This is a genomic window from Parabacteroides sp. AF27-14, assembly GCF_003635425.1.
GTDB classification, from domain to species: Bacteria; Bacteroidota; Bacteroidia; order Bacteroidales; family Tannerellaceae; genus Parabacteroides; species Parabacteroides distasonis.
The window spans coordinates 342,149-392,008 of the sequence record NZ_QTLZ01000002.1 but is presented as its reverse complement, the minus strand read 5'-3'; the positions used below and the strand labels follow the sequence as shown (position 1 = coordinate 392,008).

The window sequence follows — 49,860 nt, the reverse complement described above, 5'->3', positions numbered from 1 at the left end:
GTTTCATCATTTTGTACCGGCGTTCTCTCTCGAATGCGGGTGCAAAAGTAGTGTTATAAAACATAACCTCCAAACTTTTCCGGTATTATTTTTCAAGTTTTTTTCACGAGGGGGATCGCGTACATTAATAATACGTCGATATCCATTCTCGGCTCACATGGCCCACCACGTGGCCTCACGTGTCACCACGTGCACTTAAAACAAGTGCTCCACGAGTACATTTGCACGTATGAAAACGACAAAAACGATCTTGGCCCCGATAGGAAATCACACAGAAAAAACGGCTTTTAGCTCATGAAATCATGCGAAATGCACTTGGTTTTAGTGCTTTCGGATCACGTAAACGTGGGTAAGGACCCATTATATCGCCCCCCAAAGACCCAAAAAGCCGAAGAGGGAAGAACCACACAAACAACTGTATATCCACATGTTAAGGCATCAGGAAAATTCCCCGGCAAAAATCCTAGGGCGCAAAAGGCGCATCTTTACGCTTTCAAAGAAACATTTTTAGAAAAATAATATTTACATCACTCTACAGACAAGAGGGGTATAAACGTTATTTACAGAAAAAGTTTTAGAAACATACGTAAAGATGCGCCCCTTGCGCCCTAACCTATCAGCAACATCCCTAATACGGGATACAAAAAAGTCAATGGGACACGGCCGTAAAGTCATTGAGAAACCATCTCTATTCCATTGACTTTACCACCGTTTCCCATTGAGATACTATCGCAAACCAGACACTTCAAGGACGGAAACTCATTCCCCGAAAAGAAACTTACAATCCCGTTCGGCCGCCGGTCTCGTCCAATCCTGCGGGATCATTTGCCATTGGTTTAAAGGTTGTGGGCTAAGTACGCCCTTTTCCTTTATATATTGAATCATATAATAACGGAGGTCTTTATCGGTCGAATGAATGATACGACTCTTTAACTCGTCTTGGGGAATACCGGCCCCTTTCGTCAATAACTCACCTCCTCCATTACCTCGGTAAGAGTTGAGAGCTACTTTATACGTTTTATTCTCGTCGAAGGGCCTGTTATCCGCCATTTTCAAGATCGTAATCTTCTCACCCTCTGGTTTCGTTACGTCCACGGTGTAAATGATACCAGCTGCGGAGTCAAAGTTAAAACTGAAGTTGACGAATGAGACATAATTCTCCTGTCCTTTCTTTCTCTCTTTCAATAATAAGACATGATCGTCCGGAGATTTCATCTGGTTGGTCCACATAGCGTATGATTCCTCCAAGAAACCTTTGATCTCGGCTCCCGTCAAATTCATCGTATAAAGCATATTCTCATATTTGTAAAGACTGAACATATCGCTGATCGTGATATCCCCTTTATCTATTTTTGCGTCAAAGGATAACGGGGCGGCAAAAGAGACGTCCGCACCAGTCAACTCCAATTGTAAAGAGTGAATAAAATCAATAAAAGCGGATGGCCCAAAGTAAGCGGGACGGGTCGCGATACTCTCCGTAAAAGTTCCCACCTTCTCGGAGACAAAATCATTCACCGCTTTGTATTGCGGAGCGAATTTCTCCATAAACTCCTCGCTAGGCTCCAACTTATCCACATCCGTCAAAACACCCGATACTTGTTTGTCCAAAACCTTTCCATGCTCCATCTTTAACACGACATCAACGGAACCGACTACACGCCCATTACTTGCCGGATTTATCAGTAACACGGAATCTCCCTCGATATTCGCCACCTTACCACAATACCGGCGATGATCATGCCCCATCATAACCACATCGAAGCCCGGAATGCGCTGGGCAACCTCCATCGACGCATCCTCACGGTACTGGCCGGACATGGTACGAGCCTCATTTCCCGCATGAAAGATACCTACCACAACATCCGGTTTCTCCTTCTCCTGAATGATCTTCATCCATTTACGGGCCGTCTCTTCCATATCGGCGAAATAAAGACCTTGCCACAGAGTCTCCGGTAACCATACAGGAATGGCCGGAGTAATCATCCCCAGTACAACGATCTTCACACCATCACGCTCAAATACCTCATAGGGCTTTAAATAGTTCTCCCGGTCGGAGGTACGGATAATATTGGCACCCAAGATAGGGAAATCACATTGTTTGATCCAACGATCGAAAACGGCATGGCCAGCCTCTACATCATGGTTACCCATATTTCCCGCATTGTACCCCATATAATTCATCATGGCGGAAGCTATATGCGTAGAGACCGTATCCATGAAATTGTAATAATACGCCGAAGGTTGTCCTTGCAAGATATCGCCATTATCCAATAGCAAAAGGTTATCGCCATACGCCCGGCGTTCTTCTTGCACGAACGAATATACCCGTGCCAGACTTCCTCCCCACTCCCGCTGCTCGATAAAATTATACGGGAAGAAGTTTCCATGGATATCACTGGTTTCCACTAATTTCAACTTTACTTCCTTCGTTGTCGCCGACAGACCGAGAGCGACCAGCAGCAATAAGGCAATTGAATAAACTCGTCTCATATCAGGATTTTAGATAGATTAATGACGCGAAGATAACGAAATAACCTGTTCGCCCGGTTTCAACGGGATTTCTTTTCCATTCCAGATAAATATACCCGTAGTACCTTCCGGCAAGACCAGACGGGCGGTTCCCTCACCTCTCTCATCCAATTTATAAGCGGCGGTCACGCTTCCAAGCGGATGTGGGATCGTACCGGAAACCTCCTTCAGTTTTCCCAAAGACGGAGCGATCCGTATCTTCCTAAATCCGGGAGCATCGCTATCTATCCCCAACAAGATCCGGTAAAACTCGATATTCGGACTGGCTCCCCAAGCATGGCAATCAGAACGGGATGGCTCCGGCATCTCTGCCCATGTGGTCAATCCCAACGCCATCTGATCCCGCCATATTTGTAAGTTATCCAAGAACTGATCCCCTAAACCGGAAACTTTCAACGCTTGATTCAAGTAATAACGGAAATAGATCGTACACTGGATCAAGCTCGTATCCGCCAAGGTTTGGTTCATCACCTTTACGGCCTCCTCCCCTTTCGTAACCCCAGTCAAGATCGCCAAGGCGTTCACATGCTGGGAATAGCTGCGATGATCCTGCGTATCGGCGAATAGATTACGGGCAGCGTCCCAATATTTCGGGCGGATCGTCTTACGCATCTCGGTAGCGATCTTCCGGTAATGATCCGCCATGGCAGGGAGGCCGATCGCTTGTTCCATCTCCGCCGCAAATTCCAAGGTCATTATATACATCAAATCTTGGAGCGCCGAGTTTCCCTCTTTCTCCCGTATCGGCTCGCCATAATCAAAACCGGCCGCCCAATCCACGAAGAACCAATGAGGAACGTACGACAAACTATAATCCGGCTTCAACCATTGCTCGTACCACGACAAAACCTGACGGTAAGCGGGAAGCAAGGTCTTCATGTATGCCTCATCCCCACGGTACATCCAATAATCGTGCCCCATACAAATCCACCAGAGAGAGAACGAGGATATAAACTGATGTACGCTAGACGGATATCGGCTCATCGTAATCCCTTCCGCCACCATGGACTGCCGTCCTTGCTCTAGGGCATTCTTCACCATATAAGGGTCTGATGTATTATACATGGAAATCATTGCCTGTATGCGTGTATCCCCGAAATATTGCAGTTGCTCGTAATACGGGCAGTCCATATACGTCTCATTGGCGCACAGACGGGCGGTACGCCATCCTATCTCGAGCATACGGCCCAGCTCCTCATGTCCCGGAGCGGAGAAAGCGGTCTCGTTACGGAAAGGATAGGCGGAGAAAGTCCCATACATATCCTCGATCACCAAAGGCTCGGAAGCCGTCTTCACTTTCAACTCCACATATCTCCATGTACGCCACCACAGGGAGGTGAAGAGACGATTATCTCCCCCATCAGCCAGTATCTTATCCCCGTACCCGATAAACTGCTTATCCGTCAACTCGTCCCGATGTCCCTTGCCATTCAACGCATACGATTTAGTGGTCGATTCCTCTTCTTGCTTATAGAGGGCTTCCGAATAACCGATATGGATCTCGGCCTCCTTTCCTTTGCTGAAGGCTAAGGAGAAATAACCCGTCGTCAGGTAATCATTATCCAGAAGCAAGCGGACCTCCATATTCGCCGGGATCGTCAAAGCTTTTGGCCAGTAAGGAAATCCTTGCGGGCATTCGATCCCTTCCGACCGGCGGAGCTTGGCCAGACGCTCGATCCGGCTGTCCATCGGAGGTATCGGGCTAGGAACCAGCAACCGTCCCGGGTAATCTCTCGATCCTTTCGTGGCACCCTCCATGCCCCGTACGGCCTTCTCCCATTTCCTGTCGTCGTAATCCGGTTGTTCCCAGCCCCAAGGATAAGCGGAGGCTTCCAGTTCCTCGCCCGGGCCAGCCACGTAATACCCCAATACCTGCCATTCGGTCCAAGGAGCATACGCCTTATTACGCAGGCAGACCCAAGTGGTATCCGTATTTACCACCGCCTCATGCCCCGTATTGCCTTGCAGGATAAAACCCGTCTGATCGTAACTGATCTGGGCGACAGGTTTCCGCTCGGCATAATTCCAGACAACGGAGGCCAGCGTATTCTTCCCTTTCTTCAGATAAGGAGCCAGATCCACCGTCTCGAAACTCCAGTTATAGATATCCCCACGGGCCGGGCCCAAGGATACCAATTTCCCGTTTACATATAATTTATACCGGTTATCGGCGGAAACATGGACGATAAACCGGGAAGGAACCACCTCCAGATCGAACGATTTACGAAAATGATAGACCCCATATACATTCGGGGCCTCACCCGGGTAGGAGATCCAACGGGCTTTCCATCGTCCCTCGAAAAGAGAAGGATCGATCTTCTCCTGATTATACCCTTTCAGGCTAATCTGGGAGGAAAGGGAGAAGGCTTGAAACACAAAAAGCAAAAGGAATAAATAGGTTTTCATACAAACACGGTATTATTTGAGATTAACGATCCGAACAAAGGTACAAAAAAAGAGAAAGCGCCAAAAGAACTTTTGCCTTTTGACGCTTTCCCTCACCATATACCGGATGCCCGGTCCTCCATTAGAAGAATATCTCCGGCTCCCTGCGCGCGCTAAAGTTCTTATGGAGCATCGCCGTGTAAGGAGTATCGAAAGTACGTGCGCCCTCGGGACACTCTTTCACGCAGGCGCAACATTTGATACATAGGTTCGGGTCGCTATACATACCCTCGTCTGCCAAGGATATCGCATGCGTAGGACACACATCCACGCAATACTCACATTGCGTACATAAATCGTTATCCGTAACAGGAGCTTGAGGAGTGGAAGGGCCTTTCACCCGATACGGGAAATTACCTTTCACCTCCAAGGCGGACAAGCATTCCACGCAGGAAACCTTCTCCAGCTCCTCGATAATCTTTTTCCCGAATTCCGTAGCCTGATTAAGATCCGACTCGTCCGGACGCCCCTCGGCAATGGGCATCCCCTTGCGGCTGAAAGAATGCTCGCCGATAAACGCTCCGGCAGCCACAGGTACGAACCCCTGCTCCGACACTAAATCACAGAGCTCTTTCAAGGCATCCTCATAATCCCGGTTCCCATACAGTACCACGGGGACTACCGGCGCATGGTGGGCAGAACGGAACATGCGAAAACGTTCCATGGCAGTCTCCGCCACACGGCCACCGTATACAGGAGCGGCTATAATCGTCAGCTCATCATCAATATACTCTTCCATATCCAGACTCTCACAAGTGACATCCGACTCGGACATCGAAGTGGCACCCATTCCTTCCGCTATCGCGTAAACGATCTTGGCGGACGTGTGTGTCGGAGAAAAATAAATTAAATGTATGTTACTATATTTCATGATTCTTATTTTAACGCACCCTCTATTTTAGTCATTAACTCAGCAAATTCCTCATCGGTATAGCCTTTGCTCGTATAAATGATCTTCCCGTCTTTTCCGACCAAATAGCCACGAGGGATCAAGTTCTTGGCGAAAGCGCCGAAAATAGCCCGGTCCTTATCGGGATACAAAGGAAAATCGAAGCCTTTTTTCTCGTTATATTTCTGTAGATCGGCATCGGAATGCTCACGCCCGATCACCAAGAGAACGAAGTCCTTGTTGTTCTTGTATTTGGGCCAGAGGGTTTGTTGGACAGCGGCCAATTCTTTTTGGCAGGGAGGACACCAAGTGGCGAAGAAATTCACGAGGATCACTTTTCCCTTTAACGAAGCGGACTGCAACTTACTCCCGTTGTCGGAAACAATCGTAAATGACGGCATGGTATCACCGACCTTCACGATATCGGAATTATCCTCCTGAGCTTTGCCTACGAAAGCCAATAACGCTAGTAAACTAGCCAATAAATACTTCTTCATAACCTTAATCATTTCTCGTTTAGGATTCAGCGACAAAGATACATTAAAATTCTCATCAAACCGCATAATTCTAAGGCTTACGAAAGTTCTACGGTGCCGTACCTACCCCTCGACAACGCCTACGGAGTTTTTTCGATGCTGTACCTACCCCTCGACAGTGCCTCCAGAGTTTTTTTGATGCCGTACCTACCCCTCGACAGCTCTTCTAAAAGTTCTAGGGGGTTAGATGTTAAAAAAAACGTACGTGAAACCCGGAGATGTCACGTACGCTGATATCATGCAAACCCGGAGAAAGATTTACCGCAAACTTTGCGCTAAGTCATAACCGGCTTTCAATGCCTTTAGGTTCATATTAACTATATCCTCGCCCTTACGACCGAATATCTGACGGATTCCCGCCTCGATCTTATCATACTCGATCCCGATAAATGGGGCAGCTGCACCCAACATCACGATATTGGCGGCACGGACAGAACCCGCTTCCTTGGCGATCTCCTCCACGTCCAATACGACCTTGTGAGGGAGCTTGTCCAACTCGGCGTTCACTTTCTCGATCTCCGGATAGTTCGGGATGTTCACGAACGGACGGGAGTTTGTCACCAGCCAACCCTCTTTCTTCAGGTAAGGCAGATAACGCAAGCTCTCCATCGGTTCCAAGGAGATGATCAAATCGGCGTGGCCCTTCGGGATCAAGTCCGAGGCGATCGGCTCGTCGGAAAGACGCAGGTTAGACTGCACGTCTCCACCCCGTTGACTCATACCGTGAACTTCCGCTTGCTTCATATACAGACCTTCTTTTAAGGCGGCTTCTCCAATAACGGCGGCGATAGAAAGGATACCCTGTCCTCCTACACCTGATAGTATAATATCTGTTTTCATTTCTTGCTTGCTTTTTTCTTTCTGGTTAATGTCTGGATACACTCACGGCGGGGGATCAATACGGATACGCCCTTGTACTCGATTTCCTCACGGATGATAGACTTCATCTCCTCGAAGTTCTTTTTTAAAAGAACCATCACACGGATGTGAGCCGGATCCACACCGATACCGGCGCAGATAGACTCCAGACGTCCTGTTCCGGCGGAATCCTGCCCTCCGGTCATGGCCGTCGTCTCATTATCGGAGATAACGATGGTGATATTCGTGTTCTCGTTCACGCAATCCAGCAAACCAGTCATACCGGAATGGGTAAACGTAGAATCGCCGATCACGGAGATAGCAGGGAATACACCCGCATCGGAAGCGCCCTTCGCCATCGTGATGGAGGCGCCCATATCGATACAAGAATCGATCGCACGGAAAGGAGGCAAAGCTCCCAAGGTATAACAGCCGATATCGCCAAACACCTTAGCCGTACCGTTATACTCGGCGATCACCTCGTTCAAGGCCTCATACATATCCCGGTGTCCACAACCTTGGCACAATGCGGGCGGACGTTGCTCAACCACCTCGGGGATCGCGTAATAGCTCTGGATCTCCTTACCCAAGGCTTTGCCTACCGCGTCTGGCGTAAGCTCGCCGTCACGCTGAAGCGTACCGTCCAGACGGCCATGAACCGTCACGCCTTTCGCCAAGAAACCTTTTAATTGCTCTTCAACGACCGGATATCCCTCTTCCAACACCAAGATCTCCTTACACTCGCCAACGATCTTCTCCACTTGCTTTCTCGGAAGCGGATACTGGGAGATCTTCAATACGGGATGCTCGAAACCGTCCGGATAATTCTCGGAAAGATAATTGAAAGCGATACCCGTCGTGATGATACCCAAGTCTTTATTCGGGGCATCGAAATACTTATTATACGCGGAATTCTCGGAAGCTTCCGTGAAAGCCTCTTGAGACGCCAGCAAACTCTTGAAACGTTTACGAGCCAATGCCGGGAGTAAGATAAAACGTTGACGACCGTCTTCCGGACAATTCATCCGGTTCTCCGGCTTCAACGGGCTGGTTACGACACCGGCACGAGAATGCGCCATACGGGTCGTTACACGCAGCAAGATAGGATACCCTAATTTCTCGGATAACTCGAATCCATGATATACCATATCATAAGCCTCTTGCTGGCTGGATGGCTCAAACATCGGGATCATGGCGAAATTGCCATAAATACGGTTGTCTTGCTCATTCTGGGAAGAGTGCATGGATGGGTCGTCGGCCGTAAGGATGATCATACCTCCGTTGATACCGCTCATAGCGGCGTTCATAAAGCAATCGGCGGCTACATTCAAACCCACGTGCTTCATGCAGCAAAGCGCACGTTTACCGGCATAGCACATACCCAAAGCGGCTTCCATGGCGGTTTTCTCATTCGCGCTCCAGCGACAATGGATACCTCTTTCCTTCGTTACCGGAGAACCTTGGATATATTCTGTGATTTCAGTAGAAGGGGTTCCCGGGTATGCGTATACCCCGGAGATTCCAGCGTCTATAGCGGCTTGCGCTATGGCCTCGTCCCCCAAAAATAAATGTTTTTCCATGTGTATCTGTTTTCTTAATATTGACTATTCACACTATTTAGCCGCCAAAGGTAATGAAAAATGTTCAATTTAGAATGAGAGACTTATGATTTATACTAGATCCATTACCGTATCCGGCGCCTATTCAACTCCGCCCGATACCGGTTGGCATTACGGTTATGCTCCGCCAACGTCACGGCGAAATTATGCCGTCCCGAGAAATCCTCCTTAGCGCACATGTATAAGTATTTATGTTTCGTATGATTCAATACGCTATTCAAGCCCTTGATAGTAGGAATCCGTAGAGGACCGGGAGGCAGGCCCGCATATTTATAGGTATTATAGGGAGAATCTATTTCCAAATGCTCAAATAAGATACGTTGCAAAGAAAAATCCCCCACCGCGAACTTTACGGTAGGGTCTGCCTGTAAAGGAATACCAGCATGAAGGCGGTTGATATAAAGGCCCGCCACGATTGGATATTCGTCCGATGCCGCCGTCTCCTCTTCTACGATAGAAGCCAAGATAGATACCTCGACTGGAGTAAGCCCGATCTCCTCTGCCTGTTTCAATCGTTCCGGTGTCCAGAAAGCGTCATATTCACGCTTCATGCGACGTATAAATTTATCCGCGGATATATTCCAATAAATCTCATAGGTATTAGGAATGAAGAGGGCATTGATCGTTTCCGGGGTAAAACCTAAAGAGTCGCAATACACAGAATCATTCAATAGACGCAGGAGATTTTCCTTCCCGAACATCAATTGATCACTTATACGTTCCGCCAAATCTTCCTTGAAACGGATATTATTAAAAGTAACCCGGGCCGCTACTTGATGTCCTCTCCGCAAGTCATTCAATAAGGTTAAATTACTCATGCCGGGCTTCACGGCGTATCGACCGGTACGCATGGACGCAGGATACTTCAACAATCCACTCAATTGCTTAAAGCTACCGATACGGAGACAGTTCGCCGAATCCCTCAACTGCCGGCAAAGATCATTAAAATCCTTTTTATCATCTATATAGACATAGACCGTCTTATCCGGCTTAAAATTCGGAGCCCAAGCCAAACGGTACACCCAAAAGCCTCCACCGCCTATCAAAACAACGAGAATCGCTATCAAGGCGATAATTATCGGACGCCTCGATAAAATTTGTTTGTTCAAATCCATGAATAATCTATTGAATATCAGAATAAGGCACAAAAGTAGTATCTTTTTTCGAAAAAAATGATGTGCAAAGCCTTGTTTATTTAAAATTATAGTTCTACCTTTGCATCGCAATTCTAAGGAAGAAGCACAGAACACACAAGGAAGTGTGGGTGAGTGGCTGAAACCACCAGTTTGCTAAACTGACGTACTCGTAAGGGTACCGGGGGTTCGAATCCCCCCGCTTCCGCAAAGAGCCAACTAATAAATTTATTAGTTGGTTTTTTTGTTTTTAAGCCAACCGAATTAAAGTGTTTCATATATTTGTCATATTTGAACTTATCGTAAGTCGATCTGTTATTAAAAGGAGATAATTAAATATATACATTATGACAATTGCTTTTATCCGAACATATAATAATAAGCAAAACTCCGAGGTCCAAGAAGCTGTGATCCGGGAATTTGCCGAATCTCAGAAGATAGAGATCGGGAAGTGGGCTAAAGAGGTGGGAAATAGTCCTCGTGCGAACCGCAGACTGGAAAGTATTGTCAAATCTTTAAGTCCCGGGGATGAGATACTTGTGTCCGATATATCCCGTGTGAGCCGTAAGATGATCGAGATCATCCATATCATTTTGCTTTGTATAGAGCGAAAGGTAACGCTTCGTAGCGTAAGCGACGGATATGTGTTCGAGGATAATATCGACAGTAAGACTTTGGCCTTTACCTTCGGTCTGGTCTCCGAGATCGAGCGAAAGCTGGTCTCTATCCGTACGAAGGAAGCCCTTGCCTTGATCAGAAGTAAAGGTGTGGTGCTGGGCCGTCCGAAAGGTAGTCAACAAATGGGACGCTTGGAGCCTTATAAGGAACAAATCGAGAAAGACTTGAAAGACCCGAGCTTGACTTACGCCCAGATAGCGGAGAAATACAATGTATCGCTAAGTAGCTTCAAACGCTTTCTGAAAGAGTATCTTCCCGATAAGAAAAAGAAGAAGAAGAAATAATGATTCAATGTGCCAATATGCCAATGAAATACCAGAAGTGGATAATTTAGATATTAGCATATTCGCATATTGGCACATTGAATCATTATTATTTCTCTATACGGATACGGGCGTCTACAGCGAACAAGCCTCTATCCGTAGCCACCAACGGATTTATATCCATTTCTTTTATCTCGCTGGCAAAACGCAATAAGGTAGAGAGGCGAACGATAATGTCCGCATATTGTTGCTCGTCGATGCCCTTTTGCCCACGCGTACCTTTAATGATCGGATACCCTCTCAAGGAACGAATCATTGAATAAGTCTCATCATATGATAACGGTGCCAAACCATAAGACACATCCTTCAATACCTCCACGAAGATTCCACCCAACCCGCAAAGTACCACATGGCCGAAACGATCCTCATATTTAGCTCCCAAGAATAATTCCTGTCCTTTCAACATCGGTTGTACCATGATGCCCGTAACACCCGGCAGACGCATCATACGTTCATACTCGAACAATAAATGCTCTTCTCCACGGATATTCAAGGCCACACCACCGATATCGCTCTTATGCACAGGCCCCACAACCTTGGCTACCACCGGATATTTCACCTTCTTGGCAAAAGCCAGCAACGCATCCCTATCATCCGAAGCATATTCCTCCACTAACGGGATATTAGCGGCACGCAACAATGTACGCACTTCCTCCGGATTTAAATAACCGCTACCCGGCAACCGGTCTATGATACGACGAACTTCCGGTACATCCACGCCATATAGCTGGATATCCGTGCTCATCGGTTTCGGCGTATTGATCACCCGTGAAAGGGCGGTACCCAATGTCACCTCGTCCGAGAAGTTCACATGGCCTTTCTTGACAAAGCTCTTCACCTCCGGTCCGGCCGTCACGATAGACGGTAATATCGGGAAGATCGGCTTCTTGCACTCTTCCATCTTTTTATGAAGCACCTCATAGGTATCATAAAGTTTTACCAAACCGGGACTACCGAAGATGACCATCATCAAATCCACATTATCGAAACGATTCTCACAGAAATCGATGGCTGTAGCCAGATGTTCCGGTGTCCCCGTACCGATAATATCAATCGGATTACCGACAGCGGCACCCGGATACAGTTTGGATTTCAACTCATCAGCGATAGGGCCTTCCAAACTAGGAACATTCAAACGCCCCTTGGATAAAGCGTCCGCCAGCATTACCGCAGGCCCTCCGGCATGTGTCACGATCGCACAATTCTTCCCTTTCACGTCTTTCAAGGTAAAGATACTCGCCACGGTAGTCAATTCCTCACGGCTAAAACAACGCACGATACCCGCCTTACGGAACAAAGCCTCCACGGCAGAGTCCGAACTAGCGATAGCACCCGTATGCGAAGAGGCAGCTCGCTTTCCCGACTCCGTACTTCCCGCCTTGATAGCGGCGATCTTGCATCCCTTACGTATCAAGGAAGACGCATGATACAACAATTTATCCGGTTGCTTGATTTGCTCGATATACAACATCTTGATCTTGGAATCCAATACCGGATCAAAGTTCCGATCCATATATTCAAGGATATCCTCTACTCCATTCTGCTTGGAGTTCCCAACCGACCAAACAGAAGAGAAACGCAGCCCTTTTGTCAGCGCCGACTCGATAATGAACAAGGCCGTACCGCCGGAGCTAGAGATGAAATCCACGCCATCGGGATGGAATTCCGGTATCGGTTGCGTAAACACGCCATGATAATTCATATTCATCAACCCGATACAGTTCGGGCCGATCAAGGAGGCTCCCGCCTCATTCACGACATCCAGCATCTGTTGCTCCAAGATACCGCCCTCGTGTGTCTCCTCGCCGAAGCCGGCCGAGATCACGATAAAAGCTTTTACCCCCTTTTGCCGGGCCAGCACTTCCATCACCTCGGGGCACGATTTACTCGGAATCGAGATGATCGCCAACTCCGTCTCCGGGATATCATGTACAGAAGGATAAGACTTGACGCCTTGCACATCTGTCTCCTTGGCGTTTACCACACATAATTCTCCTTTATATTTTCCATCCAACAGGTTTCGCACGATACGACCGCCCGGTTTATGTACGTTGTTGGAACCTCCCACCACTACGATGCTTTGAGGATTAATCAATTCTCGGTTAATCATAACATTTTGATTAGTTAGATTCAATGAATGGGAGCAAATATAGTTTTTTTCTCCATTTATTCATTAAAACCCGGGGTATTTATTTACACTTTGCACTCTCTGTCTGCAACCAGTCACACCATGCATCCATCCCGTCTCCTTTCGTGGCGGACACCTCGAATATCTGGAGATGGTGATTTACCTTCAAGGCGTTTTCCCGAAGCACTTCCACTTTTGTATTCAGATAAGGAGCCAGATCAATCTTGTTGATTACGCAGATATCTGCCTCCTGAAAGATATGTGGGTATTTCAACGGTTTATCATCTCCCTCCGTCGTACTCACGATAACGACTTTCTTGGACTCTCCGAGATCGAACATGGCCGGACAGACCAGATTGCCGACATTCTCTATAAAAAGGATCGCTCCCTCCTTCGGATTCAGATGCTTAACGGCATGATTGACCATGTCGGCTTCCAAATGACAGCCGGTACCGGTATTTACCTGAAACACGGGAATCTCCAACGCCGCTATACGGTCGGCATCGTTTGAGGTTTGTTGATCGCCTTCTATCACATAGATCGGTCGCTTCGCTTTCAAACGGCGGATCGTCTCTTCCAGCAAGGTTGTCTTACCGGATCCGGGCGAACTCATCAAGTTCAGGCAGAACAGGTTCTTAGCCTCGAAATATCCCCGGTTTCGCTCCGCCAATAAGTTGTTACGTTGAAGTATATCTTGTTCCAGATTGATTACGATCCCTTCATCAGGATGGTGATGATGTTCATGGCCATGAGAATGCTCATGCGTATGATCGTGATGGTGATGATGCTCTCCGCATCCGCAAGTTCCGCACATAGTATTTAAGTTTTTATTTCATTAATATATCATTCCTTTTTAATAACAATCGACTTCACCCGAAGTTCCTTCCCTTTAAGGATTTTAACTAAATAGGAGCCACAATGGGGACAAGGGGAAAACAAGGCGTTCATTGGGAAAATGGTCTCACATTCGCTACACTGTCCTTCCCCCTCAATATAATGACGGATAATCCGGGCCTTTTCCAGCTTGCTACCTTTTATGGCGCTATCCAATGCGAACTCTAAGGTTTGGATCTCTACGCCGGACAAATGTCCTATCTCTAACTCCAACTCTTCGACCACCGAGGCTCCCCGGTTATCCGCTTGTTCCTCGACCAGCTCCACGATGCTACGGGCTATAGACAACTCATGCATATCTGATCTCTTTTAAAAGGGAGTCACCGAGGCGATCGTTAATTGCCCCACGGCTATCCCCCCATCGTTACAAGGTATACGAGACGGAATATAGACGGGGACCCCAGCCATGATGAACTGTCTCCTCATCGACTCCGTCAATAATTTATTCTGGAAACATCCTCCCGAGATAACCACTTGTGTCGCTTTCGTCCGTTTAATCAACAAGCGGGCTTTCTGCACAAACAAGGAAGCCAATGTCGTATGGAAACGGGCGGATATCAAGCTCACCGGGACCTCGTTCGTCTTATCATGCAATAATGCCTCAAACAAAGAATAAAAAGAGATTTCCTCTCCCTCCGCCGAGACTGGATACGCATAAGCGTTCCTCTCTCCCATCGCCGCCTGCTCCAATAAGACCGGAGCCTCCGATTGGTGGCTGGAGACATCGCAAATCCCCAATAAAGAAGCTACCGCATCAAACAGCCGGCCAGCGCTGGATGTATAGGGTGTATTCACACCTTTCTCCATCATTCGTTCAAGCATAGCGATCCTTTCCGTGCCTATGCGTTCCACGAAATCGGCCGGATAAGGAATACCCGACGGTTCGTCCTTGAAATAATGCCACAAATAGGCGACAACCATTCGCCATGGCTCCTCAGCCGCCTTGTCGCCTCCCGGTAACGGGACATACTCAAAATGGGAAAGGCGACGGTATTTCGCTCGGTCACAAAAGAAGAACTCGCCTCCCCAAACCTTACCATCATCACCCAGACCTGTCCCATCCATCACGATAGCGAGAACCGGCTCATTCAATCCATGCTCCAACATACAAGCAGCGGCATGAGCATGATGATGTTGTACCTTTAATAAAGGTAAGGAAAGAGATTTCGAGATACGTTCCGCCTCTTGGCTGGAAAGATAATCCGGATGCAGGTCACAAACCAATCGCTGGAGATTGAAACGAAACAAATGACGAAACCGCTCCATAGATTCCGTATAGAACCGGAAAGTCTCCCAGTTCTTTAAGTCGCCAATATATTGACTTTGCAGGATCGTCTCTCCTTTTCCCAAAGCGAACGTGTTCACTTTCTCCGCACCAAAAGCCATGATCCCCTCCACATTTGTATCCGTGAAAAAGGGTTCCGGCACATAGCCCCGGGAACGACGGATCAAGCAAGGTTGTCCTCCGCAGACCTGCAATACAGAATCATCTACCCGGTTATGGATCGGGCGATTATGATGCAAGAGGATCGCTACCTTTCCCGCTAATTGCGCCTCCGCATCCTCCGGGGTGATCGCTATCGGCAAATCGCTTAGATTCCCGCTGGTCATTACCAACGCAGGTATCCCTGTACGAGCAAACCAATCGTAATGAATCGGCATATAAGACAACATACATCCTAGCGTATGCATGCCCGGATTGATTCCGGAAGCTAACCGGCTCCGTTGCCTCAGCAGTACGATCGGACGGCGCCAAGAAACTAAGCATCGCTCCTCCATCGGCTCCGTTACTGTATAGACTTGCAGATGTTCCAGATCACGGAACATAACAGCGAATGGTTTGGTATCCCGCTGCTTTATCTCTCGCAGACGGGCAACCGCTCTCTCGTTCGAGGCATCACAAATCAAATGATAGCCTCCGATTCCTTTAGCCGCAATAACCTCTCCACCAAGCAATAAGCGAGAGGTAAGTTTCAATAAGGTCTCATAATCGATATAAGTCTCCTCGTTATAAGTCGCATAATAAGTCGGGCCACAATGATTGCAAGCGATCGGTTGGGCATGGAAACGGCGATCGATAACATTCGTATATTCTTTCTCACAATCGGGACACATAAGGAAACCGCCCATCGTTGTCTGCGAACGGTCGTAAGGAAGGTCCCGGATAATAGAGAAGCGAGGGCCACAATGCGTACAATTAATAAAAGGATATCCGATTCGATGGGGTTGAGTAGTCCGGTCTCGCATACAATCCGCACAAACAGCGATATCCGGGGAGACCTGCGTGACCTCATCCGATTCTGAATGGCTAGGCGTAATCGTAAAATCGTCAAAATCATCTTCATCCATTTCCGTAGATGTATAGGAGATCCGATGGATATAAGCGACACGAGGATGCTCGGTCCGTATACGACTTATCAGCAAATCCCGATCATCCGGAGTAGCGGCAACCAAGATACGTACTCCATTATTCATATTCTCCACACAACCTTTCATCCCCAGATCTTTAGCGATCCGGTAGATAAAAGGGCGAAAACCAACCCCTTGAACCAAGCCTTGAATAATCAACGCATATACTTTATTCTTCGCCATAGCACAAATATAGGAATAAATGTCTAATCAGACACGAATCGACTATCGTATTTACTAAAGAGATATTATCTATCATCTTATAAATAATATTTATCAATTTTATCTTTCCCACTTAAACATATTAAGTATCTTTGAGGTTATTAAATAAATTGAAACGATATGTGTTTAGCGGTACCCGGAAAGATTATCTCAATCGATCGAAGCATCCCCGAAATGACCATGGCTAAAGTTGATTTCGGAGGCATCCTAAAGAATATATGTATTGAATGGGTGGATGTGAAACAGGGGGATTATATCCTCGCTCACGCAGGAATCGCTATATCCGTGGTAGATGAGAAAGAAGCGGAGGAAACACTGAAAGACCTTAAAGAATTACAAAAGTGCGTTTCGTAGACGAATATAGAAGCAACGAGAAGGTACAAACTCTTCTGGAGGCCATCCGCAAAAAGGTGACACGACCTTGGTATATCATGGAGATTTGTGGCGGGCAAACACATGCTATCGCCCGTTATCGGCTGGAAGAGATGTTGCCGCCGGATCTTCAACTGCTCCATGGGCCGGGCTGCCCGATCTGTGTAACACCGGTCGAGACAATCGACTACGCCTTGAAGTTGGCGACACAGCCGAATGTGATCTTAGCCTCTTTCGGGGATATGATGCGAGTTCCGGGAAGTAAGGAGGATTTATTGAGCATAAAAGCGAGAGGAGCGGATATCCGTATGCTATATACGCCCTTGGATGCCCTATCACTCGCCAAGGAGAATCCGGATAAGGAAATCGTATTCTTCGCGATTGGTTTTGAGACGACCGCACCTGTCCACCTCATGGCTTTGAAAGAGGCCATACGCCGAGGACTTCCGAACTTTTCCATATTGACTTCCTTATTCACGGTACCACCCGCTATCGAGACTATCTTATCAGATCCGGAAAGCAAAGTGAATGGCTTCCTGACAGCCGGACATGTCTGCGCCATCACAGGCAACAGAGCCTATCACCGATTAGCCGCCCGATATAAAATCCCGATGGTCGTCACCGGATTCGAGCCGGTAGATCTATTATATGGTATCTACCGCTGTGTCTCCCAGTTGGAAGCCGGAAGTTATGAGGTAGAGAACGCTTACAAACGGGCCGTCCCCGAACAAGGGAATGCCGCCGCCCGCCAACTTATGGACGAGATGCTGGAACCTTGCGACCAAGACTGGCGAGGCATCGGAATCATCCCCTCCAGCGGGCTTCAACTTCGATCCGAATATAAAAGATATTCCTCCCGAATGAGATTTCAATTGCGTCCGGAAGAAAACCAGATCGCATCCGAATGTATCGCCGGACTGATTATGAGAGGTTTGAGACAACCCTCGGACTGTCCCCATTTCGGGAAGGCCTGCCATCCCACCCATCCGCTGGGAGCCCCGATGGTCTCCTCGGAAGGGGTTTGTGCCGCTTATTATAGATATAAATAGAAAGATATGGATATACACTTGAATTGCCCGCTTCCTTTTACCGACTCAGACCGTGTGTTACTAGCGCACGGAGGGGGAGGACGCATGACACACCAACTGATCAGCCAAGTATTTTATCCGGCTTTCCGGAACCCATTATTGGAGCAGGATCATGACGGATGCGTGTTCCCTATGGAAGAAGGGCGACTGGCCTACTCTACCGACTCCTTCGTGGTAGACCCGATCTTTTTCCCCGGAGGAGATATCGGTGATCTGGCGATCAACGGGACCGTTAACGATTTGGCTTGTTGTGGTGCCCGTCCTTTGTATCTGACCGCCGGGTTTATACTGGAAGAGGGCTTGCCTCTAGCAGATCTTCAGCGTATCGTACAATCCATGAAACGTGCGGCGGAGCGTGCCGGCGTACAGATCGTAGCCGGAGACACAAAAGTGGTGGAACGGGGCAAGTGCGATAAATTGTTTATCAACACCAGTGGGATCGGGATCGTCCCTCCGGGCATACGAATCGCCCCAGACCAAGCCACTCCCGGCGATGTCGTCATTTGTAGTGGCCCGATTGGTCTACATGGTATCACGATCCTTTCCGCACGGGAAAGCTTGGGATTCGAGACGGATCTAAAAAGTGATACCGCTTCGCTAAACATTCTGATTTCTGAGCTGTTACATACTATAGGAGAGGTACATGTCTTACGTGACCCCACCCGAGGTGGCGTAAGCGGAACCCTCAACGAGATCGCCCAAGACGCTGGTGTGGATATCCTGCTGGACGAAGACGCCCTGCCTATTCCGGAAGCGGTACGTGCCGCATCCGAGATGCTAGGATTAGACCCACTCTATATAGCGAACGAAGGATTGGTTCTTGTGATCCTGCCGGAAAGCCTTGCGGAACAAGCGTTACCTCTTATGAGACGTTTTGAGGAGGGCAGGCAAGCGACCGTTATCGGCCGTATCACCAAGCAAAGCGGAGAGCAAGCCCGGGTCAAGATGAAGACATTATACGGTAACTACCGGATCATCGATATGCTAAGCGGGGAGCAACTCCCCCGTATTTGTTAGAATACTTAATTGCTGAGATATGGAAAATAAAAGACCGTCCGTTTACGAAGAGTGCCGTCAGAAAGGCATCTCCCGCCGGGACTTCCTGAAGTTCTGTACCACCATGGCCGCCCTGATGGGATTGGAGGCTTCGGGAGTGGCACAGGTAGTAAATGCCTTGGAGACGAAACCCCGCCTTCCGATCATCTGGCTACACCTACAGGAATGTACCTGTTGTACCGAATCGTTTATCCGTGCCGCCCACCCGATCGTGGCTACCTTGTTGTTAGACAAGATTTCCCTAGACTATACCGAGACGCTGATGGCCGCCGCCGGCGAACAGGCCGAGGCCGCTAAGGAAGAGACCATGAAAAAGTATTACGGCAATTATCTGCTGATGATCGAGGGATCGTTACCTACAAAAGACGAGGCTTATTGTTGCGTAGGCGGCAAGAGTGCCTTGCAGATCACCGAAGAGGCCGCCGCAGGAGCTAAAGCGATCATCGCTTGGGGCAACTGCGCTTCCGCCGGTTGCGTGCAAGCGGCGAACCCGAATCCTACCGGCGCTAAAGGTATCCATAAAGTCATCAAAGGTAAACCTATTATTAATGTACAAGGCTGTCCTCCGATCGCCGACGTGATGGCGGGTGTCATTATCTATATGTTGACCTTCGATCGTATGCCACAATTGGATGGATTGGGCCGTCCGAAGATGTTCTACTCACGCCGGGTACATGATACGTGCTACCGCCGTGCGAATTTCGACGCCGGTTTGTTCGTGGAGAGCTTCGACGATGAGAACGCCAAGCATGGCTACTGCCTGTATAAAGTGGGATGCAAAGGTCCAAGCACCTATAACTCGTGCGGTATCATCAAATGGAACGAGGGCACCAGTTACCCAATCCAAAGCGGTCACCCCTGTTTAGGTTGCAGCGAGGAGAATTTCTGGGACAACAGCCCGTTCTATAAACGTATGCCCGATATACACGGATTCGGTATCGAGGCCACGGCGGATCAGATCGGTCTGGCTCTTGGAGCCGCTACCGCCGCCGGTATCGCCGTACATGCCGTAGCGACTAACATACGGAAAAAAGAGCTTATCGACAATGATGAGCCGGAAAGTAAATCTACGATCTAATAAAACACTACTATCATGTCAGAAAGAATTGTCATAGACCCCATTACCCGTATAGAAGGCCACCTGCGGGTAGAGGCTGAAATAGAAGGTGGCACTATCAAGAACGCCTATAGCTCGGGTACCATGGTGCGGGGCATCGAGAATATCGTAAAAGACCGGGATCCCCGGGATGTATGGGCTTTCGTAGGCCGTGTTTGCGGCGTATGTACTTCCATCCACTCGCTTGCCTCGGTACGGGCGGTCGAGAACGCACGGGGTATCGTGATCCCTCCCAACGCCAGTATGGTTCGTAATATCATGCAAGCCGTATTGTATATGCATGACCATACGGTGCATTTCTATCAATTGCATGCATTGGATTGGGTAGATGTGGTATCCGCCTTAAAAGCCGATCCGAAAGCCGCCGCTTTACTTGCCCAGCAACTTTCTCCATGGGCAAAGAATACCGAGGGGTATTTCACCGCCACACAACAACGGCTAAAGAAGTTCGTTGCCAGCGGGCAGCTTGGTATATTCGCCAATGGGTATTGGGGACATCCGGACTATAAACTTACGCCGGAACAGAACCTTATCGCTACCGTCCATTATCTGGATGCGTTGGAATGGCAGAAAGAGGTCGTTAAGGTACACGCCGTGTTCGGGGGCAAGAATCCGCATCCAAACTATATCGTAGGCGGTATGCCTTGCAGCATCGACTTAAATGAGGCCAATGCGATCAACGCAGATCGACTCGCTCTGGTAAAGCAGAAACTAGAGGAGGCGAAAACATTCATCAATCAAGTTTATATCCCGGATTTATTGATGATCTCCAACGTTTATAAAGACAAATGGAGTAAGATTGGCGGAGGAGTACGAAACTATTTGTCTTACGGAGACTATCCGATGTTCGATCTCGGGGAAGTGGAAAGTTATAAGATCCCCAGAGGAATCGTCTTGGATCGTGACCTTAGCAAGGTACATCCCGTAGACGCTAACTCCCCGGAAGAAATCAAGGAGTACATTTATCATTCATGGTATAAATACACGCAAGGAGACAAAGCCGGTTTGCATCCCTACGAGGGAGAGACCCATCTGGAATATACTGGCCCTCGTCCCCCCTATAAGTTATTGGACGTAGAGGATAAATATAGTTGGATCAAGACGCCACGGTGGAAACAGGAGCCAATGGAAGTGGGTCCGTTAGCTCGTTTGATCGTAGCCTACGCCGCAGGGAAGGAACCCCAAAAGAGTATCGTAGACGAGACTTTACGTCAGCTCGACTTGCCGGTAGATGCTTTATTCTCTACCCTAGGACGCACCGCTGCTCGTGGATTGGAATGTAGAATGGCAGCAGACTGGGCCCTTGAGTTTTTCAACCAATTGATCAAGAACCTAGAGAACGGGGATTCCCGGATGGCAAACAGTGCCGAATGGGAACGGGAGAACTGGCTCGATCATGAGCAAGGCGTAGGATTGGCCGAAGCTCCCCGTGGAGCATTAGCCCATTTCATCGTGATCGACAAGAACCGGGTAAAGAACTACCAGATGGTAGTGCCTACTACTTGGAACGCCTCACCGAGGGATGAGAACGGCGTATTGTCCGCCTACGAGTCCGCTTTGATCGGTACGCCGATATACGATCCGAAGCAACCCCTAGAGATTCTTCGGACGATCCACTCTTTCGATCCTTGTCTGGCTTGTGCCGTGCATCTGTATGACGAGGAAGGAAAATATGTGCACCAAGTTGATACATTCTAAAAAACAATAGAGCCATGAAGAGTCGTAAGAAACGTTTAAGAGAAGTGTATGTATGGGAATTACCCGTACGTATCTATCATTGGGTGAATGCGCTCTGTATCGCCATACTCTGCGTGACAGGCTTTATCATCGCCGATCCTCCCGCGATCATGTCCGCTTCGGAGGCTTATTTCAGCTATTGGTTCGGCGTGGTTCGGTTTATCCATTTTGTAACAGCGTTCGTATTCTTCTTCAATTTCGTATTCCGGCTTTATTGGGGATTCGTCGGGAATCGTTATGCCAGATGGAATAACTTCATCCCTTTAAAGAAATCCCAATGGAAAGAGGTATTGGAGGTGATCAAGGTAGATATCTTGATGATTAAGAACAAACCGGTAGACAGTATCGGGCATAACGCCTTGGCTAGCTTGATTTATTTCGGAACTTTCTGGGCATTTTTGTTACAAAGTATCACAGGATTCGGCCTATACGCCAAGATGAGTCAGTCTTTCTTCCCGCAATTGTTCGCATGGACCATCCCGTTGATGGGCGGGGATTTGATGGCTCGCCAGATTCATCATTTCCTGATGTGGTTCTTCATCCTTTTCGCTATCGTTCATATTTATCTGGTATTTTATCATGACTATATCGAGCAACGTGGTGAGACTTCGTCCATCATCGGTGGCTGGAAGTTTATCGAGGAAGACATAGCGGACAAGGAAGAGGTAACCGAGACTGCCGAGACTATCACTAAGATCGCTAAAAAAGGATGAAAGTGGAGAAGGAAACATTAGTATTAGGAGTAGGCAATTTATTGCTGAAAGACGAAGGTGTAGGCATACACGTTATCAAGGCTTTAGAAAACGAGAAGCTCCCGGCTCACGTCCATTTGATGGACGGGGGCACGGGAGGACTTCATTTATTAAGTTGGCTGCAAGGATATGACCGTATCATCATGATCGACGCCACGCTGGATAATAACCCTCCGGGCACCGTCCGTCTGATCCAACCTCGTTACGCCACCGACTTTCCCCCGCTCATGAGCGCCCACGAGATCGGTCTAAAAGATATGATCGACGCCATGATCCTAACCGAAGATCTCCCAGAAACCCATCTCATTGTCATCTCCGCCCTCAATATCAACGAGGTCGGAATGGATCTGACACCCGAGGTAAAGGCGGCGGTTCCGAAAGTGATCCGGATGATACAAGAGATTATTTCAATACATAATAGAGCATACCGGCAATAGCGGCCCCAGCTATCGGCCCTAAAACAGGTACCCAAGCATACTCCCAATGGCTGCTGCCTTTTCCCTTGATCGGCAAAATAAAGTGTATGAACCGGGGAGCTAAATCACGGGCAGGGTTAATCGCATAACCGGTAGTTCCACCTAAGGAAAGACCGATTACCCAGACCGTAAACGCTACCGGAATGGCACCTACCGAACCTAAACCTATCGGCAAGGTACTATTGCTTTCGTAGGTTAGTTCTCCGTCCGTTATAAAAAATACGACAAACATCAAGGCGAACGTACCGATCATCTCACCTAAGAAATTAATTGGATAATCTTTGATAGCAGGACTCGTACAGAATACGCCTAATTCCGCATCCGGATCATCCGTAGCGTTGAAGTGATCCTTATAAACCAGCCAGACCAATAAAGCGCCCAAAGCGGCACCTATCATTTGCCCGGCTATATAAGTACATACATCACACCAAGGGAAAGTCCCTCCGATCGCCAAGCCGATCGATACCGCCGGATTCAAATGTGCGCCACTATAAGGGCCGGCTACCACAACACCGATAAATACGCCTAAAGCCCAAGCGGTCGTTATCGCTATCCAGCCCGCTCCATTGCCTTTTGTTTTCGACAAACAGACATTCGCTACAACTCCTCCTCCCATCAGGATCAAGAGCATAGTCCCTAATAATTCCGCTAAAAATGGAGACATAAGATAATAATTTAAGAATTTGTTAACTTGTTAATCTGCCTATAAGATGATTTTCATTATTCAGCCCAATTCTGAGAACGCCCTACCGCCTTATGCCATTCGTTCAATAATTTACAGGCGGTATCCTCTTTCATTTGTGGGTTAAAGACCTTATCCAAGCACCATTGTTCTTTCAGTTCATCGATATCCTTCCAATAGCCGATCGCCAAGCCCGCCAAATAAGCGGCTCCCAAAGCAGTCGTCTCCAATACATTCGGACGTACGACCGGACAGCGGCAGATATCGGACTGGAATTGCATCAAGAAGTTATTAGCGATAGCACCGCCATCTACCCGAATCTCTTTCGGCTTGGCGTGAATATCGTTTTCCATGGCCATCAATACATCATATACTTGATAACAGATGCCCTCCAAAGCCGCACGGGTTAAATGAGCCGCCGTAGTTCCGCGGGTAATCCCGATAATAGCGCCACGTGCGTATTGATCCCAATACGGCGCACCCAAACCCGTTAACGCCGGCACAAAATAAACACCCCCATTATCACTGACGGATTTCGCCATTTGCTCCGTAATCGAGGCATTCGGAATCAAGCCGATCCCATCCCTCAACCATTGAACGACGGCACCTCCCACAAAGACACTACCTTCCAGCGCATAGGTCGTCTGATCCCCTAATTTCCACGCGATCGTTGTCAATAGGTTATTCTGGGAAAGAACGGGTTCCTTGCCGGTATTCAGGATCATAAAGCAGCCGGTTCCGTAGGTTGTCTTGATCATACCATCCTCTACGCAGAGCTGGCCGAACAGAGCCGCCTGTTGGTCGCCAGCCATACCGGATACCGGGATGCCTTTCTTAAAAATAGGAGTTGATGTCTCGCAGTAAACCTCGCTACAGGCTTTCACTTGCGGTAACATCGAGGCCGGTATCGTAAACAAGTCCAATAACTCTTGATCCCATCTCAAAGTACGGATATTGAAAAGCATGGTACGGGAAGCGTTCGTCACATCCGTAATGAATTGAGCGCCCCGGGTAAGTTTCCAAACCAGCCAAGTATCTACCGTACCGAAGCATAGCTCTCCCCGCTCCGCACGCTCCCGGATACCCTTTACGTTATCCAATATCCATTTTATCTTCGTGGCGGAGAAATAGGCGTCGATCACCAATCCGGTCTTCTGCTGGATACGTTCCGCCCAGCCTTGCGATTTAAGTTCCTCGCAATAATCCGCCGTACGGCGATCCTGCCATACGATCGCGTTGTATACGGGAAAGCCAGTCTCCCGGTCCCAGATGATGGTAGTCTCCCGTTGGTTAGCGATTCCGATACAGGCGATATGGCTATCCGTGACATCCGCTTTTGCCATCGCCTCCTTGATGACAGACGATTGGGTGTACCAAATCTCATTCGGGTCGTGCTCTACCCAGCCCGGTTTCGGGAAATACTGTTGGAATGGTTTCTGAGCCAACGTAATAATAGTTCCTTGATGATTAAACAGGATAGCCCGGGAGCTAGTGGTTCCCTGATCGATCGCCAACACATATTTATTTCGAAAATTCATATCCTTCTATATTAGTATCGTTTATCAATTTGTCAATTCAGTATATAATTCGAGGCAACCTCATTAAACGCCTTTACCTGAGCAGAGGTCCAAGTCTCGTCCTTCCCCCATTCCGTAGCCAGAATCCCCGCTACTTTAGGAGCCATCGCCATCGCCGCCCGTGCGTCTAAGAATAAGATACGCAAACGGCGTGCCAATACATCCTCCAAAGTACGAGGCATCTCATTACGGACCAGCCAAGTTACCTCTCCTACCGTATAGGCATAGTCCGGATGCAACTTCTCCGCCATGGCGGGGGAAGAGGCCACTAAGTTACGGATTTCGTCGGCATCCGTACCATATACGTATAAAGGATCGGAGAAATCCGGATTCTTCCGGCTACCATGGATTTGGTAACGCTCGGTAATACAGTCTTTTGTAGGAATATGCATGTAACGTATCGCTAGGTCTAGGGTATCTTGAGCCATTTTCCGGTAGGTTGTCCATTTGCCTCCGATAATGGTGATCAAGCCGGATTTCTCCCGGATCAATTTATGGCTACGTGATATCTCTTTTGTCTTTTTACCTTCGCTACGGGGAGCGGCGAGCGGACGAAGCCCCGCAAACACGGATAAGACATCGCTTCGCTTGGGTGGCCGGGTCAAATAGTTAGCGGCCGTATCGAGTATAAATTGGATTTCTTTCTCTAAGGCTACCGGCTCTTTTTCCGGCGATTCCATCAAGGTATCCGTTGTCCCTACCACGACTTTATCATGCCAAGGTACGGCGAACAACACACGTCCATCCGATGTCTTAGGAATCATAATGGCGCAATCACTTTGCAAGAAAGAGGAATCCAATACCAAATGGACTCCTTGGCTGGGGCGAACGGTCGGGCGTTTACCCGGCTCGTCCATTTGCAAGATCTCATCAGCGAAGACACCGGTAGCGTTGATCACGCAACGGGATCTTACTTGATAAACCGTACCGGTCTCCTCATCTCGAACCGTAACGCCGGATACTTTGCGGTCGCCGTCCTTCAGAAGCCCTATGACTTTCGCGTAGTTCAAGATACAAGCACCAGCGTCGATAGAGCTGCGGACCATATTAATCGCAAGACGGGAATCATCGAACTGGCCGTCATGATAAAGCACCCCGGCGGTCATCCCTTTCGATCGGAGCATCGGAATGGTACGGAGCGCCCGTTTCGGACCGATACAAACCGAACGTCCCAGACCTAATTTTCCGGCCATCACATCATATAGGATCAGGCCTATCGTATAAAACGGGCCTTCCCACCAACGATAACAAGGGATTAAGAAGGTTTGATCTTTTACCAAATGGGGAGCGTTCTGGCGTAGCAGGCCTCGTTCGCGCAAAGCTTCCAGAACCAAGGAGACATCTCCTTGCGCCAAATAACGGACACCGCCATGGACCAACTTCGTACTACGGCTGGAAGTTCCTTTCGTAAAGTCCGATTGTTCGAATAAGGCGACTCTATATCCTCTTGTCGAAGCATCCAGAGCGATACCTATACCGGTAGCCCCTCCTCCGATCACAAGAAAATCAAAGACTTCAGACGGGTCTTCCAACTGAGAAATCATTTTACTACGGTCCATATAGCTCCTCCTTTCTTAAGATTAACAGTTACAAATCTAACCATTAATTCTTAGTATAACAAAGGATTTGGGAAAAAGGATCAGTAGCGCTTTCTGTTTTCCATAAAGATAACTGCAGTTTCTATTGGAAGAAACAAAAGTTTCCTGCTGAAGAAACTTTTGTTTTTCGGTGTGAAACAAAAGTTTTCCTTACGGGGAATTAAAAAAAACTGTAATAGTCTGATTATTATCACTCAAACATCTTATCGATGCCTCCCGTATCCGGTGGGGTCGTGGGGCTATCTTCCTCCCCTCCTTCGCTACATGGGTTCGCATATTTCTCGGGGATCTCGAAAGTCTCGTCTTCCGAGTAGCCTAACGTTTTATCTTTATAAACCTTTTGCATATAAAGGGCGTAAATCGGTAACGCCATACTCGCTCCCTGCCCTTCCGCCAAGCGGTCGAAATGGATGGAACGGTCCTCGCCGCCTACCCAGCAGCCGGAAACCAAGCTAGGCGTAAATCCCATGAACCAACCGTCGGAGTTATTCTGGGTCGTTCCGGTCTTACCACCCATCTCCGCCTTGATGCCGTAGCGGAAACGTACACGTCCTCCGGTACCACCGTCGATTACGCTTTTCAACATATGTAGCATCTTATAGGAAGCATCTTCCGTCAGCACCTCACTCATCTGTGGGGTAAAGTTCGCGATTGTATTTCCATATGAATCTTCTATACGGGTCACGAATAAAGGTTCTACCCGGATGCCCTTGTTGGCAAATACCGTATAGGCCCCGACCATCTCACCCACCGATACATCCGGAGTACCCAGACAGACCGAGATAACCGGATCGATATGATTCTTCAAGCCGAAAGAATGAAGCAAACGAACAAACGTATAAGGTGAGAGCTGGCTCATCAGATAAGCGGTTACCCAGTTATCCGAGTTCTGTAATCCCCACTTGATCGTAACCATCTCGCCGATTCGCTTCGCGCTGGCGTTACGGGGAACCCACAAACGGCCGTTCTCGTCCATCAACTGCTGCTGCACATGTAGCATCTGGTCGCAAGGACTGATCCCCTCGATCATCGCCAACGAATAAAGGAACGGTTTCATGGTAGAACCGATCTGACGGCGACCGCCATTCACCATATCATATTGGAAGTCATTATAGTCAATACCACCTACATAAGCCTTGACCTGCCCGGTGCGAGGGTCCATCGACATAAACGCCGTACGCAAGAAACTCTTATGATAACGAATCGAATCCAAGGGAGACATGATCGTATCGATCGGACCATCCCAACTAAACACACGCATATCGACAGGCTTCTCAAACTCCTCGCGCATATCGGCCTCAGCCATTCCACTCTTTTTCATCGCCCGGTAGCGATCTGTCTGGTGCATCGCACGCATCAACATCGTGTCTACTTGACCGACACTTACGTCTCTTGAGAACGGAGCATAGCTACGTCCCTTCTTTTCCCGGAAGAAAGCCGGTTGAAGATCTTTACTCATATGTTCACGGACAGCGTCTTCCGCATATTTCTGCATACGGGAATCGATACTCGTATAGATTTTCAAGCCATCCGTATAAAGATTATAGTATTCTCCGTCGGCTTTTTTATTTTTGTTACACCATCCATATAATGGATTCGTCGCCCAAGATAATGAGTCCTCACTGAATTTCTGAGATTGCCAAGAGGCGTAATCCTTACGCTCCGGTTTCTTCGCGGTCATTGTCAGACGAAGGTATTCACGGAAGTAAGGAGCCAAACCGTCTTTATGGTCCATACGGGTAAAATGTACGACCAAGGGTAAAGCCTTCAACGAATCACATTCCGCCTTGGTTATGTACCCGGCCTTTTCCATCTGCTCCAAAACCGTATTACGACGGCCGATGGTACGCTTGTTATGGCGAACCGGATTGAAATAAGAAGGGTTCTTGCACATGCCTACCAACGTGGCGGCTTCCTCGATCTTCAAGGTTTTAGGGGTCTTCCCGAAATACACACGAGACGCAGATTGGATTCCCACGGCATTGTACAAGAAGTCAAACTTATTCAGATACATATTTATAATCTCTTCCTTTGTGTAATAACGTTCCAATTGAACCGCGATCACCCATTCGATCGGTTTCTGGAAAAGACGTTCCATCATATTATCGGCACTCGGCGAGAATAATTGCTTCGCTAATTGCTGGGTAATGGTACTACCGCCACCACCGCTTTTTTGCATCAAGATACCCCGCTTCACGATGGCACGAAACAAACCCTGCGCATCAATACCGCTATGTTCGGCGAACCGGATATCCTCGGTAGCGATCAAGGCTTTCACCAAATCCGGCGAAAGATCCTCATAATTCACGTAAATACGATTGTCTTTGCTATGCGCATAGGCTCCCAACGCCTTTCCGTCCGAGGAGATAACTTGGGAAGCATATTTATCAATCGGGTTCTCCAATTGTTCCACCGGAGGCATATAACCAATTGAACCATTCGCTATCGCCATAAACACCATTACCACCGCCCCTAATATAGCGAGGTATACTATCCAACAAGAAATAAGGATACCTTTTGTAATCTTTGATGCCATCTTTTTATATTTCACGGTATGGATAAAAGACTCATCTTATCCACAACGACCTATTTAAGATCACAAAAATAGAGGAAAATACGATCTTATGCAAGTTGAGGCACATATTTCGCCAACAAATAACCACCAGCTAGTAACCAAACATATAAAATAGTGGCCAAAACAAAGGGCTTAGCGCCAGCTTTCTTAAATTTCTCGATACTAGTCTCCGTACCAAGAGCAGTCATGGCCATTGTCAGCATGAATGTATCTACCTGATTGATCCCATCTACAACCGCATGAGGAAGCAAGTCGAGCGAATTGAAACCAATCACGGCCAAGAAACCAAACGCAAACCAAGGAATAGTGATCTTACCACGAGAAGGGGCAACGCCTCCGCCATTCCTCCCCCCGTTAACCACGGACTTCTCAGCAGTTCGAGCCAACATGAAACTCATGACCACTAGCACAGGAGCTAACATCATCACACGAATCATTTTCACGATAATAGCCGCATCCGAAATTTCCTTTCCCATAGCGTTACCGGCTCCTACCACATGAGCTACCTCATGCAAGGTCGCACCCGTATAAAGTCCCATTTGCTCAGGGTCTAAATCAAGAATACCCGCACGGTACATCACCGGATAAATAAACATAGAAAGCGTACCGAAAATCACGACTGTCGATACGGCAACCGCCGTCTTATGAGCCTCGCACTTCACGACCGGTTCAGCGCCCAATACCGCGGCAGCCCCGCAAATAGCGCTACCCGTGGCGGTCAGTAAAGCAAGGTCTTTATCCATTTTCATCAATCGCCCCACCCAAACACCGATCAAGATGGTAAGCACCACGATCACCATATCGATCAGGATTGCCGGAAGGCCGATCGCAATCACGCTCTGGAAGGTCAGCTTAAACCCATATAGTACGATACCCACACGAAGCACTTGCTTAGTACAAAACAGGATACCCGGAACCCACGTCTCCGGCAAATGGTTTCTCAGGCTGTTGGCGTACAACATACCTAAAATAATGCCGACAATCAGCGGACTGAATGACAATTGTTTAATAAACTGGAACTCCGCGATATAGAATGCGGAACAAGAGAAAAGGGCTATCAGCAAGACACCATGTAATACGTTACCTCGTTTTTCACTAAACATAATTATTGATTTATTTAGTACAACATATCATTATTTGATTTCGTTCGCGAAAGTACATATTTTCATCCGATCCCTTACTTCACAAGTTTTTATAGCGAATAACCTAAAGTTATTGCCAATGTTGACTGGCAAAACGCATGAAACTTTCTTCCATACCGCTGTTCTGCCCCTGCGGCTCCACAAAGGAGAAAGTCCGTTCGGCCTTAAAGCCCTCAATTTCTATCACTTTCAAACGTCCTGCCATCAGCTCACGTGTCACCGCCCGAATAGAAAGAATTCCCAAAGCATCGGAATTTTCCAAGAATAATTTGATACTCTCCGTACTACCTAGCTGCAATAATACGTTCAATTGCGACAGTTTGATCTGGTGTTTTGCCAAGGTCCCCTCCAAGACCTCAAGCGTACCGGAGCCGTTTTCACGAAGTACTACGGGCAAAGCACAAAGTTGTTCCAACGTCAGTTCGTCATAAGCAGCCAACTTAGACCCTACATGAGTGACAACCACTAACTCATCCTTCATAAAAGGTATATAATGCATCGTATTTTGACGGGTAGTCCCTTCCACCAATCCTAACGTTATTTTTCCATCTCGCAAAGCCAACTCTATATCCCGGCTATTCCCATTCAATACAGATACATGTATATCCGGAAACATCTTAATGAATAAAGCAAGCACGGGCGGAAGAACATATTGGGATATTGTCGTACTGGCACCTAAATGTAAATCCCCCAGAAAATTATTTGTCAACAGATTCATCTCGAAATCCAATTGACGATACGAAGCCAATAAGGAATGGGTATGCGAAAACAACAACTCGCCCGCACGAGTTAAACGGATCTGGCTACCTGTTCGTTCAAAGAGAGGCGTCTTATATTGAACCTCCAACTCATGGATATGCTTACTAATAGCGGGTTGACTAATGAACAACTCCCGGGACGCTTTCGTGAAACTTAAGTTACAAGCTACGCTATGAAATACTTTTAATCGAAAATCCATGATATTCTACCTTTTGCTGTTTTAATTTAACAAAGATAAAAAAAATACTATATATTTGTGGATTGAAACATAAATATATGAATGAATATGAAATATCTATATGTTTTATTGTTGACGTTGACCGTCAACGCATGCAGTGGTCAACGCAATCAAAAAACGGAGGAATCCAATGTAGCGCCACCCACCTTTGAAATGGTCTCGGTCCCCACCTTAATCACGGACCCAGTGGAAAGGGCCGAATATTTAGTGAAACATTATTGGGATAAATTCGACTTCAAGGATACGACCTATATCCATGAACCTCAAGTGACCGAGCAGGCATTATCCAACTATATAGATTTGATGAACTATGTCTCGCCTGTGGCTATGTCTTCTTCCGTAAAAGCGATGATGAAACAAACAGAACAAGACAGTGCCATGTTTCAGTACTTTTCCGAGATGATGGAGAAATATCTATACGACCCGAACTCCCCCCTAAGGAATGAGGAAATGTATATAGCGGTATTGGAATATCTTACCGAATCCTCGTCATTAAGCGATGTGGAAAAGATACGTCCCGCCCATTTGCTAGAGCTCGCATTAAAAAACAGAATCGGGACGCCTGCGACCGATTTCACGTACACATTAGCGAACGGAAAAACCGGGAAATTATACAATATAAAAGCGGATTATCTATTATTATTTTTCTATAATCCGGACTGCCATGCTTGTCAAGAAATAACCAGACAAATGGAATCGTCCTTCTTGATCAATGAATTTTCAAAAAGCAACAAACTAAAGATCTTAGCCGTTTATCCGGACGAGGATCTGGACGCATGGAAAGAGCATGTTTCCGTCATGCCTAAAGATTGGATCAACTCATACGACAAAAGTGTTTCGCTTAAAAACGACGAGATCTACGACTTAAAAGCGATACCCACATTATATCTATTAAACAAAGAGAAAAAAGTATTGTTGAAAGACGCTACTTTTCAACAGATCGAAAATTATTTATCACAAACAACTAACTAATTTAAAACATGAAAAAAATCTTATTGTCCTTGGCTTTCTTAGCAGGAGTGAGCCTAACGGTTTCCGCCCAATTCAAGATTGGCGGCAAGACCATTAATACGAAAAAAGTGATTAATGCCGCGACTGATGTAGCGCATGCCGCTACTCTATCCGACGAGGATGTAGCCAAAATGGCAAAAGAGTACATCCAATGGATGGACACTCATAACGAGGTAGCAGGTCCGGATACGGAAATGGGACAACGCTTGGAACGCTTGACCGCCAATGTAAAGAAAGTTTCCGGCCTAGACTTAAATTTTAAAGTATATAATGTAGTAGATGTAAACGCTTTCGCCTGTGGAGACGGAAGTGTACGCGTATGTGGCGGATTGATGAAAATCATGGACGATGACGAGGTATTCGCCGTTATCGGTCATGAGATCGGGCACGTCGTTCATTCCGACTCTAAAGACGCCATGAAAAACGCTTACTTGACCTCCGCCGCTAAAAACGCCGCCGGAGCTGTAAGTGGAACCGTATCCAAACTGACCGACTCTCAACTGGGAGACATGGCACAGGCCTTGGCCGGCGCTCAATATTCCCAGAAACAAGAGTATGAGGCGGACGAATTCGGTTTCCAGTTTTGTATAGATAACGGGCGAGATCCGTACGGAATGTCTAACTCATTAAATAAATTGTTACAACTGAGTGAGTCAGAAGCTAAATCGTCCAAGTTTATGCAGATGTTCTCAAGCCATCCCGAGACTCAAAAACGTGCCGATCGGGTAAAAGAGAAGGCCGATGAGTACGTGAAAAGCAAGCAATAACTGTTAACGGTCCTTTAGCAGGACGGACTATTATTAAAATAAAGCTAACGTATCAAGGATTTACGCCACGAAATCATGCTGTACAACATAAAATACTACATATTTGCACCGTGTTTTTCATGGTATTAGATTTAAGGTTAGCAATGAAGATTGGTCGTCCGTGACGGATGACCATTTTTTTTGCTTTGATAATCAAAAAAACTTCTACCTTTGCAAAAGATCTATCTATTAAGAATCATGAAACACACACATAAATATTTAATTTTTGCCATATCCATATTTCTTGTCTCTTTGTTAACCCTAGGTTGCCAAGAAAAAGAAGAAAAGAAAGTCGTGCTTATCCATTCTTTTGAGCAAAAGAAAGATACCTACCCGATTTTTAATGAAGTGCTGGAACGAACATTCAATAAGCAAAAAATAAACCCGAAGATTCATACATTCTATCTAGATTGCGAGCAATATCTGGATAGTGCCGAAATAGCCCGAATGTATAATTATATTGACTCGATCAAAGAGATTAAACCCGATATCATATTAGTAAACGATGATCAAGCTTGCTACTCTTTATTAGCTTGCGGACACCCGTATCTAAAAGAAATACCGATTGTTTTCGCCGGCGTAAATTATCCGAATTGGTCGCTTTTAAAGAAGTACCCCAATCTTACCGGACTACACGACAAACAAGACTTCATCAAGAATATAGAATTTATACATAAATTATTCGGAGTATTGCAAATCCAGATTCCTTGCGACCGGACAATCCTTGGAAGAAAATCCTTTAATGACTTTTGGCAACAAATACAAGGACACCCGGAAATAGAAATAATCCGCCTTAAAATCCGGGGGCTAGAGTTAGATAAAATCGGAACAAATGACAGTCTATTTGTAAAGAGGCTCATAGACCTTACCCAAAATGGCACTCAGATACGGTCGCTACCGGGAAAAAACTGTATCGCAAAAATAAATACCCTTCCATACCGAGTTTTACCGGGATCTTCTTTGCTCTTTAATTTGTCCGGCACTCTGGATCAAAGCACTTATCTAGATATAAAATACGATCATACCTCCGAAGCTTTTTATCAATTAGTCAATTATCCCAGCTTCTCCGCTCATTACGAACCGATTCAATATCATCCGGCTAAAAGACGGAATCGATACATCGGAGGTTATTTCACATCCGTAGAAATACAAGCACGAGAACAGGCGGAAATGGCTTCGTTAGTGTTGAAAGGGACCCCTGTCTCAGAAATTCCGATCAAAGAAAGCAGTAAGGAATATATTCTCGTATGGCATACCATAAAAGCATGGGGAATACCTATCGAGAAGATCCCTTCTTATGCCCGTTTAGTCAATATCCCTTTTTATGAGCTATACAAGAAACAGCTAATCGCTTTCATTTGCGTAGCGTTCATTTTTATCAATATCGTTGCCACGGGATTATGGAAGCTATATTCCAGAGAACAGAAATATAAGAAATTAGCGCAAGCCAATTTGGTAAAACAGAACAAGGAACTGGAAGTAGCCTTAGAGAAGGCTAAAGAGTCCGACCAAATGAAATCGGCATTTTTAGCGAATATGAGCCATGAGATACGGACTCCATTGAACGCTATTGTCGGATTCTCGAATCTTATGAACACAGACATCGAGCTTAGTAAGGAAGAACGGGAAAACTTTACCGAGTTAATCAATACGAACAGCGATCTGTTATTGAACCTTATCAATGATATCTTAGATCTTTCCCGTATCGAATCGGGCCGTATGTCATTCTCTTTCCAGCAATATTCTCTAAATGAATTAATAAGCACGATTTACCAGACTTTCCAAGTTTTAATGCCGGAGAACGTAGAACTTCGTATGCAAATACCGGAAAAAAGCATATCCATTCCCACGGATAAGTTTCGGTTGACACAAGTGATTACCAACTTTCTTAGCAACGCTATTAAATTCACGCAAAAGGGATATATATTGATTGGTTATGAATACCGAGAGGAAGAGCGGCATGTACATATTTTCGTAGAAGATACCGGCATTGGTATCCCGAAAGAAAAGCAAGACGCCGTTTTCAATCGTTTCACGAAACTGGATGAATTCGCCAAAGGTACCGGCTTGGGACTATCCATTTGCAAAGTGATAGCCGAACGTTTCGATGGGTATATCGCCGTAGAGTCCGAAATAGGAAAAGGAAGCCGTTTTTCCATTATCCTTCCCCTTAACCCCAAACACACTGAAAGTGATTAATCACATTTATTCGCGATAATCCCGAAAATAATATTACTTTTGCTTTTGTATACAATTTTAAATTTCAGATCTGTGAGTACAAGAATAAAATTAAGGGTTCAAGGATTAGCGAACAGCCAAATTCAATCCGGGGCCTATGCGTTAATTTTGGCAGAGGAAAATGGTCCACGGCGAATTCCAATCATCGTAGGAACCGCTGAAGCACAGTCTATAGCGATCGCTTTGGAGCATATCGTACCTCCTCGTCCATTAACACACGACTTATTCGCCACTTTTGCGCAAGCCTTCAACGTCATTCTTAAGGAAGTCTACATATACAAATTCGAAGATGGTGTGTTTTACTCAGAATTAGAGTTTAGCGACGGTGAGCGCTCGATAAAGCTGGACTCTCGTACTTCCGACGCGATTGCCATAGCGCTTCGCGTAAATTGCGACATCTTTACTTCCGAGGAGATTGTAAAGGAATGCGGTGTCGTACTGGAAGACACCCTGTCCATCCCCGCTGACGAACCGGAGGAGGATGACAATTTATTAGAATTAGAACCGGATGAGATTAAGGACGAAGCCCAGTTAAAGAAATGGTTAAGCCTATTGGATATCCAAGAAATAAACGAGCGATTGGAAGACGCTATAGCGGACGAAAATTACGAATACGCGAAAATGTATAAAGACGAGTTGCGCCGTCGAGAAGAAGAGGAGGACACAAACAAATGATTGGAGAACAAGGAGGATTCGGACTGGTCTCACTTTTAAGAGGTCTGCTTGGGATCATTACGATTTTAGGTATCGCCTATGCGATGAGTTATGACCGTAAACGGATCGATTGGAAATTAGTTGGTGGAGGTTTGTTCATGCAGATCGTATTCGCCTTGGCGGTTTTATATGTGCCGTTCGTCGGAAGCCTATTGGAAGGATGTGGCAAGATATTTGTTAAGTTGATGGACTTCACGGATGCCGGTCTTACTTTCTTATTAGGCCCGTATGCCTCTAAAGCGGCAGGATTCAGTTTCTTGCTTCATTCGCTACCGATTGTTATTTTCTTCTCCGCCTTGGTTTCCATGTTTTACTATTGGGGGATTATCCAGAAAGTAGTCGGTGCCTTTGCGTGGGTATTGCGTAAATTCATGAATATATCCGGCTCGGAGGGATTAGTGGCCGCCGGTAATATTTTTATGGGAATGACAGAATCTCCTGTGTTGATCAAGAATTACCTGCCGACGATGAATCGTTCGGAGATATTTTTGGTCATGGTATCCGGAATGGGTACGATCGCCGGTTCCGTAATGGGTACTTACATAGGTATGTTGGGAGGAACAGACCCGGCGGCGAAGGTTTTATTCGCCACTCACTTGCTCTCGGCTTCCGTAATGGCAGTACCGGGTTCAATCGTTTTAGCGAAAATGCTTTGTCCGCAGACGGAAGAAGCCACGGACCATGTAGCTATCTCCGGCAAGGAAAAAGAGAACTCGAATATTCTAGATGCCATCTCATCGGGTACGGTTACCGGCGTAAAGTTGATGACGAATATTGCCGCGATGTTATTGGTATTCATATCCCTTGTAGCGTTAGCGAATTATATTACGGAAGGTGTGATAGGGCGTTATACCGGACTGAACGACTGGATTGTAAAGATTACGGACGGTAAGGCGCAGGGCTTGACCTTCCAATTTATACTGGGCGTAATCACCTCTCCTTTCATGTGGTTGATCGGGGTTCCCAGCCAAGACATCATGTTAGTTGGTTCTTTATTGGGACAAAAGACCATATTGAACGAATTTGTCGCCTATTTCCAATTGCAGCAATGGAAAGATGCCGGATTATTCATGTATGAGAAATCGATCTTGATGTCTACTTATATCCTTTGCGGATTCGCTAATATATCGTCTATCGGTATCTTATTAGGCGGATTGGGCGTATTAGCCCCGGAAAAACGAGGATTAATTTCACGTATCGGCGTACCGGCCATGATCGGCGGAGCCCTGGTCTCTGTGCTATCGGCTACTATAATTGGTATGATCCTTGGGTAATTGAGAATTGAGAATTGAAAATTAGATGGTCATGCAGATTTTTTATACACCAGATATAGCTATCAAGCCGGAATTACCGGAAGAAGAAGCAGGACATTGTATACGGGTACTTCGTCTAGGTGAAGGCGATGAGATAGTATTGACGGATGGGCAAGGCTCTTTTTATAAAGCGGCTATTAGCCGGGCGCATCCCAAACATTGTGAGGTGACCCTCTTAGAGAGTTGGAAACAACCCGATCTCTGGAACTTCAATCTCCATATAGCCATAGCTCCTACCAAAAACATGGACCGGATGGAGTGGTTCGTGGAGAAAGCGACGGAAATAGGGATCAATGCGATCACCTGTTTGAATTGTCGTTTCTCAGAGCGTAAAGAGATCAAGCCGATTCGATTGGAGAAGATATTGGTCAGTGCCATGAAGCAATCCCAGAAAGCGACTTTGCCGGCGTTAGAAGGAATGACAGATTTCAAGAAGTTTGTCGCCACTCCCTTTGACGGGCGTAAGTTTATCGCCCATTGCGAGGAAGGCGAGAAGCCACTATTAAAACATACGTATCAGCCGGGAGAGAATGCCTTAATCCTCATCGGACCGGAAGGTGATTTTAGCCCGGAAGAAATCAAGCTGGCTCAAGAGAATGGCTTCGAGCCGATCTCTTTAGGAGAGAGCCGGCTGCGTACGGAAACGGCTGCGCTAGTGGCTTGCCATACGATTCATGTGTTAAATCAATAGAATAATCCTATTTCCATTAAAAATACGTTAATCCTCATAAGGGTTATTAAGCAAATTGCTACATTTGTAATGATATTAACAAATCTAATCTAATAACAATTTAAGTAACATGAAAAAGTTGTTCAAATCATTCTTGATTCTTTCGGCCATAGCTATGGCTATCCCCTGTTTCGCTCAAACTCCGAATACATTGACTAAGAAGGAAAAAAAAGCTGGCTGGGAATTATTATTCAACGGAAAAGACTTCTCTGGATGGCGCCAATGTAACGGTACCGCTATGCCCGCAAACTGGGTTATAGAAGACAATGCCATGAAAGTATTTACCGGCGAAGGTAAGAAACCGGGACAAGGCGCTAATGGCGATATCCTTTACCAGAACAAGAAATTCAAAAACTTCGAGCTCTCGGTAGACTGGAAAGCGAGCAAGATGGGAAACTCCGGTATCTTCTATTATGTACGCGAAGTACCCGGTAAACCTATTTATTATGCGGCTCCCGAAGTACAGGTACTAGATAACGTGGACGCAACCGACAACAAATTAGCGAACCACTTAGCAGGTTCTCTATATGACATGCTTCCCGCAGATCCGAAAACAGTTAATCCTGCCGGCGAGTGGAATACGATCGTAATCCGTGTAAAAGATGGAAAAGTAACGCATACCCAAAATGGTAAGAAAGTTGTTGAGTATACTTTATGGAGCAAAGAGTGGGATGATTTGGTAGCTAACAGTAAATTCAAGAACTTCCCGGGCTTTACCGAAGGTATTTCTAAAGAAGGTTATATCGGTCTGCAAGATCATGGCTATCCGATCTGGTTCCGTAATATCAAGATCCGTGAACTAAAATAGTTCTTCGAATCTATCGTATATAAATAAAAAGCCCGGGATTCAGATAAATCACCGGGCCTTTTTATATCTGTTTAATAAGTAAGCCTAATTACTCCCACTCAATTGTCGCATTCGGTTTCGGAGACATATCGTAGCATACACGGTTCACGTTCTTCACCTCTTTCAAAATACGATCCGTAATCTTCATCAAGATAGGCCAATCAACCGGTTCGATCGTAGCGGTCATGGCATCTACCGTATTGATGGCACGGATAATCACGGGCCATTCGAAAGAACGGGCGTTATCACGTACGCCAACCGACTTAAAGTCGGGTACTACCGTAAAGTATTGCCATACCTTTTTATCCAACCCGGCGTTCTTGAACTCCTCCCGTAAGATCGCATCCGACTCACGTACCGCTTCCAGTCTATCACGAGTGATAGCGCCCAAGCAACGTACGCCCAAACCCGGTCCGGGGAACGGCTGGCGATAAACCATGTCATAAGGCAAACCTAACTCTACGCCACAAGCACGAACCTCGTCCTTGAATAATTGACGCAAAGGCTCAACCAACTCAAATTGCAAATCTTCCGGCAGACCGCCTACGTTATGATGGGATTTCACCATCTTAGCCGTCTTCGTTCCACTCTCCACGATATCCGGATAGATCGTTCCTTGAGCCAAGAAATCGATTCCATCTAATTTGCGAGCTTCTTCCTCAAATACACGGATAAACTCACCACCGATAATCTTACGCTTTTGCTCCGGATCTTCCACGTCAGCTAGCTTGTTCAAGAAACGATCTGTAGCGTCTACATACACCAAATTGGCATTCAACTGGTTCTTGAAGACCTCAACGACATCCTCGGACTCGCCCTTACGCATCAAACCATGATTCACATGCACGCAAACCAATTTATCGCCGATCGCTTTCAAAAGTAAAGCGGCTACTACAGAGCTATCGACACCTCCAGACAAGGCCAGCAGAACTTTCTTATCCCCTACCTGACGCTTTACCAATTCAATCTGGTCATTGACAAAATTCGTCATATTCCAGTTTGCCTCAGCCTTGCAAGTATCGAACACGAAAGACTTGACAGCGCCCTTGATCGCCTCGACATCATCCGTAAACTCCGGCAATTTAACCTCGCACAACGCCTTATCGTGACCTGCGGCCATTACAGGAGTGCCCATCTCGTAAATACCCGGATTCACGTCGATAGCTACACCGTCGATAACATTGTTTGGGCCACCATTGATAATGATACCTTTCACGTTTGGCAAGGCTTTTAATTCCTCAACCGTGATGTCATGCGGATAAATCTCACTATAAACGCCTAACGCACGAATAGCACGAGCCAACACCGTATTCTCATGACTACCTAAATCCAAGATAACAATCATATCTTGCTTCATGTGACTTTTAAATTTTATTGATTTTACACTTTGTTATACCTAAGACAAATGTCACTCCCACTCGATGGTTGCAGGCGGCTTCGAGCTGATGTCGTACACGACTCTATTTACGCCTTTCACCTTATTGATAATCTCGTTGGAAACTTTGGCGAGGAACTCGTACGGAAGCTGCGCCCAATCGGCGGTCATAGCGTCTGTAGAAGTTACCGCACGTAAAGCTACCGTATTCTCATAGGTACGCTCATCGCCCATTACACCTACGGATTGAATCGGAAGTAAGATTACCCCAGCTTGCCAAATCTTATCGTAAAGTCCCCACTCACGCATCAATGACATATAGATATCGTCAGCGTCTTGCAGGATACGTACCTTTTCCGGCGTGATATCACCCAAGATACGGATACCCAATCCCGGTCCCGGGAACGGATGGCGCTTGATCAAATGCGGTTGCATACCCAACTCCATACCGACACGGCGAACCTCATCCTTGAAAAGAAGACGAAGCGGCTCGACGAGTTTCAAGTTCATCGTATCCGGAAGTCCACCCACATTATGATGGCTCTTGATAACCGTACCTGTGATAGAAAGCGACTCGATCACATCCGGATAAATCGTACCTTGCCCCAGCCACTTGATATCTTTCAGCTTATGCGCCTCCTCATCGAAGACATCGATAAATCCTTTGCCGATGATCTTACGTTTCTTCTCCGGTTCCGTAACGCCCGCTAGTTCTTTATAGAACTTATCTTTTGCGTTTACGCCGATCACGTTCAATCCTAAATGCTCATAATCCCTCATTACGTTCTCGAACTCATTCTTGCGCAGCAAACCATGATCCACGAAAATGCAAGTCAAGTTCTTACCGATCGCCTTATTCAGCAATACGGCCGTAACAGATGAATCCACACCGCCGGAAAGAGCCAAGATCACTTTATCATCTCCCAATTGCTCCTTCAACTCAGCTACGGTAGATTCGATAAAGGAAGCCGGTGTCCAATCCTTGGCGCATCCGCAAATATTCAAGAAGTTATCCAGCAACTTCGTACCGTCTGTCGAATGGAATACTTCCGGATGAAACTGAACGCCCCACGTTTGCTCACCTTCCACATGGTAAGCGGCAGCCCTCACGTCGTCCGTGCTGGCGATCACCTTGAAATTATCCGGCAATACGGTAATCGTATCCCCATGAGACATCCATATCTGTGAACCCACATGGATCCCTTTCAGTAATTCATCCTCACCATCAATGTGCGACAAATTAGCACGTCCATACTCACGTGAATTAGCCGGTTCCACATTACCTCCGGATGTATAAGCTAGAAACTGCGCTCCATAACAAATACCTAAGACGGGATACTTCCCCCGTATCTCGGTCAAATCAGCCTTAAAGGCATTCTCGTCGTATACGGAATAAGGACTTCCGGAAAGGATCACACCTTTCACGTCGGTAGCGTCATGCGGGAATTTGTTATAAGGAACGATCTCACAATACATATTCAACTCTCTGACCCTACGGCCGATAAGCTGGGTTGTTTGCGAGCCGAAATCAAGAATAATAAGTTTCTCGTGCATGCAATTATGATTATTTAATTGAGTGGCGCAAAGGTAGTAATAAATTCGGGAAGCATAAACACACTGGGCAAATATTCTTCCTTATCACGATACTTTTAAAGGATCTTCCCTTGTCCTATTACGCCTTTCCTCCTGAGATATTCATTATCCACCATCTGTTGCATGATTGTCCACCAACTGTTGCATGATCATGCAACGGATGGTGGACAATCATGCAACAGCCATTAGAAGATGAATACCTCAAGAGGAAAACCACAAATCCCCCTAAGGATCCGGCCAAGGGAAGCCATGAAAACAGAGAACCGCCCGACAACCCGGCGAGAGTTACGGACGGACAAAACAAAAAAAGCCTCGAAGCGTTCATTACAAACAACTTCGAGGCTTTCCTCTGAGGTTCCTGGCGGATTCGAACCGCCGTACATGGTTTTGCAGACCACTGACTAAGCCACTCATCCAAGGAACCGAATCAATCAAAAATAAAAGTAATTTTCAATTCTTAATACTGAATTCTCAATTACCAAGAGGTTCCTGGCGGATTCGAACCGCCGTACACGGTTTTGCAGACCGCTGACTAAGCCACTCATCCAAGGAACCATAATTTCAACACAAAACAACTGCTTTCGTTTTGCGAGTGCAAAGAAAGAGAATAATATTGGAATTTCCAAACTTTTCCTTTCTTTTTTATTTTTCCCTCCGAATATTATAGAAGTAGAGAAAATGAGCTTACCTTTGCCTATCAAATAGATAAATAACGAAAAAATGACTTATACAGAAACTGTAATACCGGGCGTATGGATCATTGAGCCAAAGGTATTGAAAGATGCGCGCGGATACTTTATGGAAGCTTTTAAGCAAGCGGAATTCGAGGAGCATATCGGAAAAATCCAGTTCGTGCAAGACAACGAATCTTGCTCCTCTAAAGGCGTATTACGAGGATTACACTATCAGCTAGCGCCCTATTCTCAATCTAAATTAGTCAGGGTGATCAAAGGACGGGTATTGGATGTAGCCGTAGACGTACGTGAAGGCTCGCCCACATTCGGCAAATATGTAGCTGTAGAGTTATCGGACGAGAATAAACGCCAGTTATTCATTCCACAGGGATTCGCCCACGGATTCCATGTATTAAGTGACGAGGCTATCTTTACCTATAAAGTAGATAATCCATATGCTCCGACGCATGAACGGGGAATCCGCTATGACGATCCCACGGTCCATGTAGATTGGGGCATCACGGATCCGGAATCGATCAACCTATCCGAGAAAGACACCAAAGCTCCATCGCTGAAAGACGCTGAGCTTAATTTCAAATACTAAACACTGTACAGATATGAAAACTTACCTAGTTACCGGCGCCGCCGGTTTTATCGGTGCCAATTTCATCAAACACATGCTGGCGAAATATGACGATATCAAGATCGTTGTCCTAGACTTGCTGACTTACGCAGGTAATTTAGGCACCATCGCCGAGAATATCGATGGAGTACGTTGCGAGTTCGTGAAAGGCGATATTTGCGACCGTGCCTTGGCCGACCAGCTATTCGAGAAATACAACTTCGATTATGTCGTGAACTTCGCCGCTGAAAGTCATGTGGACCGAAGCATCGAAAATCCCCAGCTATTCCTGCAAACCAATATCCTCGGTACACAAAACCTATTGGACGCCGCACGAAAAGCATGGGTTACCGGTAAGGCCGAGACAGGTTATCCGGTATGGCGTGAAGGTGTACGTTTCCATCAAGTCTCTACCGATGAGGTCTATGGAAGCCTAGGTTCCGAAGGGTATTTCCACGAGACCACGCCTTTAGATCCCCGAAGCCCGTACAGCGCCTCCAAAACAAGCGCGGACTTATTCGTAAAGGCTTATCACGAGACATATAAGATGCCGGTATCTATTACCCGTTGTTCCAACAACTACGGACCTTACCATTTCCCGGAAAAATTGATTCCCTTAATCATAAAGAACATATTGGAAGGTAAATCCCTACCTGTATATGGTGACGGCACAAACGTACGCGACTGGTTATATGTAGAGGATCATTGCAAGGCGATCGACGCCGTAATCCACCACGGGCGTGTGGGAGAGGTTTACAACGTAGGCGGTCATAACGAGAAGCAGAACATCGAGATCGTGAAACTCACGATCCGGACGATCCATCAACTAATGACCGAACAACCGGAATATCGCCAAGTATTAAAGAAAAAAGAGATCGGTGCCGATGGACAAATCTCTATCGACTGGATCAACGACAGCTTGATTACATTCGTAAAAGACCGTCTGGGCCATGATCAACGATACGCCATCGACCCGACGAAGATTACCAACGAATTAGGCTGGACACCAGAGACCTGCTTCGAGGTCGGTATCGTAAAAACCATCCGTTGGTATCTTGAGAACCAAAAATGGGTAGAGGATATCACCGGTGGAGATTACATGAAATATTACGAGCAAATGTATGGATCACGTTGATTCCTCAACGTGACCGTGTGTATGTGGATGAATCTCAGAGAGGCTGTTTCCTAATTCGGGAGCGGCCTCTCTTATTTGTTTCCGGATCGTCTCGCGTATCTCCTCACGCACATTCCTGCGGGTACTATCCAGTTCCGCTTGCTTGGCAGGTTTCAAGAAATCTTTATATTTACATTTCACTATCTTGAACTTGAAATCATCCAGATTCCCTTTTATATCGATACCCAGCTTAAACGGTACCGGCGATTTTAAAACCGAGAGGTGGTAATCGAACGTCATATCCAAATTATGCGTTCCTCCTACGGCTACTTTATATCGGTCCATCTCCACCAAGAATGGGAATACCTCGATCTTGTTATCATGGATCGCTAAATCTACCGCTATGCTATCGATCATATTCCGCTTCTTATTCTTAAACATCAGCGTCTTCGATATCTCGGTAAATGTCTCACCATCCAGCAGCACCATATTCTTTCCGCTCAGGTAGCAAGAGGCATTTACAGACGGCAGCAACACGGACATCGTAGAATCCGCCTTGCAAGTCGCCGTCATCTGGCAATCTACCATGCCTTCGAAGGAACGAAGCATAGGGACCAATGTGTCGATATCCGGGAATAGACTGATTAACCGTTCCACTAAAATATCATCTAAAGACAACTCAAATCCCATCGTAGCCTCTTGATCCGTCTTAGTCGTATAAACCATCGTCAAATCTCCGGAGCCGATATTCGAACTCATACATAAATCGCTCAGATTGATACTTTGATCCCGGATTACAACCTCACCTTTCACATCCTCCAACTTCAGATCCTTAAAATCTATTTTTTTAGCATTTGTATGAAGCGTCAGATCCAAGAATTTCGGAACGACAAATAGTTGAGAGATCGAATCCGTAGCGACACTATCCACGGTATTCGCTAATAGATGATCCGTCTCCAGTACGGAGATACTGTCTTCCGAGAAGGCCCCAACCGAATTGGATGCCAATTGATCAGAAAACTGCAAACCTTTACCTATAGCTAGCATCAACTGGTTACAATCGATCAGATCGGATTCCAACTCGAAATTCGCTTTCAGCTTTCCTCCCCGTAGCATGGCCCGCCGGATGTCGCTAAGCTCTCCGCTCAAAGTAAGATCGCTCTTTCCTAAATGCAGGCGGGCACCACTCAACGTCATATTGTTAGTATTGAATTTCACGCTTGTCTCATCAATATACATCGGAATGGGGAATAAGCGGCTAAAGCCCCTCAATTGCTTAAACCTCACTTGTCCCCGAGCCTCCCATTGGCGTAAGACACTGTTTGAGGAAGCGACCGAATCCACTTGCGACCGCTGTCTATTCGCCCTTCGGGTGGTCCGCGTGCGCCTGCGCAAGGTATCACCGGCGGCAATACGGCGTTCACGTTGTTGACGGATCGCTTGCCGATAAGGTAATGCTTCCAAAGAGAACTGGCTTTCCGTCAGAACCATACCCGTCCGTAAAGGGATAAGAATATATTTTAAGGTATCCACCGAGATCGTAGCTCCCGCCATAGGGATCCGCTTATCTGTAGAAGAAGCCTTGATGCCCCCTTTCAACACGGTCTTACCGGCCACCATCCAGGTAGAATCCGGCAACTTGGTGCGTAAATGATCAAATTCCAACCCTGCGGTCATAGGGATAACAGCCGTTGTATCAATAACCGGCGTCGTATTGGCTACCATCTTCAATCCACCGATATTCGTACTGATCTCATCCTTATACTTTATATTCAAGGTATCCACCGATAGATTAGCGCTCAACAATCCTTTCGCATTCAGATATTTACTTTCATTTTCCGTAGATCCTACAAACAGATTCGCCCCAGCGATATACATATCCACGCCTAACGGCTTACTAAACGCCTTGAAGCGATCAACCGTCAAATTGCCGGATGATTTGACCTTGGCGAAGCGGCTATTCACGATATCATCCACCTTAAACACCGTAGATAAATCAGCCATCATGGTACCCTCCAGCAGCAGTGTGTCGGGATTCAAGAACTCTTTAGCCAAACGGGTAAAATCGACCTGCCCTTTCATCTCCGCCCGAATCGCGGGATTCCTCCAGATATCCCTAACCTCGCCACTCATGGTCAGCGAGGTATTCAACCCGATCAATGTCAGCTCCTCCAAAGAGACATAAGAAGAATCCGGGTAAGCGCCATTCAAATGTAAATCCATGTCCATGCGCAAGGTATCGATCCCCTGTTCAATACCTTTTACATGATAAGAACCATCCTCTATCTTGCAGCATAAGTTCACGGTCGGAACGATACTATCCCCTAATTCTCCACGGATATCCCCTTCCAAAATAATACGTCCCTCAGCAAGTGTTTTATCCCGATCCTTAAAATATTCATCCGGAATAAAATGTAAGAGATCATTCATATCGGAAACCTTCAACCCGAAAGTCATATCGATCCGTGACGGATTATCCTCGGTAGCCGGCACCATAAAGCCATCCGCCGTAAAAGGCAGGTTATTCACCAGCAACTCCGCGTCCCTCAACCCAATCCGGCGAAGTCCGTCAGCCAACAACAAACGTCCCTTGAAGCGTAACGCTAACTTATTCGCCAAAGAATAAGACGGGCTACGGAATACGATCGAGGAAGAACCGGTCTCCACATCCAACTTATTCCCTCGTTGGGTCAAAAGGCCATCTATATGTAAAAAGAAACCATCGATCGCCGTATATAAATCCTGCTGGCGGTCATCATAGACAAAATGCCCATTCGTAATATGCACTTGCTGCAAATCTATTTTAGGCAATGGAGATGACGATGATTCATCTACCGAATCCATCTCACTTTGATAAATCTCCCAATTCGCCTTTCCCTCCTCATTCACATAACCATAAAAACGGATACTATCCATGATAACCCGAGGAATCGTCACTTTCCCGCTAAACAGATAATCCGTAGGGTTAAATACGACGATCGCTTTTTTGAAAGACAGCAAAGAATCCGAAGGAATCATCAAATCCTCCTGATGTTCTATAGAATCCTCAGCCTGATGTGAGATCAAACGCCCATTTGTCAACTTCACTCCCAGATAAGGATACGTCTCGAAATAAGTCAACTCCACCCGCTCACATTCCAAGTGCGCCTCTATGAATTCGTTTGTTTTTTCTACGACCAGCGGTGTCAGCTTCTCCGGAGGTAAGACCGCCCATTTCAGTATACCAACCCCGATCAAGGGAAGTATGAAAAAGATCCCGACCAACACAGACACAACAACCAGCAATATCTTTCTTATTCGTACCATACTCATTCCTTCATCTTATCACAAACAACACTAATTAAATTGTATGAGCAAAAATACGAAATACTATCTCAAAGGCAACGCTTATATCACAAAAAAAGGCCCCCCCGCAATGAGAGACCTTCTTTCTACATCTTATTTATTTTTCTACAATTCATTTATCCAGAACCTCGTATTTAGAATGCTGGCTCTTGAACTCGGGAACAATCTCCTTCATCCGCTTCACGATCTGCATATCCCCCTCCACGGCACAAGCATGTACCAAGGCATCAATCCGCAGATTGGCGTCAGCATAATCATACGCACGAACTTGGGCGATCTTGATCTTCGGATGAAAAGTAGGCTTGGAAGTTTCCTCCTCATTGAGTACCTCCTCATACAATTTCTCCCCGTCTCGCAATCCCGTGAACCGGATCTCGATTCCCTTCACCCCGCTCAGACGGATCATACGCTCAGCCAGATCCACGATCCGTACAGGTTTACCCATATCGAACACGAAGATCTCGCCCCCATTACCCATCGTACCGGCCTCTAGGACTAGCTTACAAGCCTCCGGTATCAGCATGAAGAAACGAATGATATCCTTGTGCGTCACCGTAACAGGACCGCCCCGCTTGATCTGTTCCTTGAATAACGGGATCACGGAACCGTTCGATCCCAGCACATTGCCGAAACGAGTCGTCACGAATTGCGTGCGACCGCTCACCTTCCCATCCTTGATGGCTTGATCCAAGCTCTGCACGTAGATCTCGCAAATACGTTTCGAGCAGCCCATCACGTTCGTGGGATTCACCGCCTTGTCGGTCGATACCATCACAAACTTCCTCGTGCCATATTTCACCGCCAAGTCTGCGATCACCCGGGTACCGTCCACGTTGTTGCGGACACTCTCCTCCGGATTATCCTCCATCATAGGTACATGCTTGTAAGCCGCGGCATGAAACACGTAATCCGGACGATGCTCCTCGAACAATTCCTCCATGCGTTCACGTACACAAATATCGCTCACAACCGTATAGGATTCTATATCCGGCCACCCACGAGCCATCATCAAGCGGACATCGTGCAAGGGAGTCTCCGCCTGATCTATCAGGACCATACGTTCCGGGGCGAACTGGGCTACCTGCCGCACGATCTCGCTGCCGATACTCCCGGCGGCTCCTGTTATCAGAATCCGCTTACCGGTAAGCTGCTTCCTCACCGCCTCCAAGTCTATCTCGATCTTATCACGGGGCAGCAAGTCCTCTATATTCACCTCCCGCAGCTGGGTATGGTTCAAGTCGCTCCTCCCGTCCCACTCTTGGGCGGCAGGAGTCATATAGATCTTTATATTCGCCTTGATCAGCCTGTCCACCATCTCCTGATTATTCCGGATCGCCTCAACCTTTAAGGGAGATACCAACAAAACATCGGCTTGCAGCCTTCTCATCACACCAATCAAATCCTCGTTATTCGGATAAACCTTGACTCCCATTAAATACCGATTCCCTATCTCTGTCAGATCCGAGATAAACCCTGCCAGCACAAACCGGGCCGGATCCTGATTCTGGATACTCTTCGCCAAACTCACCCCACCTTGCTTCACGCCATAGATAAAGGCTCGTTCCGCCTTAGCCACACGAAAAGTGCTTACATAAAAATATTTCACGAACACACGCATCATCCACATCAAGCTCATAGCCAACAAC

At 46.7% G+C, this 49,860-nt stretch carries 39 protein-coding genes and 3 tRNA genes; 19 read left to right on the top strand and 23 right to left on the bottom strand.

From position 1 onward, the window contains the following. Nucleotides 1–294: 294 nt before the first annotated feature. Nucleotides 295–519: a hypothetical protein gene (locus DWY79_RS04010; protein WP_005865070.1), complete on the top strand. Its 225-nt coding sequence runs from the start codon at nt 295–297 to the stop codon at nt 517–519. Between the two features lie 240 nt (nt 520–759). Here the strand turns inward: DWY79_RS04010 and DWY79_RS04005 are convergent, their stop codons facing one another. The 7 genes from DWY79_RS04005 to mltG all read right to left on the bottom strand — a co-directional run bounded on the left by DWY79_RS04005 (nt 760) and on the right by mltG (nt 9,991). Continuing rightward, the gene (locus DWY79_RS04005) at nt 760–2,490 is read right to left on the bottom strand and encodes a bifunctional UDP-sugar hydrolase/5'-nucleotidase (RefSeq protein ID WP_122368889.1); all 1,731 of its coding nucleotides are present in this window, start codon (nt 2,488–2,490) and stop codon (nt 760–762) included. Nucleotides 2,491–2,508: 18 nt separating this feature from the next. Continuing rightward, entirely contained in the window at nt 2,509–4,935 is a 2,427-nt protein-coding gene (locus DWY79_RS04000) for an alpha-L-rhamnosidase N-terminal domain-containing protein (protein WP_122368888.1), read from the bottom strand. A 121-nt stretch (nt 4,936–5,056) separates the two neighbouring features. After that, a complete protein-coding gene (locus DWY79_RS03995; protein ID WP_005865064.1) occupies nt 5,057–5,845 on the bottom strand; it encodes a 4Fe-4S binding protein in 789 nt (262 codons plus the stop codon). A 5-nt stretch (nt 5,846–5,850) separates the two neighbouring features. Beyond that, nucleotides 5,851–6,360 carry a TlpA disulfide reductase family protein gene (locus DWY79_RS03990; protein ID WP_008778142.1) on the bottom strand — a complete coding sequence of 170 codons (510 nt, stop codon included), beginning with the start codon at nt 6,358–6,360 and terminating at the stop codon, nt 5,851–5,853. Nucleotides 6,361–6,657: 297 nt separating this feature from the next. After that, entirely contained in the window at nt 6,658–7,239 is a 582-nt protein-coding gene (locus DWY79_RS03985; RefSeq protein WP_034531934.1) for an indolepyruvate oxidoreductase subunit beta, read from the bottom strand. Further along, nucleotides 7,236–8,837 (bottom strand): thiamine pyrophosphate-dependent enzyme, encoded by a 1,602-nt coding sequence (locus tag DWY79_RS03980; protein WP_122368887.1) that lies wholly within the window; start codon nt 8,835–8,837, stop codon nt 7,236–7,238. Before DWY79_RS03980 ends, DWY79_RS03985 begins: the two co-directional genes overlap by 4 nt. A 104-nt stretch (nt 8,838–8,941) precedes the next feature. Further along, nucleotides 8,942–9,991, bottom strand: a complete 1,050-nt coding sequence (gene mltG, locus DWY79_RS03975; RefSeq protein ID WP_122368886.1) for an endolytic transglycosylase MltG — start codon at nt 9,989–9,991, stop codon at nt 8,942–8,944. A gap of 139 nt (nt 9,992–10,130) precedes the next feature. On the opposite strand from mltG, the gene DWY79_RS03970 reads away from it, so the two are divergent. Further along, a tRNA-Ser gene (locus tag DWY79_RS03970) sits at nt 10,131–10,217 on the top strand. Nucleotides 10,218–10,356: 139 nt separating this feature from the next. Then, nucleotides 10,357–10,971, top strand: coding sequence for a recombinase family protein (locus DWY79_RS03965; protein ID WP_008773311.1), 615 nt, complete (start codon nt 10,357–10,359; stop codon nt 10,969–10,971). 88 nt (nt 10,972–11,059) lie between these two features. On the opposite strand, the gene DWY79_RS03960 is transcribed toward DWY79_RS03965, so the two are convergent. The 4 genes from DWY79_RS03960 to hypF all read right to left on the bottom strand — a co-directional run bounded on the left by DWY79_RS03960 (nt 11,060) and on the right by hypF (nt 16,624). After that, a complete protein-coding gene (locus tag DWY79_RS03960; protein ID WP_005855031.1) occupies nt 11,060–13,120 on the bottom strand; it encodes an acetate--CoA ligase family protein in 2,061 nt (686 codons plus the stop codon). 79 nt (nt 13,121–13,199) lie between these two features. Then, entirely contained in the window at nt 13,200–13,952 is a 753-nt protein-coding gene (hypB, locus tag DWY79_RS03955) for a hydrogenase nickel incorporation protein HypB (protein ID WP_005865052.1), read from the bottom strand. Between the two features lie 29 nt (nt 13,953–13,981). After that, the gene (hypA, locus tag DWY79_RS03950; protein ID WP_122368885.1) at nt 13,982–14,329 is read right to left on the bottom strand and encodes a hydrogenase maturation nickel metallochaperone HypA; all 348 of its coding nucleotides are present in this window, start codon (nt 14,327–14,329) and stop codon (nt 13,982–13,984) included. Nucleotides 14,330–14,341: 12 nt separating this feature from the next. Further along, a complete protein-coding gene (gene hypF / locus DWY79_RS03945; RefSeq protein ID WP_122368884.1) occupies nt 14,342–16,624 on the bottom strand; it encodes a carbamoyltransferase HypF in 2,283 nt (760 codons plus the stop codon). Nucleotides 16,625–16,783: 159 nt separating this feature from the next. Between hypF and DWY79_RS03940 the strand changes: the two genes are divergently transcribed. From DWY79_RS03940 to DWY79_RS03910, 7 genes are read left to right on the top strand one after another with little or no spacing between them, the layout of a single operon-like run. Then, entirely contained in the window at nt 16,784–17,017 is a 234-nt protein-coding gene (locus DWY79_RS03940; protein ID WP_005865048.1) for a HypC/HybG/HupF family hydrogenase formation chaperone, read from the top strand. Then, nucleotides 17,005–18,084 (top strand): hydrogenase formation protein HypD, encoded by a 1,080-nt coding sequence (gene hypD, locus DWY79_RS03935; protein ID WP_122368883.1) that lies wholly within the window; start codon nt 17,005–17,007, stop codon nt 18,082–18,084. The genes DWY79_RS03940 and hypD overlap by 13 nt, the downstream gene beginning before the upstream one ends. 6 nt (nt 18,085–18,090) lie before the next feature. Then, nucleotides 18,091–19,140 carry a hydrogenase expression/formation protein HypE gene (gene hypE, locus DWY79_RS03930; RefSeq protein ID WP_122368882.1) on the top strand — a complete coding sequence of 350 codons (1,050 nt, stop codon included), beginning with the start codon at nt 18,091–18,093 and terminating at the stop codon, nt 19,138–19,140. A 19-nt stretch (nt 19,141–19,159) separates the two neighbouring features. After that, a complete protein-coding gene (locus tag DWY79_RS03925) occupies nt 19,160–20,257 on the top strand; it encodes a hydrogenase small subunit (protein WP_005865043.1) in 1,098 nt (365 codons plus the stop codon). Nucleotides 20,258–20,272: 15 nt separating this feature from the next. After that, entirely contained in the window at nt 20,273–21,994 is a 1,722-nt protein-coding gene (locus tag DWY79_RS03920) for a nickel-dependent hydrogenase large subunit (protein WP_122368881.1), read from the top strand. Between the two features lie 14 nt (nt 21,995–22,008). Further along, a complete protein-coding gene (cybH, locus tag DWY79_RS03915) occupies nt 22,009–22,746 on the top strand; it encodes a Ni/Fe-hydrogenase, b-type cytochrome subunit (RefSeq protein ID WP_036618017.1) in 738 nt (245 codons plus the stop codon). Beyond that, nucleotides 22,743–23,222: a hydrogenase maturation protease gene (locus DWY79_RS03910; RefSeq protein WP_122368880.1), complete on the top strand. Its 480-nt coding sequence runs from the start codon at nt 22,743–22,745 to the stop codon at nt 23,220–23,222. The genes cybH and DWY79_RS03910 overlap by 4 nt, the downstream gene beginning before the upstream one ends. Here the strand turns inward: DWY79_RS03910 and DWY79_RS03905 are convergent. From DWY79_RS03905 to DWY79_RS03880, 6 genes are all read right to left on the bottom strand, one after another. Continuing rightward, a complete protein-coding gene (locus tag DWY79_RS03905; protein ID WP_005855011.1) occupies nt 23,188–23,925 on the bottom strand; it encodes an MIP/aquaporin family protein in 738 nt (245 codons plus the stop codon). The genes DWY79_RS03910 and DWY79_RS03905 overlap by 35 nt on opposite strands. Before the next feature lie 56 nt (nt 23,926–23,981). Beyond that, on the bottom strand, nt 23,982–25,481 hold the full coding sequence (gene glpK, locus DWY79_RS03900; RefSeq protein ID WP_122368879.1) for a glycerol kinase GlpK: 1,500 nt from the start codon (nt 25,479–25,481) through the stop codon (nt 23,982–23,984). 32 nt (nt 25,482–25,513) lie between these two features. Further along, nucleotides 25,514–27,079 (bottom strand): glycerol-3-phosphate dehydrogenase/oxidase, encoded by a 1,566-nt coding sequence (locus DWY79_RS03895; protein ID WP_048928651.1) that lies wholly within the window; start codon nt 27,077–27,079, stop codon nt 25,514–25,516. Between the two features lie 229 nt (nt 27,080–27,308). Beyond that, nucleotides 27,309–29,654 carry a transglycosylase domain-containing protein gene (locus tag DWY79_RS03890; protein ID WP_005865028.1) on the bottom strand — a complete coding sequence of 782 codons (2,346 nt, stop codon included), beginning with the start codon at nt 29,652–29,654 and terminating at the stop codon, nt 27,309–27,311. Between the two features lie 86 nt (nt 29,655–29,740). Next, nucleotides 29,741–30,796, bottom strand: a complete 1,056-nt coding sequence (locus DWY79_RS03885) for a YeiH family protein (RefSeq protein WP_122368878.1) — start codon at nt 30,794–30,796, stop codon at nt 29,741–29,743. A gap of 109 nt (nt 30,797–30,905) precedes the next feature. Beyond that, nucleotides 30,906–31,793 carry a LysR family transcriptional regulator gene (locus tag DWY79_RS03880; RefSeq protein ID WP_005865024.1) on the bottom strand — a complete coding sequence of 296 codons (888 nt, stop codon included), beginning with the start codon at nt 31,791–31,793 and terminating at the stop codon, nt 30,906–30,908. A gap of 81 nt (nt 31,794–31,874) precedes the next feature. Between DWY79_RS03880 and DWY79_RS03875 the strand changes: the two genes are divergently transcribed. From DWY79_RS03875 to DWY79_RS03845, 7 genes are all read left to right on the top strand, one after another. Next, nucleotides 31,875–32,804, top strand: coding sequence for a DUF5106 domain-containing protein (locus tag DWY79_RS03875; RefSeq protein WP_181987544.1), 930 nt, complete (start codon nt 31,875–31,877; stop codon nt 32,802–32,804). A gap of 8 nt (nt 32,805–32,812) precedes the next feature. Continuing rightward, the gene (locus DWY79_RS03870; RefSeq protein WP_008773322.1) at nt 32,813–33,610 is read left to right on the top strand and encodes a M48 family metallopeptidase; all 798 of its coding nucleotides are present in this window, start codon (nt 32,813–32,815) and stop codon (nt 33,608–33,610) included. A 237-nt stretch (nt 33,611–33,847) separates the two neighbouring features. After that, a complete protein-coding gene (locus tag DWY79_RS22965) occupies nt 33,848–35,848 on the top strand; it encodes an ATP-binding protein (RefSeq protein ID WP_233563941.1) in 2,001 nt (666 codons plus the stop codon). 72 nt (nt 35,849–35,920) lie between these two features. Continuing rightward, a complete protein-coding gene (locus DWY79_RS03860; protein WP_005854990.1) occupies nt 35,921–36,562 on the top strand; it encodes a bifunctional nuclease family protein in 642 nt (213 codons plus the stop codon). Beyond that, nucleotides 36,559–37,875, top strand: coding sequence for a NupC/NupG family nucleoside CNT transporter (locus tag DWY79_RS03855; protein ID WP_057327342.1), 1,317 nt, complete (start codon nt 36,559–36,561; stop codon nt 37,873–37,875). The genes DWY79_RS03860 and DWY79_RS03855 overlap by 4 nt, the downstream gene beginning before the upstream one ends. Nucleotides 37,876–37,906: 31 nt before the next feature. Then, nucleotides 37,907–38,605, top strand: coding sequence for a 16S rRNA (uracil(1498)-N(3))-methyltransferase (locus tag DWY79_RS03850; RefSeq protein ID WP_005854983.1), 699 nt, complete (start codon nt 37,907–37,909; stop codon nt 38,603–38,605). A gap of 109 nt (nt 38,606–38,714) precedes the next feature. After that, on the top strand, nt 38,715–39,452 hold the full coding sequence (locus tag DWY79_RS03845) for a DUF1080 domain-containing protein (RefSeq protein WP_005854980.1): 738 nt from the start codon (nt 38,715–38,717) through the stop codon (nt 39,450–39,452). Between the two features lie 88 nt (nt 39,453–39,540). Here the strand turns inward: DWY79_RS03845 and guaA (DWY79_RS03840) are convergent, their stop codons facing one another. From guaA (DWY79_RS03840) to DWY79_RS03820, 4 genes are all read right to left on the bottom strand, one after another. Next, nucleotides 39,541–40,848 carry a glutamine-hydrolyzing GMP synthase gene (gene guaA, locus DWY79_RS03840; protein WP_122368877.1) on the bottom strand — a complete coding sequence of 436 codons (1,308 nt, stop codon included), beginning with the start codon at nt 40,846–40,848 and terminating at the stop codon, nt 39,541–39,543. A 51-nt stretch (nt 40,849–40,899) separates the two neighbouring features. Then, entirely contained in the window at nt 40,900–42,420 is a 1,521-nt protein-coding gene (guaA, locus tag DWY79_RS03835; RefSeq protein WP_005854975.1) for a glutamine-hydrolyzing GMP synthase, read from the bottom strand. Between the two features lie 391 nt (nt 42,421–42,811). Next, a tRNA-Cys gene (locus tag DWY79_RS03825) sits at nt 42,812–42,883 on the bottom strand. Nucleotides 42,884–42,942: 59 nt separating this feature from the next. Next, nucleotides 42,943–43,014, bottom strand: a tRNA-Cys gene (locus tag DWY79_RS03820). A gap of 165 nt (nt 43,015–43,179) precedes the next feature. Here DWY79_RS03820 and rfbC point away from each other — a divergent pair. Further along, entirely contained in the window at nt 43,180–43,737 is a 558-nt protein-coding gene (gene rfbC, locus DWY79_RS03815; RefSeq protein ID WP_057329448.1) for a dTDP-4-dehydrorhamnose 3,5-epimerase, read from the top strand. Nucleotides 43,738–43,750: 13 nt separating this feature from the next. After that, nucleotides 43,751–44,890 (top strand): dTDP-glucose 4,6-dehydratase, encoded by a 1,140-nt coding sequence (rfbB, locus tag DWY79_RS03810; protein WP_121773552.1) that lies wholly within the window; start codon nt 43,751–43,753, stop codon nt 44,888–44,890. On the opposite strand, the gene DWY79_RS03805 is transcribed toward rfbB, so the two are convergent. After that, nucleotides 44,882–48,181, bottom strand: a complete 3,300-nt coding sequence (locus DWY79_RS03805; protein ID WP_122368875.1) for an AsmA-like C-terminal region-containing protein — start codon at nt 48,179–48,181, stop codon at nt 44,882–44,884. The genes rfbB and DWY79_RS03805 overlap by 9 nt on opposite strands. 145 nt (nt 48,182–48,326) lie before the next feature. After that, on the bottom strand, nt 48,327–49,860 hold a 1,534-nt coding region (locus tag DWY79_RS03800; protein ID WP_233563940.1), incomplete at its 5' end, for a nucleoside-diphosphate sugar epimerase/dehydratase.

What these genes read in the sequence shown, in the direction of transcription:
- DWY79_RS04010 (WP_005865070.1), top strand. Translation starts at nt 295, where the DNA reads ATGAAATCATGCGAAATGCACTTGGTTTTAGTGCTTTCGGATCACGTA.
- DWY79_RS04005 (WP_122368889.1), bottom strand. Translation starts at nt 2,490, where the DNA reads ATGAGACGAGTTTATTCAATTGCCTTATTGCTGCTGGTCGCTCTCGGT.
- DWY79_RS04000 (WP_122368888.1), bottom strand. Translation starts at nt 4,935, where the DNA reads ATGAAAACCTATTTATTCCTTTTGCTTTTTGTGTTTCAAGCCTTCTCC.
- DWY79_RS03995 (WP_005865064.1), bottom strand. Translation starts at nt 5,845, where the DNA reads ATGAAATATAGTAACATACATTTAATTTATTTTTCTCCGACACACACG.
- DWY79_RS03990 (WP_008778142.1), bottom strand. Translation starts at nt 6,360, where the DNA reads ATGAAGAAGTATTTATTGGCTAGTTTACTAGCGTTATTGGCTTTCGTA.
- DWY79_RS03985 (WP_034531934.1), bottom strand. Translation starts at nt 7,239, where the DNA reads ATGAAAACAGATATTATACTATCAGGTGTAGGAGGACAGGGTATCCTT.
- DWY79_RS03980 (WP_122368887.1), bottom strand. Translation starts at nt 8,837, where the DNA reads ATGGAAAAACATTTATTTTTGGGGGACGAGGCCATAGCGCAAGCCGCT.
- mltG (WP_122368886.1), bottom strand. Translation starts at nt 9,991, where the DNA reads ATGGATTTGAACAAACAAATTTTATCGAGGCGTCCGATAATTATCGCC.
- DWY79_RS03965 (WP_008773311.1), top strand. Translation starts at nt 10,357, where the DNA reads ATGACAATTGCTTTTATCCGAACATATAATAATAAGCAAAACTCCGAG.
- DWY79_RS03960 (WP_005855031.1), bottom strand. Translation starts at nt 13,120, where the DNA reads ATGATTAACCGAGAATTGATTAATCCTCAAAGCATCGTAGTGGTGGGA.
- hypB (WP_005865052.1), bottom strand. Translation starts at nt 13,952, where the DNA reads ATGTGCGGAACTTGCGGATGCGGAGAGCATCATCACCATCACGATCAT.
- hypA (WP_122368885.1), bottom strand. Translation starts at nt 14,329, where the DNA reads ATGCATGAGTTGTCTATAGCCCGTAGCATCGTGGAGCTGGTCGAGGAA.
- hypF (WP_122368884.1), bottom strand. Translation starts at nt 16,624, where the DNA reads ATGGCGAAGAATAAAGTATATGCGTTGATTATTCAAGGCTTGGTTCAA.
- DWY79_RS03940 (WP_005865048.1), top strand. Translation starts at nt 16,784, where the DNA reads ATGTGTTTAGCGGTACCCGGAAAGATTATCTCAATCGATCGAAGCATC.
- hypE (WP_122368882.1), top strand. Translation starts at nt 18,091, where the DNA reads ATGGATATACACTTGAATTGCCCGCTTCCTTTTACCGACTCAGACCGT.
- DWY79_RS03925 (WP_005865043.1), top strand. Translation starts at nt 19,160, where the DNA reads ATGGAAAATAAAAGACCGTCCGTTTACGAAGAGTGCCGTCAGAAAGGC.
- DWY79_RS03920 (WP_122368881.1), top strand. Translation starts at nt 20,273, where the DNA reads ATGTCAGAAAGAATTGTCATAGACCCCATTACCCGTATAGAAGGCCAC.
- cybH (WP_036618017.1), top strand. Translation starts at nt 22,009, where the DNA reads ATGAAGAGTCGTAAGAAACGTTTAAGAGAAGTGTATGTATGGGAATTA.
- DWY79_RS03910 (WP_122368880.1), top strand. Translation starts at nt 22,743, where the DNA reads ATGAAAGTGGAGAAGGAAACATTAGTATTAGGAGTAGGCAATTTATTG.
- DWY79_RS03905 (WP_005855011.1), bottom strand. Translation starts at nt 23,925, where the DNA reads ATGTCTCCATTTTTAGCGGAATTATTAGGGACTATGCTCTTGATCCTG.
- glpK (WP_122368879.1), bottom strand. Translation starts at nt 25,481, where the DNA reads ATGAATTTTCGAAATAAATATGTGTTGGCGATCGATCAGGGAACCACT.
- DWY79_RS03895 (WP_048928651.1), bottom strand. Translation starts at nt 27,079, where the DNA reads ATGGACCGTAGTAAAATGATTTCTCAGTTGGAAGACCCGTCTGAAGTC.
- DWY79_RS03890 (WP_005865028.1), bottom strand. Translation starts at nt 29,654, where the DNA reads ATGGCATCAAAGATTACAAAAGGTATCCTTATTTCTTGTTGGATAGTA.
- DWY79_RS03885 (WP_122368878.1), bottom strand. Translation starts at nt 30,796, where the DNA reads ATGTTTAGTGAAAAACGAGGTAACGTATTACATGGTGTCTTGCTGATA.
- DWY79_RS03880 (WP_005865024.1), bottom strand. Translation starts at nt 31,793, where the DNA reads ATGGATTTTCGATTAAAAGTATTTCATAGCGTAGCTTGTAACTTAAGT.
- DWY79_RS03875 (WP_181987544.1), top strand. Translation starts at nt 31,875, where the DNA reads ATGAATATGAAATATCTATATGTTTTATTGTTGACGTTGACCGTCAAC.
- DWY79_RS03870 (WP_008773322.1), top strand. Translation starts at nt 32,813, where the DNA reads ATGAAAAAAATCTTATTGTCCTTGGCTTTCTTAGCAGGAGTGAGCCTA.
- DWY79_RS22965 (WP_233563941.1), top strand. Translation starts at nt 33,848, where the DNA reads ATGAAACACACACATAAATATTTAATTTTTGCCATATCCATATTTCTT.
- DWY79_RS03855 (WP_057327342.1), top strand. Translation starts at nt 36,559, where the DNA reads ATGATTGGAGAACAAGGAGGATTCGGACTGGTCTCACTTTTAAGAGGT.
- DWY79_RS03850 (WP_005854983.1), top strand. Translation starts at nt 37,907, where the DNA reads ATGCAGATTTTTTATACACCAGATATAGCTATCAAGCCGGAATTACCG.
- DWY79_RS03845 (WP_005854980.1), top strand. Translation starts at nt 38,715, where the DNA reads ATGAAAAAGTTGTTCAAATCATTCTTGATTCTTTCGGCCATAGCTATG.
- guaA (WP_122368877.1), bottom strand. Translation starts at nt 40,848, where the DNA reads ATGAAGCAAGATATGATTGTTATCTTGGATTTAGGTAGTCATGAGAAT.
- guaA (WP_005854975.1), bottom strand. Translation starts at nt 42,420, where the DNA reads ATGCACGAGAAACTTATTATTCTTGATTTCGGCTCGCAAACAACCCAG.
- rfbC (WP_057329448.1), top strand. Translation starts at nt 43,180, where the DNA reads ATGACTTATACAGAAACTGTAATACCGGGCGTATGGATCATTGAGCCA.
- rfbB (WP_121773552.1), top strand. Translation starts at nt 43,751, where the DNA reads ATGAAAACTTACCTAGTTACCGGCGCCGCCGGTTTTATCGGTGCCAAT.
- DWY79_RS03805 (WP_122368875.1), bottom strand. Translation starts at nt 48,181, where the DNA reads ATGAGTATGGTACGAATAAGAAAGATATTGCTGGTTGTTGTGTCTGTG.